At 71.0% G+C, this 57671-nt stretch carries 47 protein-coding genes and 2 pseudogenes (2 of these 49 cut by a window edge); 30 read left to right on the forward strand and 19 right to left on the reverse strand.

All coding sequences use genetic code 11. The features are described 5' to 3' along the window. From EES42_RS14160 to EES42_RS47280, 4 genes are all read left to right on the forward strand, one after another. Positions 1-238: the 3' portion of a DUF1684 domain-containing protein gene (locus EES42_RS14160; RefSeq protein WP_124718591.1), read on the forward strand. The gene continues 578 nt to the left of window position 1, outside the view; the window shows 238 of its 816 coding nt (coding positions 579-816); its start codon lies beyond the left edge, outside the window; it ends in the stop codon at positions 236-238. Between the two features lie 255 nt (positions 239-493). After that, the gene (locus tag EES42_RS14165; RefSeq protein WP_124718592.1) at positions 494-1393 is read left to right on the forward strand and encodes a S1 family peptidase; all 900 of its coding nucleotides are present in this window, start codon (positions 494-496) and stop codon (positions 1391-1393) included. Positions 1394-1604: 211 nt separating this feature from the next. Then, entirely contained in the window at positions 1605-2084 is a 480-nt protein-coding gene (locus EES42_RS14170; protein ID WP_124718593.1) for a hypothetical protein, read from the forward strand. A 474-nt stretch (positions 2085-2558) separates the two neighbouring features. Beyond that, entirely contained in the window at positions 2559-2687 is a 129-nt protein-coding gene (locus EES42_RS47280) for a hypothetical protein (protein ID WP_259929567.1), read from the forward strand. Between the two features lie 887 nt (positions 2688-3574). Here the strand turns inward: EES42_RS47280 and EES42_RS14175 are convergent. Beyond that, positions 3575-4501 carry a DUF4231 domain-containing protein gene (locus EES42_RS14175; protein ID WP_241196388.1) on the reverse strand — a complete coding sequence of 309 codons (927 nt, stop codon included), beginning with the start codon at positions 4499-4501 and terminating at the stop codon, positions 3575-3577. Between the two features lie 226 nt (positions 4502-4727). Between EES42_RS14175 and fxsA the strand changes: the two genes are divergently transcribed. The 4 genes from fxsA (at position 4728) to fxsT (ending at position 12697) form a co-directional block, all read left to right on the forward strand. Continuing rightward, positions 4728-4895: an FxSxx-COOH cyclophane-containing RiPP peptide gene (gene fxsA / locus EES42_RS14180; protein WP_206433471.1), complete on the forward strand. Its 168-nt coding sequence runs from the start codon at positions 4728-4730 to the stop codon at positions 4893-4895. 76 nt (positions 4896-4971) lie between these two features. Then, positions 4972-7218 carry a radical SAM/SPASM protein FxsBH, inactivated beta-hydroxylase extension form gene (gene fxsB / locus EES42_RS14185; protein ID WP_206433472.1) on the forward strand — a complete coding sequence of 749 codons (2247 nt, stop codon included), beginning with the start codon at positions 4972-4974 and terminating at the stop codon, positions 7216-7218. A gap of 204 nt (positions 7219-7422) precedes the next feature. Then, the gene (gene fsxC, locus EES42_RS14190; RefSeq protein WP_164495238.1) at positions 7423-8784 is read left to right on the forward strand and encodes an FxsC protein; all 1362 of its coding nucleotides are present in this window, start codon (positions 7423-7425) and stop codon (positions 8782-8784) included. Then, positions 8768-12697, forward strand: a complete 3930-nt coding sequence (gene fxsT, locus EES42_RS14195; protein WP_124718595.1) for an FxSxx-COOH system tetratricopeptide repeat protein — start codon at positions 8768-8770, stop codon at positions 12695-12697. The genes fsxC and fxsT overlap by 17 nt, the downstream gene beginning before the upstream one ends. Positions 12698-12751: 54 nt before the next feature. Here the strand turns inward: fxsT and EES42_RS14200 are convergent, their stop codons facing one another. The 5 genes from EES42_RS14200 to EES42_RS14220 form a co-directional block, all read right to left on the reverse strand. Beyond that, positions 12752-13627 (reverse strand): alpha/beta fold hydrolase, encoded by an 876-nt coding sequence (locus EES42_RS14200; RefSeq protein ID WP_124718596.1) that lies wholly within the window; start codon positions 13625-13627, stop codon positions 12752-12754. A 311-nt stretch (positions 13628-13938) separates the two neighbouring features. Further along, the gene (locus EES42_RS14205; protein WP_124718597.1) at positions 13939-14436 is read right to left on the reverse strand and encodes a phospholipase; all 498 of its coding nucleotides are present in this window, start codon (positions 14434-14436) and stop codon (positions 13939-13941) included. Positions 14437-14624: 188 nt separating this feature from the next. Continuing rightward, a complete protein-coding gene (locus EES42_RS14210) occupies positions 14625-15869 on the reverse strand; it encodes a vWA domain-containing protein (RefSeq protein WP_124718598.1) in 1245 nt (414 codons plus the stop codon). Then, the gene (locus EES42_RS14215) at positions 15866-17140 is read right to left on the reverse strand and encodes an AAA family ATPase (RefSeq protein ID WP_124718599.1); all 1275 of its coding nucleotides are present in this window, start codon (positions 17138-17140) and stop codon (positions 15866-15868) included. Before EES42_RS14215 ends, EES42_RS14210 begins: the two co-directional genes overlap by 4 nt. Positions 17141-17203: 63 nt before the next feature. Next, positions 17204-18604 (reverse strand): hypothetical protein, encoded by a 1401-nt coding sequence (locus tag EES42_RS14220; RefSeq protein WP_124718600.1) that lies wholly within the window; start codon positions 18602-18604, stop codon positions 17204-17206. Between the two features lie 185 nt (positions 18605-18789). On the opposite strand from EES42_RS14220, the gene EES42_RS14225 reads away from it, so the two are divergent. Next, a complete protein-coding gene (locus EES42_RS14225) occupies positions 18790-19827 on the forward strand; it encodes a hypothetical protein (RefSeq protein ID WP_124718601.1) in 1038 nt (345 codons plus the stop codon). 102 nt (positions 19828-19929) lie between these two features. Here EES42_RS14225 and EES42_RS14230 read toward each other — a convergent pair whose 3' ends face one another. Beyond that, a complete protein-coding gene (locus EES42_RS14230) occupies positions 19930-20970 on the reverse strand; it encodes a DUF3533 domain-containing protein (RefSeq protein ID WP_124718602.1) in 1041 nt (346 codons plus the stop codon). 189 nt (positions 20971-21159) lie between these two features. Between EES42_RS14230 and EES42_RS14235 the strand changes: the two genes are divergently transcribed. The 3 genes and pseudogenes from EES42_RS14235 to EES42_RS14245 form a co-directional block, all read left to right on the forward strand. Then, on the forward strand, positions 21160-24663 hold the full coding sequence (locus EES42_RS14235; protein ID WP_124718603.1) for a DNA polymerase III subunit alpha: 3504 nt from the start codon (positions 21160-21162) through the stop codon (positions 24661-24663). Positions 24664-24668: 5 nt separating this feature from the next. Then, entirely contained in the window at positions 24669-25637 is a 969-nt protein-coding gene (locus tag EES42_RS14240; RefSeq protein WP_124719361.1) for a DNA polymerase Y family protein, read from the forward strand. 49 nt (positions 25638-25686) lie between these two features. Next, positions 25687-25782: pseudogene (locus EES42_RS14245) on the forward strand (IS5/IS1182 family transposase); the annotation flags it as partial. Positions 25783-25785: 3 nt separating this feature from the next. On the opposite strand, the gene EES42_RS14250 reads toward EES42_RS14245, so the two are convergent. Beyond that, the gene (locus tag EES42_RS14250; protein WP_124718604.1) at positions 25786-26145 is read right to left on the reverse strand and encodes an excisionase; all 360 of its coding nucleotides are present in this window, start codon (positions 26143-26145) and stop codon (positions 25786-25788) included. A 68-nt stretch (positions 26146-26213) separates the two neighbouring features. Between EES42_RS14250 and EES42_RS14255 the strand changes: the two genes are divergently transcribed. Both EES42_RS14255 and EES42_RS14260 read left to right on the forward strand, forming a co-directional pair. Further along, on the forward strand, positions 26214-27185 hold the full coding sequence (locus EES42_RS14255; protein ID WP_124718605.1) for a Clp protease N-terminal domain-containing protein: 972 nt from the start codon (positions 26214-26216) through the stop codon (positions 27183-27185). Positions 27186-27293: 108 nt separating this feature from the next. Further along, positions 27294-28403 (forward strand): FAD-dependent oxidoreductase, encoded by a 1110-nt coding sequence (locus EES42_RS14260; protein WP_124718606.1) that lies wholly within the window; start codon positions 27294-27296, stop codon positions 28401-28403. Positions 28404-28642: 239 nt separating this feature from the next. Here EES42_RS14260 and EES42_RS14265 read toward each other — a convergent pair whose 3' ends face one another. Both EES42_RS14265 and EES42_RS14270 read right to left on the reverse strand, forming a co-directional pair. Then, on the reverse strand, positions 28643-31051 hold the full coding sequence (locus EES42_RS14265) for a tyrosine-type recombinase/integrase (RefSeq protein ID WP_124718607.1): 2409 nt from the start codon (positions 31049-31051) through the stop codon (positions 28643-28645). 22 nt (positions 31052-31073) lie between these two features. Beyond that, positions 31074-32264: a tyrosine-type recombinase/integrase gene (locus EES42_RS14270; protein WP_124718608.1), complete on the reverse strand. Its 1191-nt coding sequence runs from the start codon at positions 32262-32264 to the stop codon at positions 31074-31076. A 67-nt stretch (positions 32265-32331) separates the two neighbouring features. Here EES42_RS14270 and EES42_RS14275 point away from each other — a divergent pair. The 4 genes and pseudogenes from EES42_RS14275 to EES42_RS14290 form a co-directional block, all read left to right on the forward strand. Further along, positions 32332-32745, forward strand: a pseudogene (locus EES42_RS14275) (OB-fold nucleic acid binding domain-containing protein); the annotation flags it as partial. Then, complete coding sequence (locus EES42_RS14280; RefSeq protein ID WP_124718609.1) at positions 32742-33749, forward strand: DNA polymerase Y family protein; 1008 nt, start codon at positions 32742-32744, stop codon at positions 33747-33749. The pseudogene EES42_RS14275 and the gene EES42_RS14280, both read left to right, overlap by 4 nt. Before the next feature lie 182 nt (positions 33750-33931). Beyond that, positions 33932-34825 (forward strand): esterase/lipase family protein, encoded by an 894-nt coding sequence (locus tag EES42_RS14285; protein WP_124718610.1) that lies wholly within the window; start codon positions 33932-33934, stop codon positions 34823-34825. A gap of 96 nt (positions 34826-34921) precedes the next feature. After that, positions 34922-36469 (forward strand): trifunctional class I SAM-dependent methyltransferase/NUDIX hydrolase/VOC family protein, encoded by a 1548-nt coding sequence (locus EES42_RS14290; RefSeq protein ID WP_124718611.1) that lies wholly within the window; start codon positions 34922-34924, stop codon positions 36467-36469. A 30-nt stretch (positions 36470-36499) separates the two neighbouring features. Here EES42_RS14290 and EES42_RS14295 read toward each other — a convergent pair whose 3' ends face one another. Then, positions 36500-37306 carry a GntR family transcriptional regulator gene (locus EES42_RS14295; RefSeq protein ID WP_124718612.1) on the reverse strand — a complete coding sequence of 269 codons (807 nt, stop codon included), beginning with the start codon at positions 37304-37306 and terminating at the stop codon, positions 36500-36502. Between the two features lie 229 nt (positions 37307-37535). On the opposite strand from EES42_RS14295, the gene EES42_RS14300 reads away from it, so the two are divergent. The 3 genes from EES42_RS14300 to EES42_RS14310 are packed head-to-tail and all read left to right on the forward strand — an operon-like array spanning position 37536 to position 41505. Then, entirely contained in the window at positions 37536-38333 is a 798-nt protein-coding gene (locus tag EES42_RS14300; protein ID WP_124718613.1) for a tyrosine-protein phosphatase, read from the forward strand. A 39-nt stretch (positions 38334-38372) separates the two neighbouring features. Further along, positions 38373-39692, forward strand: coding sequence for an MFS transporter (locus EES42_RS14305; protein WP_124718614.1), 1320 nt, complete (start codon positions 38373-38375; stop codon positions 39690-39692). A 28-nt stretch (positions 39693-39720) separates the two neighbouring features. After that, entirely contained in the window at positions 39721-41505 is a 1785-nt protein-coding gene (locus tag EES42_RS14310) for a glycoside hydrolase family 3 protein (protein ID WP_241196389.1), read from the forward strand. A gap of 78 nt (positions 41506-41583) precedes the next feature. Here EES42_RS14310 and EES42_RS14315 read toward each other — a convergent pair whose 3' ends face one another. Together EES42_RS14315 and EES42_RS14320 are read right to left on the reverse strand one after the other, a co-directional pair. Next, the gene (locus tag EES42_RS14315) at positions 41584-42078 is read right to left on the reverse strand and encodes a ribonuclease FAU-1 family protein (protein ID WP_124718615.1); all 495 of its coding nucleotides are present in this window, start codon (positions 42076-42078) and stop codon (positions 41584-41586) included. Then, entirely contained in the window at positions 42059-42979 is a 921-nt protein-coding gene (locus EES42_RS14320) for a GNAT family N-acetyltransferase (RefSeq protein ID WP_124718616.1), read from the reverse strand. The genes EES42_RS14315 and EES42_RS14320 overlap by 20 nt, the downstream gene beginning before the upstream one ends. 80 nt (positions 42980-43059) lie before the next feature. Between EES42_RS14320 and EES42_RS14325 the strand changes: the two genes are divergently transcribed. Continuing rightward, entirely contained in the window at positions 43060-43437 is a 378-nt protein-coding gene (locus EES42_RS14325) for a GntR family transcriptional regulator (protein WP_124718617.1), read from the forward strand. Positions 43438-43465: 28 nt separating this feature from the next. Here EES42_RS14325 and EES42_RS14330 read toward each other — a convergent pair whose 3' ends face one another. Continuing rightward, positions 43466-44569 carry a DUF5925 domain-containing protein gene (locus tag EES42_RS14330; RefSeq protein ID WP_206433473.1) on the reverse strand — a complete coding sequence of 368 codons (1104 nt, stop codon included), beginning with the start codon at positions 44567-44569 and terminating at the stop codon, positions 43466-43468. A 216-nt stretch (positions 44570-44785) separates the two neighbouring features. Between EES42_RS14330 and EES42_RS14335 the strand changes: the two genes are divergently transcribed. The 3 genes from EES42_RS14335 to EES42_RS14345 all read left to right on the forward strand — a co-directional run bounded on the left by EES42_RS14335 (position 44786) and on the right by EES42_RS14345 (position 46923). Further along, complete coding sequence (locus EES42_RS14335; RefSeq protein ID WP_124718619.1) at positions 44786-45586, forward strand: SGNH/GDSL hydrolase family protein; 801 nt, start codon at positions 44786-44788, stop codon at positions 45584-45586. Positions 45587-45810: 224 nt separating this feature from the next. Continuing rightward, a complete protein-coding gene (locus EES42_RS14340; RefSeq protein WP_206433474.1) occupies positions 45811-46074 on the forward strand; it encodes a hypothetical protein in 264 nt (87 codons plus the stop codon). 240 nt (positions 46075-46314) lie between these two features. Continuing rightward, positions 46315-46923, forward strand: coding sequence for a TetR/AcrR family transcriptional regulator (locus tag EES42_RS14345; protein ID WP_124718620.1), 609 nt, complete (start codon positions 46315-46317; stop codon positions 46921-46923). A gap of 15 nt (positions 46924-46938) precedes the next feature. On the opposite strand, the gene EES42_RS14350 is transcribed toward EES42_RS14345, so the two are convergent. Together EES42_RS14350 and EES42_RS14355 are read right to left on the reverse strand one after the other, a co-directional pair. Then, positions 46939-47691 carry an ABC transporter permease gene (locus EES42_RS14350; protein ID WP_241196455.1) on the reverse strand — a complete coding sequence of 251 codons (753 nt, stop codon included), beginning with the start codon at positions 47689-47691 and terminating at the stop codon, positions 46939-46941. A 71-nt stretch (positions 47692-47762) separates the two neighbouring features. After that, positions 47763-48740, reverse strand: a complete 978-nt coding sequence (locus EES42_RS14355; protein ID WP_124718622.1) for an ATP-binding cassette domain-containing protein — start codon at positions 48738-48740, stop codon at positions 47763-47765. Positions 48741-48803: 63 nt separating this feature from the next. Here EES42_RS14355 and EES42_RS14360 point away from each other — a divergent pair, with 63 nt between their 5' ends. Continuing rightward, on the forward strand, positions 48804-49511 hold the full coding sequence (locus tag EES42_RS14360) for a TetR/AcrR family transcriptional regulator (RefSeq protein WP_124718623.1): 708 nt from the start codon (positions 48804-48806) through the stop codon (positions 49509-49511). Positions 49512-49522: 11 nt separating this feature from the next. Here EES42_RS14360 and EES42_RS14365 read toward each other — a convergent pair whose 3' ends face one another. From EES42_RS14365 to hmgA, 3 genes are all read right to left on the reverse strand, one after another. Next, positions 49523-50752 carry a type ISP restriction/modification enzyme gene (locus tag EES42_RS14365; RefSeq protein ID WP_124719364.1) on the reverse strand — a complete coding sequence of 410 codons (1230 nt, stop codon included), beginning with the start codon at positions 50750-50752 and terminating at the stop codon, positions 49523-49525. 78 nt (positions 50753-50830) lie between these two features. Further along, positions 50831-51607 (reverse strand): GntR family transcriptional regulator, encoded by a 777-nt coding sequence (locus EES42_RS14370; RefSeq protein WP_124718624.1) that lies wholly within the window; start codon positions 51605-51607, stop codon positions 50831-50833. Between the two features lie 53 nt (positions 51608-51660). After that, a complete protein-coding gene (gene hmgA / locus EES42_RS14375; protein ID WP_124718625.1) occupies positions 51661-52989 on the reverse strand; it encodes a homogentisate 1,2-dioxygenase in 1329 nt (442 codons plus the stop codon). Between the two features lie 155 nt (positions 52990-53144). Here hmgA and EES42_RS14380 point away from each other — a divergent pair, with 155 nt between their 5' ends. The 4 genes from EES42_RS14380 to EES42_RS14395 all read left to right on the forward strand — a co-directional run. After that, positions 53145-55244 carry a right-handed parallel beta-helix repeat-containing protein gene (locus EES42_RS14380; protein ID WP_124718626.1) on the forward strand — a complete coding sequence of 700 codons (2100 nt, stop codon included), beginning with the start codon at positions 53145-53147 and terminating at the stop codon, positions 55242-55244. Between the two features lie 53 nt (positions 55245-55297). Continuing rightward, on the forward strand, positions 55298-56101 hold the full coding sequence (locus EES42_RS14385) for a cupredoxin domain-containing protein (RefSeq protein ID WP_206433505.1): 804 nt from the start codon (positions 55298-55300) through the stop codon (positions 56099-56101). Then, positions 56098-57381, forward strand: a complete 1284-nt coding sequence (locus EES42_RS14390; protein ID WP_124718627.1) for a hypothetical protein — start codon at positions 56098-56100, stop codon at positions 57379-57381. Before EES42_RS14385 ends, EES42_RS14390 begins: the two co-directional genes overlap by 4 nt. A gap of 121 nt (positions 57382-57502) precedes the next feature. After that, positions 57503-57671 carry the 5' end (the start) of a TetR/AcrR family transcriptional regulator gene (locus EES42_RS14395; RefSeq protein ID WP_124718628.1) on the forward strand. The gene runs 452 nt beyond the window's last position, so the window shows 169 of its 621 coding nt (coding positions 1-169); it begins with the start codon at positions 57503-57505; its stop codon lies beyond the right edge, outside the window.

A 57671-nucleotide genomic window follows, 5' to 3' on the forward strand; every position in this document is an offset into this window, starting at 1 on the left:
GCCCGACGGCTCGCTCTGGGCGGTCTTCGCCGACGCCACCAGCGGGAACAGCAGCTACCGCTTCCGGTTCCTGCGGCCCGCAGCACCCGCCGAGGACGGCAGCGTGACGGTCGACCTCAACCGCGCGCTGCTGCCGCCCTGCGCCTTCGCGGACCACTTCATCTGCCCCTTCCCGCCGCCCGGCAACACCCTTTCCGTCGCCGTCGAGGCGGGGGAGCGCAACCGCGTCGACGGCTGACATAACGTCATATTCCTACGGAGCGGCGGCCCCGGCAGCGTCCCTGCTGCCGGGGCCGTTGCCGTGCTGCCGGGGCAAGTTCAGGCCAGAAGGCCCTCTTGCGCCAGAAGTTGACGCCTTGAATACTCCCGAGCAGCGCTTGTCAGGAGCACGGCATGTCCGCGGTGCGGGCTCACAGCCGTGCGAACGACTGCGCCTCACGGGTCCGACCACCCCACAGGCGGACCCCCGACTTCCCCTCGGGAGGAATGAAAAGTGAGGATCAAGCGCACCACCCCCCTCAGCGGCACCGCGAGACGCACCAGGGCCGTCGCCATCGCCGCGGGCCTCGTCGCCGTCGCAGCTCTCGCCGTCCCCACCGCACAGGCCGACACCAACACCACCTTCAGCGCAGCGCAGCTCTCCGCCGCGAGCGACGCCGTGCTCGGCGCCGACGTGGCGGGCACCGCGTGGAACGTCGACCCGGTGAGCAAGAAGCTCGTGGTCACCGTCGACCGCACGGTTTCGAAAGCCGAGATCGAACAGATCAAGCAGTCCGCCGGGGTCAACGCCGGCGCCCTGAAGATCGAGCGCACCACCGGGAAGATCAGCAAACTGCTCTCCGGCGGCGACGCGATCTACGCCCCCGGCTGGCGCTGCTCCCTCGGCTTCAACGTCCGCAGCGGCAGTACCTACTACTTCCTGACCGCCGGTCACTGCACCGACGGCAACCCGCCCTGGTACACCAACTCGTCGAACTCGACCAGCATCGGCCCGACGGTCGGCTCCAGCTTCCCGACCAACGACTACGGTCTGGTCCGGTACGACAACGCCTCGGTCTCCCACGAGGGCACCGTCGGCAGCGTCGACATCACCAGCGCGGCCAACGCCACGGTCGGCATGTCCGTCACCCGGCGCGGCTCCACCACCGGCACCCACAGCGGCTCGGTCACGGGCCTCAACGCCACGGTCAACTACGGCGGCGGGGACATCGTCTACGGCATGATCAAGACCAATGTCTGCGCGGAGCCCGGCGACTCCGGCGGCCCGCTCTACTCCGGATCCAAGGCGATCGGCCTCACCTCCGGCGGCAGCGGCGACTGCTCCTCGGGCGGCACGACGTACTTCCAGCCGGTCACCGAGGCGCTCAGCGCGTACGGGGTCAGCGTCTACTGACACCCCCGCACCCCCGGTCCGGCGCTCGAACACCCGGCCTACCGAGAAGGAGCCCCTGCCCGAATGCCGGGCAGGGGCTCCCGCTCACCCCGCGGCTTTTGAGAGGATGTGGGGCAGGTCGGTCACGCAGGAGCAACGGGGGCGGGTGCTGAGCCAGCCGGAGGGACGACCTCCGGAACCCCCGGCCAACACCTCAGGGGGTTCCAGGTCCGTGAAACGCATCGGAGTGACCGGTCATCGCACCATCCCGCAGGAGGCCCACGCCCATGTGCTGTCGGGGTTACGGGCGGCGCTCTGCGGCCTCGAAGGCTCCCTGGAGGCCCTCTCCAGCCTGGCGGTGGGGGCGGACCAGATCTTCGCCGACCTCGCGCTGGCCTGCGGCGCCGACCTCACCGTGGTGATCCCGAGCGGCGACTACGAGTCCTGCTTCGAGGACGCCGCCGAACTCGCCCGCTACCGGGCCCTCAAGGACCGGGCGGCCCGGGAGGTCCGGCTCGGCTACCCGCACTCCACCGACGAGGCGTACTACGCGGCCGGCGCGTACATCGCCGACCACTGCGACCGGCTGCTCGCGGTGTGGGACGGCAGGCCGGCCCGCGGCCTCGGCGGCACGGGCGACATCGTGACGTACGCCCGCAGCCTGGGCCGCCCGGTCACGGTGATCTGGCGCGAGGGCGTGGAGCGGGGCTGACCGCGTACGAGATCGCGTATCACTGGCGCCACGTCACATCCGGTAGCCGGGTGCGCCGGTGCGTCGGGTCGATGAGCTCTCTCCGGTGGTCGAGTTGCCAATGTGACTTTGCTTTGCGGCCGGCGAAGGAATGACGCCGGACCCGGCGCTCCTGGCGGCCGGCCTCTGGGCCAGGTGACGCCGGACCGGCGTTCCTGGCGGCCAGCCTCTCTGGGCCGGCCTGGGCAGCGCCGCCAACGTCCGCTCCCACCTGCGGTTCTGTCGTCACCTCGACGGCGCGGGAGACGGCTGCGTTCGGTCCGGGACGGCCTCGCGTGACGCTCTTGTCCCAGGTGGTCGACCTCAGTTGCCAACCGAGGCCATGAGAGTGAAGTCGTGCCGCCGGAGAGTGCAACGGTGCACGGTCCCGGGCGCGTTGATTGATTGCACGGTGCTCGGTGAGGTGCCGAAGAGAGAGATAAGGGGGTGGTGGGGGTGAGTTCAAATCTGGAGAAGGTTCACAGGAAGTGGACCAGTGCCGAAAAGGCGCAGGTCGCGCTTTCGGCAGTAGGAATTCTTGTGGCGATTGTCGCCCTGGTGGCGCAGCTTGCTCAGCACGTCTGAGTGTCCACGCATGAGATCCGGGAGCGACCGGCCGTTGCACATGCAGCGAGCCCGGTCTATTGCTGGGCGACCGGGCTCGCGAACTGCGATGAAGGTCCAACTCCCGCCAGGGTTGGGCCTTTTGCCGTGGAAGGAGAATCACCTTCGCGCCACACGCGTGGAGATTACCACTCCGGGTTCGGAGGCAGGCAAGTGCGCTGCCGCCGAATGTGGTACGGCCTCGGGCTCCGAAGCTGCCGGGCCGCGGCCCGGTGGCCCCGTGGCGGCCTGCGGGGCCTGGGTGCCCGGGATCCGTGGGCAGTGCGCGGCGCTGGAGGCGCCGGTTCCAGGTGATCACCCCTGCCGTGATCACCCCTGCCGTGATCACCTCTGCCGTGATCATCCGGCCTGATCACCCCGGCGTTTTCGTCCCCACCCGTTCGTGATCACCGGTTCGGGCGGATGTGCATCGGACTCGGACTCCCCGGGAAATACCGGTACTTCGCTCATTCGTCCCGGTGTGCGGAACCGTTCTGAGAAAAGCCGCGATCCACTCAATGGAATGCGGTTTCCCGCTCCGGCGGGCTTGACTCGGCTTCGGTGTCACGTAAATGACGGAGGTTCGCCCTGCGCGACCCAGGACGTGGCGGTGCGAAGGCGGAAGCGTGACCCCGAATCGCGAATCACATACCGTCACGCTCGCCGGGATTCGCGGACCCCGTGAAAACGCGCCGTCCGTCCATCCCCGGCATCGGGGCGGGAAATCGGGCACCCCATTCCCCATTTCTCAATTACCCGCGCGGGCCTTTTCGGTGCGCCGGCGCGGAATCGGAATGGGTGTTCAGATCCACGACGACTTGTGGATGCCGATCGACACGCTGTTCCGCCCCCGCGTCACGGACGGCACGTCACATCTGGTGCCGGGCAAGCCAGTCGGTGTGCTGCGGGGAGACGATGCGCTCGGTCTCGAACACCGCACCCGGCCACTGACGCTCGGTCAGCGTGGTCTCCATCGCGACCTGCATCGCCTCCAGGTCCTCCTCCACCAGTGAGTGGGCCGAGATCAGCGGGTGGTGGCGGCGCATCTCGCTCCACGCCAGACACGAGGCCGCCGCGGCCGACAGCACCCCCGTCAGGGCGAAGGACTGGGTGACGGAGAACGTCCGCAGCAGGGCGAGGACCAGCGCGAACGCGGTCAGCGCGGCGATGGTGGTCGACCAGACCAGGGTGGCGCGCCGGGACACCTCCTGACGCCGGCGGTACCAACTCCTCTGCTCGATAAGGCGGTCCCGCACGTACGTCTCCTTGCGTACGGTGAACGCCTTGTCCCGTAACGCGCGCATCGATTCGGTGATCAGCCCGCCCGAATCGGCCGTCAGGTCGCGGGGGTCGGCCCATCCCACCTTGCGAAGTTCCTGGAGGCCCTCTTCGAGACGGTTCGCGAACACCGCCTCCGGGTGTTGGGTGCCGGTGTCGAAAGGTGATCCGTGCACCGAGTAACGCCAGCACATCGACTTGATGAACTCCGCCGCCGAGCGGTTCAGTTGCCAATGCGACTTTGCTTTGCGCCGGGCGGAGAGGTACGTCGTGATCAGGACACCCAGGTAGGCCAACACGCTGACGCCGTCGGTGAGTTGAAACGTGTCACCCAGCTCGGCGTGCCAGGGGAACGCGGCCGGTGTGGCCCCCGTGACCAGGAGAATCAGTTGGATGCGGGTGGTGTTCACCGCCTCCCGCTGCCTCGCGATGGCGATCTCGTCCGTGTGGTGAAAGAGCGCCGGAAGGTCGGCGTTCCTGAAGACCATGCTCTGGAGCGGCCCGGGAAGCGCCGTCATGTTCACTCCCGTCTGCGGTTATGTCGTCACCTCAATGGCGGAATCGGTGGTTCCGTTCGATTCGGGACGGCCTTGTGTGACGCTCTCGTTCCAAGTGGTCGTCCTCAGTTGCCAATCGAGGTCATGAGAGTAAAGTCGTGCCGCCGGACACTGCAATGGTGCAGATACTGTTGCTGCATTCCTGTCCGGAACCATTCCATCGGAACAAATCCCCTCAAGGACGGCCGTGAACACCTCTGAATCCTCCCCCTCCTTCGCCGTTGCGAAGAAGAGCCGTGTGCCGCTCGCCCAGATCGATGTCCGCGGCAGTGCCGCTGCACGGAAGCTCGCCCGCGTACACGCCGTGTCGGACGGTCGCCCCACCCAGGCGTCGACCTTCAACTCGGCACTCTGAAACAACCCGAACAACCCGCCGAACGCCTCGTGGACCGAAGCTCCGAGCACCCCTTCGGGCTGGCTAGACTGGTGGAATGACAGGACCCCTGGTCCCTTTCCGCGAAGTCGTTCTCAAGGTTCACAGCAGGTGCGATCTTGCTTGTGACCATTGCTATGTCTATGAACATGCAGATCAGAGCTGGCGAACCCGGCCCAGGACAATCTCTGATGATGTCATTTTCCGGACTGCTCAACGCTTGGCCGAGCATGCCAAGGCACATGCACTGCCCTCCGTGTCAGTGATCCTGCACGGAGGGGAGCCTCTACTGGCGGGGCCCGCCCGATTGCGGCGAGTCTGCGAAGTGCTCACCTCCGCCTTCGACGGCGTCGCGGAACTCGACCTCCGCATTCACACCAACGGACTCCAGCTCAGTCCGCGGTATCTCGACCTCTTCGACGAGTTCGGCGTCAGGGTCGGCATCTCCCTCGACGGCGACCGGGCCGCCAACGACCGGCACCGCCGCTACGCGGACGGACGCAGCAGTCACCCCCTGGTCCTCAAGGCCGTCGAGCTGCTCCGGCAGGAGCGCTACCGCCACCTCGATCTCGGGCTCCTGTGCACCGTCGACATCGAGAACGATCCGATCGCGGTCCTCGACGCGCTCACCGAGCTCGATCCGCCGCTCATCGACTTCCTGCTCCCGCACGCCACCTGGGACGACCCGCCGCCCCGCCCGGACGGTTCGCCCACTGCCTACGCCGACTGGCTCCTCGCGGTCTTCGACCGCTGGCAGGAGCAGGGGCGCCCGGTGCCGGTGCGGCTCTTCTCCTCGGTGCTGTCCACGCTGAGCGGCGGCCCCAGCCTCACCGAGTCGCTGGGGCTCGCCCCGACCGACCTCGTCGTCGTCGAGACCGACGGCCAGCTGGAGCAGGTCGACTCGCTCAAGAGCGCCTACGAGGGCGCCGCGGCCACCGGCTTCGACGTCTTCACCCATACCTTCGACGAGGTGGCGGCCCACCCCGGGGTGCGAGCCCGTCAGCTCGGGCTGGCCGGTGTCAGCGAGGCCTGCCGCCGCTGTCCCGTCGTGCGCTCGTGCGGCGGCGGCCTCTACACCCACCGCTACCGCTCCACCGGGCCGTCCGGCGAGTTCGACAACCCCTCCGTGTACTGCGAGGACCTGGCCGCCCTGGTGCGCGGCATCGAGGCGCGCACGGCCGCGTCCCTCGTCGCACCCGAGCTGACCGATCCGGCCGAACTGGCCGCCTCCCAGCGAGACCTCACCCGAATGCTGCTGGCCCGGCTGAACGCCGACGTCGAGGAGCGGGGCGACGAGCGGTGGGCCCGGGCCTGGGAGCTGGCCGCCGCCGTCGAGGCCTCTGAGGAGGGGGCCCGCGGCCTGGACGAGGTGCTGTCCCACCCGTACACCCGCACCTGGCTGATCCGCGCCCTGGAGGCGCTTCACGAACGGCCGGGGGAGGTGCGGGACGCGCTGCGGCTGCCCGCGTATCTCGCGGCCGCCGCCGTACGGGCCGGCCTCGACCTCCGGGTGGATGTGGGCTACACGGACGGCAGGCTGGTCCTGCCGGGCCTCGGCGAGTTGCGGATCGGGAGATCGGGGGAGCGCGGCACGGCGCGGGTGCGTGCCGTCGAGGGCGGCCTCCTGGTCCGGCGGGGCGAGGGGGATCCGGCCGAGCGGCGGATCACGCTGTCGTCGGCCGCCGGTCCCGGCTGGCGGCCGGTGCGCCGGCTGGTGGTGCCCGGTGGGGCGTCCGGCCCGGCGCTCGATCTGGTGCTCGACGACCTCGACCCGTACCGCGACTGCTTCGCCGTGCCGGCCGCGGCCGCGCTCGACGACCGCGCCGCCGCGGACCTGTTGGGCAGGATCGGCGACGCCTGGGCGCTGATCGGGGCGAAGGCGCCGCTACGGGCCGCGGAGACGGCCGGACGCCTCACCACCCTCACGCCGCTCACCGGCCTCGCCCCCGCCGAACCCGCCGTGGGCCGGCACGGCCGCGGCGCGCTGGGCATCGCCGCGGACGGCAGCGCCGAGGAGTTGGCGCTCGCACTGCTGCGCGGATCACGGCGGGCCGAATTGCAGGCGCTGGCCGATGTCACGGATCTTTACGCGGCGGACGGCTCCTGGGAACATCGGATTCCTTGGGAGGAAGAATCAGTTCCGTTTTCCCGGTTGCTGGCCGACACCTATGAGCGGACGGCGTTGGGCGCATTCGAGCCGCGCCTGCTGGAGGGCGTACCGCAGGCCCTCGACGCGCTGGAGGGTGCCGCCGAGCTGACCGTGAGTGGAAAGCGGCTGCTGGATCTGATGCGAAAAGAGATCTGAGGGTCGAATTCCGGTTCGGACGGAGCGTCGGTGCACACGGGACAACTGGGAGGAACAGCCGCAGACCGAATTCGATCAAGGAAATGTTCGGCCGGACCCGGGAACGTATGACTGAAAACCGGCGTTGAATGACCGAACGCCATGGGGGTGGAGCAACGTCCGCTCCGGAATGATGAATTCGCTCGCATTCACTTCAGTCCCCGGATGCGGGTGCTCACACAGGACGGGGGTCGTGTGCACGCAACAACGCAGCAGCGAGCGGCGGACCATCGGCCGTACTTCTTCTTGAGTTATGCCCATACACCGGGCTACGGCCGAGGAACGGACCCCGATATGTGGGTCGAACGCCTCTTCAAGGATCTCTGTGACCACGTGCTGGCCATGACGGATCTGCCCGCGGGCGCGCCCGCGGGGTTCATCGACCGCGAGATACGCTCCGGCGAGGGCTGGTCCGAACGGCTCGGTGAGGTGCTCGCCACCTGCCGGGTGTTCGTTCCGCTGTTCTCGCCGCGCTACTTCGCGAGCGAGATGTGCGGCAAGGAGTGGTACGCCTTCGCCCAGCGCGCCATCCACCACCGGGCCCGCTCCAACCAGCGGGCCGAGGCGATCGTCCCGGCCCTCTGGGTGCCGGTACCCCCGAGCCAGCTCCCCGGCCCCGCCGAGCGGTTGCAGTTCAACCACCGTGATTTCGGGGACCGTTACGTCAGCGACGGCCTCTACGGACTCATCAAACTCCGGCTCTTCGCCGAGGAGTACGAGCGCGCGGTGTACGAACTAGCCAAGCGCATCGTCAACGTCGCCGACACCATAAGGATCGGCACCGGCCGCCCCGTCGACTACCGGCTGGCGCCCAGTGCCTTCGGCCCGCCCAACAGCTCGGTGGGCGCCCCCCGTCCCATGCAGGTCACCATCGCCGCCGCCACCCGGCACGACCTGCCCCCAGGTCGCAACCCCGACTACTACGGCGACAGCCCGCAGGACTGGAACCCCTACCACCCGGCCGCCGCGCGCCCACTGGCCTACGTCGCCGAGGACCTGGTGCGCTCCCTCAACTACCAGGCGACCATCTCCTCCTTCGACGAGGAGACCGGGCACGGGGAAGGCAAACAGCCGCCCAGCAGGCCGGAGATCCTGCTCGTGGACCGCTGGGCCCTGCAGGACGAGGACCGGTGCCGTCGGCTCGCCGCCTTCGACGCCGAGAACCGCCCCTGGGTGACGATGATCGTGCCGTGGAACCGGGAGGACCACGAGAGCATGGCGGCCGAGGCCGAACTGACCGAGAAGCTCGAACAGACCATGCCGACCAAGATGCGCCAGGGACGGGCCTACTGCCGGGCCGCCGCCAAGGGCGTCCCCAGCATGGAGGCCTTCGGGCAGCTCCTGCCACAGGTCGTCGAGGTGGCGGCCCAGCAGTACCTGAGACATGCGGCGGTGTACCCACCGGCCACCGGCGGCGGACACACCGAACGGACGCGGCTGCTGGGGCCGATGGCACAGACGAACTACACCCCCGAGACACACGACCCTGCGACGGATGCGGAGGACACGGATGACGGCCAGTCGTGACGGGCGCATCGTCACCTTCTACTCGTACAAGGGCGGCACCGGGCGCACCATGGCCCTGGCCAACACAGCCTGGATACTCGCCGCCAACGGAAAACGGGTACTGGCCGTCGACTGGGACCTGGAGGCACCGGGGCTCCACCGCTTCTTCCACCCGTTCCTCGACCCGTCGACACTCGGTGCCACCACCGGCGTCATCGATCTGATCACCGAGTACGCGTGGGCCGCCACCAGCCCCGTCCAGCGTGCCGACGACTGGCACCGCGACTACGCCCGGATCCAGCCGCACGCCGTCTCCCTCGCCCCCGAGGCGCTCGGCTGGGAGTTCCCGCAGGGCGGCACGCTCGACTTCGTCTCCGCCGGGCGGCAGAACCGCGAATACTCCGCGACCGTCTCCACCTTCGACTGGGACAACTTCTACGACCGGCTCGGCGGCGGCCACTTCTTCGACGCCCTGCGCGACGACATGAAGGCCAACTACGACTACGTCCTCATCGACAGCCGGACCGGCCTCAGCGACATCGCCGACATCTGCACGGTCCACCTCCCCGACGTCCTCGTCGACTGCTTCACCCTCAGTGACCAGTCCATCGACGGCGCCGCCTCCGTCGCCCGGCAGATCTCCGAGCGCTACACCGGCCGCCCCATCTCCATCTTCCCCGTACCGATGCGCATCGACGAGGGCGAGAAGGAGAAGGCGGACGCCGGCCGGGCGCTGGCCCGGCTGAAGTTCGACCGCCTGCCGCGCGATCTGTCCGGTGACGAACTCACCGCCTACTGGGGCGCGGTGGAGATCCCCTACCGCCCCTATTACGCGTACGAGGAGACCCTCGCCACCTTCGGCGACGAGGCCGGCCTCACCAACTCGCTGCTCTCCGCCTTCGAACGCCTCACCTCCGTCATCACCGACCAGCAGATCACCTCGATGCCACCGGTCGGCGAAGAGGTACGGCTGCGCATCCGGGACGCGTTCACCCGGCGCAGGCCGGCGCTGCCGGCCGATCTCTTCCTCAGCTATGTGGCGGAGAACCGGATGTGGGCCGACTGGATCGAGTCCGTGCTCACCCGGGCCGGGTTCCGCGTCGTACCGCGCGACGTGTCCGCCCAGCGGGAGTCCGCGGAGCCGGCGCCCGCCGAGAACGCCGCCCGTACCGTGGTGCTGCTCTCCAGCGCCTACCTCAAGTCCCAGCGCGCGGTGAACCTCTGGGACCGGGCCGTCGCGGAGGACCCCGGGGGCGGACGGCGCCATCTGCTGCCGCTCAGGGTCGGTGACGTACGGCTCTCCGCGCCCTACATCGACCGCAACCCCGTCGACCTCTTCCGGCTCGACGAGGTGCACGCCACCGCCGCCCTGCTGCGCGCCCTGGACCGGCCCGTACAGCTCACCGACGCGGTCTCGCCCGGCCCGCGCTTCCCGGGCACCGTCCCCAGGATCTGGAACGCCCCGCCGCGCAACCCCGGCTTCACCGGCCGCTCCCTGGTCCTGGAACGGATGCGCGACCAGCTCGGCGGCGGCATGGCCGTGGTGCTGCCGCAGCCGCAGACCCTGTACGGACTCGGCGGCGTCGGCAAGACCCAGGTCGCCCTGGAGTACGTGCACCGCTTCATGGCCGACTACGACCTGGTCTGGTGGATATCTTCCGAGCAGACCGACGACGTGGTGGCCGCGCTCGCCGAGCTCGCGGTCCGGCTCGGCGCCCAGGGCGGCGACGACATGGCGGCCGCCTCCCAGGAGGCCGTGGACCTGCTGCGGCGGGGCGTGCCCTCGGACCGCTGGCTGCTGGTCTTCGACAACGCCGACGACCCCGAACGGCTGCGGCGCTACTTCCCGCAGGGCGGCTCGGGCCACATCCTGGTCACCTCGCGGAACCAGGCGTGGTCCCAGCACGGCGACGCGCTGCCGGTCGACGTCTTCCTGCGCGAGGAGTCCATCGAACACCTCCAGCGCCGGGCCCCGGGGCTGAGCGACGAGGACGCCGCCCAGGTGGCCACCGCCGTCGGTGACCTGCCGCTGGCCGTCGAGCAGGCGGCGGCCTGGATCGCGGAGACCGCCACCCCGATCGACACCTACCTCGAACAGCTGGCCCAGCAGGCCCCCGAGGTCCTGGCGCTCAACCAGCCGGCCGGCTACCCGGAGCCGGTCGCCGCGACCTGGAACATCTCCATCCAGCGCCTCAAGGAGCGCTCGCCCGCCGCGGTGCGGCTGCTCCAGCTCTGCGCCTTCTTCGCACCCGAGCCCATCTCGGGGAACCTCCTGTACAGCAAGGAGATGATCGAGGCGCTGAAGCCGTACGACGCCTCGCTCCAGGAGAAACTGGTGCTGGGCCGGGTCATCCGGGAGATCGGCCGGTTCGCCCTCGCCAAGGTCGACCAGGTGTCCAACTCCATCCAGGTGCACCGGCTCGTCCAGGCGGTCATCCGGGCGCAGCTGACCGAGGAGGAGCAGCGGGACGCCCGGCACGCCGTCCACCGCATCCTGGCGGGCGCCCGGCCCGACGACGACGAGCCGATCGACAACCCGTCGACCTGGCCGCAGTTCGCCACCATCTGGCCGCACCTCGGCCCGTCCGACGCCCGCAACTGCAAGGAGCCCGAGGCCCGCAGACTCCTGATCGACCGGGTCCGCTACCTCTGGAAGCGCGGCGACTTCCGGACCGCCACCACGCTCTGCGAGGAGCTGCGCGAGATCTGGCGCCAGACGCTGGGGGAGCGGGACATCCAGTACCTCTACCTCTGCTTCCACCTCTCCAACATCTACCGCTCGCGCGGCCGTTACGTGGAGGCCAGGGAGCTCGACGAGATCACCCTGGCGACACAGCGGGAGGTGCTGGGCGCGGAGCACCCGCACACGTACATGAGCACCAGCAGCCTGGCGACCGACCTCGGCACGCTCGGGGAGTACACCAGGGCGATCGAGCTGGCGACCGAGGCCACCGACGGGTTCAACCAGATCTTCCACGAATCGCACCCGAGGACGCTGGCGGCGGCCAACAACCTGGCGTTCACCCTGCGGTCGATCGGGCAGTACGCCAAGGCCCGCGAGATCGACCAGGACGTCTTCGACCGGCGCGTCGAGGTGCTCGGCGCGGAACACCCCTACAGCCTCTCCTCCGCCATGAACCTGGCCCGTGACCTGCGGGACGTCGGGCGGTACGAGGACTCGGTCGGCATCCTCAGCCGTACGTACGACAGTTACAAGGCCACGCTCGGCCGGGCCTTCCCGGGCACACTGAGCGCGGCGAAGAGCCTTGCGGTGTCGCTGCGCCGCGCGGGCAGACTGGAGGACGCCCGCCGGCTGACGGTGGCCACCCGTGCCAGGTACCGGGCCAAGTACACCTCCGCCAACCCGGAGTCGCTGGCCTGCGATCTGAATCTGGCGGCCGACCTGTTCGCGGCCGGCGAGGCGACCGAGGCCAGGGACACCGCACAGGAGGTCGTCGACCAGTACATGAAGGTGCCGGGGGAGAAACACCCGTACACCCTCGCCGCGCTGAACAATCTCGGCGTCTACCAGTCGGGGAGCGGCGCGCCCGAGGAATCGGTGCGGGTGCTGACCAGAGTGGTCGCCGCGATGCGGGAGGTGTACGGGCCGGAGCACCCCAACACCCTGTTCTGCGTGATGAACCTGGCGAACGCGACGGCGGAGCGGGGCGACCTCGATCTGGTGCTGGAGACCGAGGAGAAGGTGTCCGGGCAGCTCAGGAGGGTACTGGGGGCGCATCACCCGGAGACCCTGGCCATGACGTCGAACATGGCGGTCACGCTCGACGCGATGGGGCGCAAGGACGAGGCGCTGCGGCTGAGGTCCGAGACGGTCGAGGAACTGGCCCGTCAGCTCGGCGACGACCATCCGATGACCCGGATCGCCCGGGACGACGACCGGTTCGAACGCGAACTGGAACCGACGGCGGTGTGAGCCCCGGGAGCGTCCGGCTCTCGCCGGACGCTCCCGGACCGCCGGGTCCGCCCGCTATTCGGCGGGCGGGTCCAGCAGCCAGTTGAGGATCCTGGGCAGCGCGTGCAGCGCGTCGAAGTGCGCTGCCGCCGGTTCCACCACGACGGTGGAGTTCGGGATGCGTTCGGCCAGCCAGCGCGAGTGGCCCACCGGCGAGAACACGTCCTTCTCGCCGTGCCACAGCATCACAGGCCCGGTGATGTCCGCCGGGTCGAAGCCCCACGGATTGCTGAACGCGATCGCGTCGTCGATCCAGCCCCAGGCCGAAGTGCGCAGCCCCTCACGGTAGTTGCGCAGCAGCATGGTGCGGACCCCGACGTCGTTGACCACCAGCCGGTCGGAGTCGGTCAGTTCCTGGCGCAGATCGTCGATGAGCCGGACCGGGTTCTTCCTGATGACCGCGGACCGCGAGATGAACGACTCGGCGAGCCCGTCCGGATCGGCCGCCGCCGTGGAGTACGCCAGCACATTGGAGGCGGCCATCCCCTCGAACCAGTCGAGACCGTCGGCCCCCCACGGGGCCAGCCCGACCAGCGCGGCAGTACGGGTCACGCGCTCGGGCATCAGTGCCGCGCAGGCCAGGGCGTGCGGCGCACCACCGGACCGGCCCACCACGGCGAACCGTTCGAGCCCCAGATGGTCCGCGATGGCCCGCACGTCCTGAACGGCGTCGGCGACACAGCGCCCCGGCAGCCGGTCGGACTCGCCGTAGCCCGGCCGGTCGTAGGTGATCAGCTGGGTCTTGCGCTGGTACAGGACCATGCCGCGCGGAGCCGGACCGAGCCTGCTGCCGGGCATCCCGTGCAGCAGGAAGACCGGTCTGCCGCGGGGATCCCCGAGACGCTCAACCACCAGATGCCGCCCGTCCGCCGCGCGCACCTGACTACGCACTTGGCGCCTCCTCCGTAAGGTGCGGGCACCGAGTGCCCGACTTTTCCCGCCCGATTCGATGATGGCTCATCAGAGCTCTTACCTACTGCGGGAGTTGGAAACCCGCTGGAGGGCGGCGGATGGTGCGTCGGGTGTCCGGGCGGCACCGGGTGCCGGCAGCGGATCCCGTACGAAACCCGTACAGCGGCGGTCCGGGCGGGGAGGCGGCATGGCCCCGCCTGCGTGGCTCGACGCAGCGGAGCCCGGTGCGCCGCCGGGCCGTCCCTGCTGGTAGGCCGGCCGGCGGCGCGCCGGGCGCTGTCGGTGGGTGATCAGGCGGCCCGGCCGAGTCCGGCGGAGCTCGCCTTCGCCGGTGCCACGCCGAAGATGTCCACGGCGTGGTAGTACGTCCACGCCGTGCTGTTGCACGCGGTGTGCTTCGCTCCGGAGTACGCGGCGCACACGCGCTTGAGGTCCTCGTAGAACGCGGAGTCGATGCGTGCCTTGTTGGCGGAGAAGATGCCGGCCGCCTTGTGGTTGCGGTAGCCGAAGTCGTGGCGGGCGCACGCGTTCTGGAAGGGGAAGCCGAACGGGTTGTCGGGCGAGCTGCTGCAGTAGTCCGTCGACCAGTCGAAGCCGTACGCGGCCCAGGCGCCCTGGTTGTTGCGGGCGCTGTTCCAGGCGTTGTAGCTGGCGGCGCTCGTCTGGGTCCAGGAGCTGAGGACCTGGGGCTTGTCGGCAGGGGCGGCCGAGGCGGAGGCGGCGGGGAGCAGGGCGAGCGGGAGCGACAGAGCGACCGTGGCAAGCGGGACGGTGAATCGGCGACGCATGAGCAACCTCCGGAGAACTATGGGGAGTTGGGCTGATCGTGCTCGCTCCTCGTGATCTCACGAGATCGCTTCAGCAGGATGCCATGCGCTTGTCCTGCCTGGGGTCTGTTCGGCGGATCAGGGCCGGACGGTGGATCAGGGCGGGGGAGGGCGGCCGTGGGAGGGGAGGCCGCCGCCCCCGCCAGGATTCACCGGTCGGCGGGAGCCGTGCCGATGACCACCGTGCGTGCCCACGCGGGCGGGGAGTCCGGAACGTAGTACGGATCGTCCTCGTCCCGCGACCGGGGGAACAGGCCCACCACCGTCCGGCACGCCGGCTGCGTACTCGGCCAGGGGGTCTGACCATCGGTCAGGACCACGACGACATCGGGCCTCGGCCGCGTCCGCAGGGCCCTGGCGAAGCCGGTGCGCAGATCAGTACCCCCGCCGCCCACCAGCGGGATTCCCTCCGCACGGCACAGCGGGTGCGCGACCCGGGCCGCCGCGTCGCACGGGAGGACGGTGATCAGATCGCGACGGCCGCCGACGGCGCGGGAGATCGCGGCGACCTCCAGGAGCGCGCTGCCCAGTTCGGTGTCGCTGACCGATCCGGACGTATCGATGACCACGCAGACCCGGGGCGGCCTGCGCCTCAGGCTCGGCAGCACGGCGCCGGGCACACCGGCCGAGCGCCGTGACGGGCGGCCGTACGTGTAGTCCTCGCCCGCGCCGGATCCGGAGGCGGCCGAACGTACCGCCGCACCCAGCAACTCCCGCCACGGCTGCGGCGGGTGGAACGCCTCCTCCGCCCACCGCTGCCACCCCTTCGACGCGTTCCCCGGACGGCCGGTGATGCCCTGCGCCACCCTGAACCGCACCGCGTCCCGTTCCTGTTCGCTGAGGCCGTGCGCGCCGTCCGGCCCCAGGTCCCACTCCCGCTCAAGTCCGTCGGCGCCGCTGCCGCAGTCCAGCCAGGCCAGGTCCTGCGTATGCGGACCGAGCCGGAACCGGCGCAGGTAGTCCTCCATGAGCTGCCCCCTGGGGAGCCCCAGCGTGTCCGGATCCACGGCGCCCTCCGGCCGGACCAGCCCCTCGCCGAACACATCGTCGTTGATCTCGCAGTCGGCGGCGATGTTCATCCGCAGCCGTTCCGCGGGGCCGGTCAGCCCCTGCTGCCGCGCGACCCGGTCGCCGCGCCCGTGATGGTCGCGCAGCAGGTGCGAGACCTCGTGCACCCACACCCCGGCCAGCTCCTCCTCCGGGGTCCGGTCCACGAAGCCGGGCGAGACGTAGCACCGCCAGTGCCGGTCGACGGCCATCGTCGGAACCCGCCGCGACTCCACGACGCGCAGGGCGAACAGGGCCGTCGCCAGATAGGGGCGGGCCCGGACGGCCTGGAGCCGGGCGGCGAAGAGCTTGTCGAGGTCCAGCGCCCCCGGCGTGTCCGGTGTCATCGGCCGGCCTTCGCGGCTGCGGCGGCCCGGTCCGCGGTCCGGGCCGCCGCCCGGTCGGCACGCCGGGACAGGGACACCGCTCCGGCGAGCTGCTCGATCGATGCCGGAACGTCCCAGTCCTGCCTCCGCAGCGAGGCGAGCGTGGTCGCCGGGACGACCACCACGTCCGGGGTGCCGGTCTCCAGCGCCCGGACCAGGAGCGCCCATGCCGCGTCCCAGCGGGGCTTCTCCGGGCGGTTGCGGACGGCCGCCACCACGCCGTCGAGCACCGCCTGGCGCAGATCCCCCCGCTCGGGCAGGTCGGCGCCCGCCGGGTCGGCGAGCAGCGTCTCGGGGTCCGGCAGGTCCATCCGGTCCAGGCTCGCCAGCAGCTCCAGCCCCGGACCGTCTCCCACGGTGCCCCGGACCAGCAGGGAGAGCACATCCCGGGATGAGCCGGCGGCGGTCGCGAACGCGATGAGACACAGCGTCATGTCCCAGCTGCGGGGCGACGGCCAGGGACCGCCCCGGCGGGTCTCGCCGCTGGGCAGCCGGTGCACGAGCGCCGGCCGGGCGGAGAGGAGCCCGCACACCGCCCGGCGTGCGAAGTCCACGGCTTCCGGCAGCCGTCCGGGTTCGAGCCGGGGCAGTGTCGCCCGGGGCCAGGTCCCGGCGAGGCCGCGCACCACCACCTCGTGGTCGTGGGTCCACTGCAGATGTACGAACCGGTTGGCCAGCGGCGGACTCAGCTCCCAGCCGTCGGCCGCCGAGGAACGAGGGTTGGCGGCGGCCACGATCCTTACCCCGGGCGGCAGTCGCAGGGCGCCGATCCGCCGCTCCAGTACGAGACGCAGGAGGGCGGCCTGAACGGCGGGCGGCGCGGTGGACAGCTCGTCCAGGAACAGCAGCCCCCGGCCGGCCCGCACCAGCCGCACCGCCCAGTCCGGCGGGGCCATCGGGACGCCCTGTTCCGCGGGGTCGTCCCCCACGACGGGCAGCCCCGAGAAGTCGGACGGCTCATGGACGCTGGCGATGACCGTGGTCAGCGGAAGGTCCAGGGACACGGCGAGCTGCGTGAGCGCGGCGGTCTTGCCGATGCCGGGCTCGCCCCACAGGAGTACGGGCAGATCGGCGGCCACGGCGAGGGCCAGGGCCTCCAGCTGGATGTCCGGGCGGGGTTCGGTGGTGGTGTCGCGCAGCAGGGCCGTCAGTTCACCGGCGATGTCGAGCTGGGAGGCGCGGTCCTCGCCGGAGTGAGGGCCGGACGTGGCGAAAGGGGTGCGTGTGAGCATGTCTGAATCACCTGTGGGTTCGTGGTGAGGCACAAGGCGTACGGGAAATGTGCGGAATTCCGGTCAGCGACGGACCGCGTGGCGCGGGTGAGAGCGACGGTCACGGGGCCGGCGGCGGTACGGGTGGAGGCGGTCCGGCCCTTCGACCAGGCCCGCCCGGAACAGCCCGTAGGTGATCCGTCGCCGCGCCGCCGCCTCCAGCTCGTCCCGCAGTTCGCCGCTGCGCAGCAGCGCGCCGGGGCCCAGCAGACCCTCGACGACGGCCAGCGCACCGGCGATGTCGCCGTGGTCCAGGCGTTCGCGTACACCGGCGAGGCAGTCCGGGCGGCGGTGCGCCTCGTCGATGGCCTGGAGACAGGGGAGGGGTGTGCCGGTCAGTGCGGCCAGCAGCTCCTCCCGGCGGATCTCGGCGGGGTCGTGGTCCAGCGGGGCCAGTACCCCGTCGACCAGACCGATCCGGTGCCGGGCTCCCCGGCAGTCCACGAGGCGTGGCCGCCCCACCGGGTTCGGGGGCCGGGCCGGAGCGACCGCCGAGTGATCCGGCACCAGGGCCGCGAGGACCAGCGGGTGCAGCCGCCCGGCCTCGATCGATCCGGTACGGAGCAGATCGAGGTCGGGCAGCACCCAGGTCGCCGCGTCGGGCAGCACCGGCAGCGCGGAGACACCGCCGTCCGTGGCCGTGGTCGCCGCCGCGATCCGCAGCACGGGCGGCCCGGGGCCGTCCCCCTCCGGCACCAGGTCCAGGAGCAGCCGGTGCCCGGCCCCGAACCGCACGACGACGGTCCCGGCGGACCGCCCCTCGGCCCGGAGCAGGATCCCCGCCTCGTCCGCCCACCGGCCGACGGCGCAGCTGCGCCCGGACGGCACCGCCCCCGGCGGCATCGCGGGGCGGTCGCCGGAGGACGGCGGCCCGGCCGCCCCGGACCGGATCCGCAGCTCATCGGCCCTGCGCGCGTCCCACAGATGGCGGTGCAGATCGAGGCGGAACCGAGGGTTCGGGCGGTGGTGCGGATGGCGGCGGGCCTCGGCGCCGGAGTCCGATCCGTCCCACAGCGCGAGCCCGATCCGCTGCCCGGCATCCGCCCAGGCGGGCGGAGTCCGGACCACCAGACGCACCGGACGCACACCGCCGGGCCCCTCGGTGTCGTACCGGGCCAGAGTGATCGTCAGGCCCGGCCGCAGCAGCCCGCGAGGAGCGATCCGCGGCAGGTGCCAGCGCAGCAGGTCAGGAGCCAGATGGCGGAGATCGTCCCGGATCCGGGACGCGAGTTCGTGGCCGTGGGTGCGCGCCACGGAGCGGGGGCCGAGATCGACATCGACACCCGCGGCGGCGCATGCCCCTGCCCAGTCGCCGACCTGGCGGCGGGCGGTCGCGGTCTCGATCATGGAGGGCGGCACGGCGAACTCTCGCACGCGCGCCCAGAGGGAAAGGCGGGAATCCCTGTTCGCGTCCTGAGTGAGCATCAGCACTCACCTTGCGCGGACGGGGCCCCCAATCTGTTGACAGAGTGAGTTGTCATCGCCGGGCAGCGTAGCTTCCGCTGCCCCGATCCGCCAGGTGTTTCCGCCCGGACCGATCTTCGTTGTGAACTACGTGCATGCTTCAATGTTTGTGTCGGTGGGAGTGGATTGGCAGGGGTAGGGGCGGTATGTCTGAATCGGATCGCCGGCTGGTGCAGACCGCGGTCATCGGGAGCGCCTCATCGGGTATGGGCATCGTGCTGCCGCAGGAGGCCGACGAGCTCCGGCGGCTGCGTCGACGGCATCCGGCGTACACGTACTGGTGCGGCACCCAGCTCGGTGGCTGCGGCGGCAAGTTGTCCGACCGGCTCTACGTGGACAAGGTCTGCCACTTCGCCCACGCGCCGAACGCCTCCTGTCATCGCGATGCCAACGGCGCGGACAGCGCGGACCATCTCTTCGTCAAGCAGGACCTCGCCCTCTGGGCCCGCGGCAGCGGTATCGACGCACGCGCCGTGCTGCGTGATCTGGGCTCGGGCCCGGGTGACGCCGTCGACCTCCGGGTCCGTGACAGCCGGCAGCGGGTGCGTTTCCAGTTCCGGAGGCTGTCACACCCCGAATGGCGTTCGGCGCGTGAGGAACTGGCCCGCGACGCGGCAAGCCTGGACTGGGTCTTCGGGCCGGGTTCCGCGCACCCGGAGACCGTGGCGGAGATGTACGCGGCGAACGGCTGTGTGCTGCGCTTCCGCTGCGAGACGCAGGGGGTGGCGAGGCGCATCCGGATCAGGGCGGAGGAAGCGCGGCGCAGTACCGACTGGGTGCCGCTCGACGCCTGCGTGATGACGCCCGAGGGGTTGCTGGTCCCAGGTGCGCGGGGGCTGAGGCGTGCGAGCCGTCGCCCCGTCGTGGAGGCGTCCCCGGTTCCTCCGGTGGCCGTTCCCGCTCCGCGGCCCGCCACCGGGGCGGACCGCCGGTCCGGGCGGAGTACCAGCCCGTTGGTGCGGAAGGTCCAGCGCTTGGTGGACGAGCTGAACGCGCTCGCGGCGCCGGCGGACGCCGACGTACGGACGAAGGCCGAGCGGATGGACCGTGAGGCCGCGTCGTGGGTCGAGCGGTACGGGCGGCTGACGGGCCCGGACTTCTGGTCCGGCAAGGCCACCAAGGTCGCGGGCCAGGGGGACGAACTCGCCCGCAGGCTGGAGAAACTGGCGGGGACGCTGAAATGACGGGGCCGGCCCGGACGGCGAGGGGTGTTGTGAGAGCGGCCGCTCCCATGGGGGAGGGCGGCCGTCTCCACGCGCGGAAGCGGCCGAGGAGGGGCGGGGCGGTCAGGGAAGCGGCTTCGAGCCGAACGGCGGCCGTTCGCCGGTGAGTTCCTCCGGTTTGCGGCGGGCGGCGACCAGGAGGGTGATGGCCGTGCCCACCACCGCCCATGCGGACAGCACCAGCAGGGAGCCGGTGACCGCGTTGCCCCTGAAGTAGGCGATCGAGCGGGCCACCCAGGTGCCCGCCCCGGGTGGCAGTGCGGGACCGATCGCCCGCCAGAAGTCCGGGAGCATCGGCAGCGGGTAGGCGCCGCCGGCGCTCGGGTTGCCCGCGATCACCACGATCAGGACGGCCAGGCCGATGCCGACGATGCCGGTGAGGGCCTGGAGGGCGAGGGTGATCATGCCGACCGCGAAGACGGTCAGCGTGCCCAGGCCCGACAGGCCCCAGAAGCTTCCGGGCAGGGCACCGAGGATCGGGCCGATGATGATCGCGCCGCCGATCCCGCCCGCGATCGAGTACAGCGCCATGACGCCGGTCCGGATCACCGCGCGCTGACGGTTGGCGGGCTTGGCGCCCGCGCTGATCGCCAGGATCGAGGCGCAGAGGTAGCCGCCGACGCACCAGCCCACGACCAGGTAGAACGACGAGATGCCGTTGAAGTCCTGGCCGGAGGCCGGGGCCAGGTCCACCGCCCGCACCGTGCGCTGCTGGGTCCGGTCGACCTCCGTGACGATCTTCGTCAGGGTGGTGGCCATCGAGGTGCCGCCGCCGGAGGCGACCAGCACGGTGTCGGTCGTGCCCTTGGGGTTGACGATCAGGGCGCCGTCGATCCTGCGGTCGAGGATCTGTTCGCGGGCGGTGGCCGCGTCGGCGAGCGTGCGGGGGTCCAGCGGGCCGCCGGGAAGGTTCTTCAGGTCGGTGAGGAGCTGTGCGGAGACCTGCCGCGGCGCGACGACGCCGAAGGGTACGTCGGTCGGCTTCGGGTTGTGCAGCGCCCCGACGTAGGACGCGATGAACAGCAGCTGCAGTCCGAGCACACCGATGACGAGCAGTGCGGCCCGTGGAGTGACGGCGTTCTTCACCTCGTCGACGAAAGTCATGCCCCCACGCTCCGGGGCGCCGGTTGTTCGTGCAGGCGGGGCAGGGCCGAATGGCTGACCGGGCGCCTCTCGGGCCACCGGTCCGGGGGACGGAGAGGTTCCGCGTCCGGGGTATCGCACGAATGTTCGAAACTTGGTCTATGGTGGAGCGGAGGGGGTGGTGAGTACGGATCGGTCCAGGAGGTGCAGATGCCAGGGTTCACGCATCTGCATACCGTTTCCGGGTTCTCCCTGCGGTACGGGGCCTCGCACCCGGAGCGGCTGGCGGAGCGCGCCGCCGAGCGGGGAATGGACGCGCTGGCGCTGACCGACCGGGACACCCTCGCGGGCACGGTCCGCTTCGCCAAGGCCTGCGCGGAAGCCGGGATACGGCCGCTCTTCGGGGTGGAGCTCGCGGTGGGACCCGCGAAGGCGGAGCATACGAGAACCGGCGGGCCCGCGCAGCGCCCGCGGACCCCGGTCCGTGGCGGCGCCTTCATCGACGAATCCGCACCCCGGATCACCTTCCTCGCCCGGGACGGCGCCCGGGGCTGGGCGGAGCTGTGCCGTCTCGTCACCGCCGCCCACGCCCCCGCGCCCGACGGTGCGGGACGGCCCCTGGTCGGCCGGGCCGATCTGCCCGCCCAAGGGCTCACCGTGCTGCTCGGCCCCGCCTCCGACGTCGGCAGGGCGCTGGCCGCCGGCCGCCCGGACCGGGCCGCGGCGCTGCTCGCCTGCTGGCGGGAGATCTACGGCGACGACCTGCGCCTCGAAGCCGTCCACCACGGGCGTGAAGGCACCGGACCCGGCTCGCTGCGGCTCGCCGCCCGTACCGTCGGCCTCGCCGCCGAGCAGGGAGTGCGGGCCGTGCTGACCAACGCCGTACGGTACGCCGACGCCGGGCAGGGCCCGGTCGCCGATGTGCTCGACGCGGCCCGTCGGCTGGTCCCCGTCGACCCCCGCCGGGCCCCGCTCGACAGCGGGGAGCGCTGGCTGAAGGACGCCCGCGCGATGAAGGAGACCGCGGAGCGGATCGCCTCCGCCGCCGGTCTCGGCAAGGACGCCGGGGCGCGGCTGCTCGCGGAGACCCGGCGCACCGCCGACGCCTGTGCCGTCGACCCCGAGGACCACCTCGGTCTCGGCTCGGTCCACTTCCCCGAACCGGAACTCGTCGGCGCCGGGCGGCGCACCGCCCAGCGGGTGCTGGCCTCCCGCGCCGCCGCCGGCATGGTTGTGCGCGGCTACGACCGCAGGCGCGACTACTGGGAGCGGATGCACCAGGAGCTGGACGTCATCGCGTACCACGGCTTCGCCTCCTACTTCCTGACGGTCGCTCAAGTGGTGGACGACGTACGGGAGATGAAGGTACGGGTCGCCGCCCGGGGCTCCGGTGCGGGATCCCTGGTCAACCACCTCCTCGGGATCGCGCACGCCGATCCGGTCGAGCACGGGCTGCTGATGGAGCGCTTCCTTTCCAGGCGCCGCTTCGTGCTGCCGGACATCGACATCGACGTGGAGTCCGCCCGCAGGCTCGACGTCTACCGCGCGATCATCGAACGCTTCGGCGCCGAGCGGGTCGCGACCGTAGCCATGCCGGAGACCTACCGGGTGCGCCACGCCATCCGGGACGTGGGCGCCGCGCTCTCCATGGACCCGGCCGAGACCGACCGGCTCGCCAAGGCCTTCCCGCACATCCGGGCCCGCGACGCCCGCGCGGCCATGGAAGAACTGCCCGAACTGCGCGAAGTGGCACGGGAGAAGGACCGGTACGGACGGCTCTGGGAGCTGGTGGAGGCGCTGGACGCACTGCCGCGCGGCATCGCCATGCACCCGTGCGGGGTGCTCCTGTCGGACGCCACGCTGCTGCGCCGGGTGCCCACCGTGCCCACCAGCGGCGAGGGCTTTCCGATGGTGCAGTTCGACAAGGAGGACGTGGAGGACCTGGGGCTGCTCAAGCTCGATGTGCTGGGCGTACGGATGCAGTCGGCGATGGCGCACGCGGTCACGGAGATCGGACGGGCCTCGGGACAGGCCGTGGACCTGGACGCCGTGGAGCCGGACGACCCGGAGACGTACCGGATGATCAGGAGCGCCGAGACGCTGGGCTGCTTCCAGATCGAGTCGCCGGGCCAGCGCGACCTGGTCGGCAGGCTCCAGCCGGCCGGCTTCCACGACCTGGTGGTCGACATCTCGCTGTTCCGCCCCGGACCGGTCGCCGCCGACATGGTGCGGCCGTTCATCGAGGCCCGGCACGGCCGGGCCCCCGTGCGCTACCCGCACCCCGATCTGGAAGGGCCGCTGCGCGAGACGTACGGGGTGGTCGTCTTCCACGAGCAGATCATCGAGATGGTCGACATCATGACCGGCTGCGGCCGGGACGAGGCCGACCGGGTGCGGCGCGGGCTCTCCGACCCCGAATCGCAGGACCGGATCAGGACGTGGTTCGCGCTGCGGGCGACGGAGAAGGGCTACGACGCCGAAGTGACGGCCCGCACCTGGGAGATCATCGAGGCGTTCGGCAGTTACGGCTTCTGCAAGGCGCACGCGGTCGCCTTCGCCGTACCGACGTACCAGTCGGCCTGGCTCAAGGCGCACCACCCGGCGGCCTTCTACGCCGGGCTGCTCACCCATGACCCCGGGATGTACCCGAAGCGGCTGCTGCTCGCGGACGCGCGGCGGCGCGGGGTGCCGGTGCTGGGACTGGATGTGAACCGGTCGGCGGCCACCCATCGAATCGAACTGGTGTCCGATGATGAGGGTGGGGAGGGCGTCTGGGGGGTGCGGCTCGCGCTCTCGGACGTCCACGGCATCGGCGCGGCCGAGGTCGCCCGGATCGAGGCCGGACAGCCCTACACCTCGCTGCTCGACTTCTGGCAGCGCGCCAGGCCGGGCAGGCCGGCCGCCGAACGGCTGGCCCGGGTGGGCGCGTTGGACGCGTTCGGCGCCAACCGGCGCGATCTGCTGCTGCACCTGTCCGAACTGCACCGCGCCCAGCGGGGCGCGGGCCCCGGCGCGCAGCTGCCGCTCGGCGGCGGACACCGGACCGGCTCCATCGGCCTGCCCGACCTGGACGACGCGGAACGCCTCAGCGCCGAGCTGGGCGTCCTGAGCATGGATGTCTCCCGCCACCTGATGGACGATCACCACGCCTTCCTGAAGGAGCTCGGCACGGTCTCCGCCAAGCGGCTGCGCGAGGCACGGCACGGGGACACCGTGCTGGTCGCGGGCGCCAAGGCAGCCACCCAGACCCCGCCGGTCCTTCACCGCACCAAGTCAAGCCCGTACGGGGAAGCGACCGCGCGGGAGCCGCAGCGGATCATCTTCGTCACCCTCGACGACTCGACCGGCCTGATAGACCTGGCTTTCTTCGCCGACAACCAAGCCGACTGCGCGCACACGATCTTTCACAGCTGGCTGCTGCTGGTCCGCGGGAAAGTCCAACGCCGTGGGCCGCGTTCGCTCAGTGTTGTCGGCTCTGCCGCGTGGGATCTGATGGAACTGGCGGAGTTGCGCCGGTCCGGAGGTCTCGATGCTGTGGCGGACCGATTGGCGGAGCGTCAGGAGCACCCTGCCCCTGAGACGAGAAAGCCTGGTCGAACGATTCAAGTGGCCAACGGCGTCGAAATGGATCCATGGGCGGATCTCAGGCCCGCCGGCGGTGACTCCATGGGGGGCGGAAAGTTCTGGCACTCCAGTCCTGGAAGCGCAGGGTGATCGAGATGGCCGTTATCTATATCCAGGCGCCAGGGCCGCCTCGGGAAACATGGGAGACACTTCTTCAGGTACTGGGCGACATCACCCCGGTTGTCGAGGCCGTTCCTCCCGACGCCGTATTGGCGGATGTGAGTGGGAGCGTTCGCTATTTCGATTGCGACGCTGTTGAGATCGCGCGACTGGTGCGTGTGCGTACGCTGGCGTTGCACGGCCTTGACTGCGCTGTCGGTGTGGCTCCCAATCCCATGCTCGCCAGGATGGCCGGGCAGCACGGACCGCCAGGTGCTGTTCGCTGTATCGCGGATACCCCACAGGGAATCTCCGGTTTCCTGAATCCAAAACCAGTGGCGGTCCTGTACGGAGTGGGGCCGAAGACGGCTCGCGTGCTCTGCGAGTACGGGTTGGACAGTATCGGTAAGGTGGCAGGAACTTCTGAGGCCATCCTGCAGAGGATCCTGGGTGCCAAGATGGGCCGTCTTGTGCACGAACGGGCCCGTGGCATCGACCGGACACGCGTGGTACCGCACGCTCCGCCCAGGTCAACCAGTGCTGAATTGCGATTCGACAGGCATGAGATCGATGGATCCATACGCCGAAGCGCGCTACTTGAACTTGCCGTTGATATCGGCAGGCAATTGCGAACGGACGGCCAGGTGGCCCGCACGCTTACGCTCACAGTTCATTACGCGGATCGGTCTACGACCACCCGGACGCGAGTGCTTCCAGAACCCACGGCTCACACTCCGGTACTGGCGGGCACTGCACAAGCGCTGCACGATGCCTTGGGACTTCAGCGGGCACGGGTAACAGCTCTCTCCCTGAGAGCAGAGGATCTGACGACCGTTCGGCTCTCCGGCCAGCAGCTCACCTTCGATCGGCAGACGGAAAGCGCCCGCCGACTTGAACCGGTCCTCGATCGAATCGCCGCAAGATGGCCTGGCTCGGTGAGGCCGGCGACCCTCGTCCGATCGTGACAGCGCCACGGCTGCCTTCAAGTCTCAACTCACCAGCACAGGAGTCCTGTTGGTTGCCTGCCTTGCCGCACTCGACCTGCCTCACGCCCGGGTCGAGTGGGTCATCATGCCCATGGTCACCCGCGAGGGTGACCGTCGCTGCAAGCAGTCACTTCCGCTCCAGCGCGGCCAGCCGCAGCTCAAGCTGGTCTACCCGGTGCCGTAGCAGGGTGACTTGGGCTTCCAGGCTGACTTCCCGTTCCGCCCTGCGCTGGATGCGCGGTGACGCGGCGGCGCGCTCGATCACCGCGTCCAGCCGGACCAGTCGCTGCGGGCCGTTCGGGCCGTCCGCCAGCCGGGACTGGATTTCGCCGTTGCGGTACCAGGACCGCAGGGCCGAGCGGGAGACGCCGGTCTCCGCCTCCGCCTTGGCCAGCGTCACCCAGGGTGCCTCGTCCAGCTGCTCGAACAACTCCAGCTCGTTCTGCCAGCGCGTGAGCCGGTCCTCCCAGTCCGACGGTGTCTCCATGACACCCTCCCTTCAGCATGGTGACCCTATCAATAACAGTGTATTGACAGGGTTGAGAGCATGGAAGCATGACTTTCGAGAGGTTCACGGTGAAGGCCCGCCAGGCGGTCGTAGCGGCCCAGGAGCAGGCGAGGAAGCTCAAGCACGACCACATCGGCACGGAGCACGTCCTGTTGGGGCTGCTCGACGTGCCGGACGGCACGGCGGCGAAAGTGCTGCACCGGCTCGGGTACGACAAGGAGGCGGCGCGGGCCGACATCACCGCGGTGGTCAAGCCCGGCACGAAGGAGCTGAGCGGCCACATCCCCTTCGCGCCGGGCGCTAAGAAGACACTGGAACTCGCCCTGCGCGAGGCGCGGCAGCTGCACCACAACGACATCGATACGGAACACATCCTGCTCGCCCTGGTCAGCGAAGGTGAGGGCGTCGGCGCGCAGGTGCTCGCCGAGCGGATCGATCCGATCGACAAGATCCGTGCCGCGGTACTCGCGTCGTCGGAGGGATCACAGGACGTCACGGCCGGCCCATGGCCGGCCGGCACACCCGCCACCGAGGACACGGTGTCCACCGCCAGCGCGCTGGCCGGTGGCGCACCGGTCGGCAGCCATCACCTGCTGGAGGCGATGCTGCAGACGGAGAACAGCATGGCGTCCAGGGTGCTGCGCGAACTCGGGGTCGACCCGGACGCGGTCGCCGCCAAGATCGACGAACTGGATCCGGAGACGACCACGGATGCGAACCCGGAGGAGACCGCCGCGCGAAAGATGGAAATCCGGCTGGTCGACGACGAGGTGCACCTGATCCTGCGGGACCCGACGACGATCACGCTCGCCAAGAAGGTCACGGAGCTGTCCGACAGTCCGATCCGGGGCGTCGGGCCGGTGGTCGGCATGTTCGTCCCGCTCTGGCGGTCGACCAACCAGCTGCTGGTGCAGCTCCAGCGAACGCTGGAACCGGAACCCAGAGAAGAGGACGGATCCGCCGCGAGCAACGTGGCCAAGGCCCTGCGTACGGCCCTCGCGCCCCGGCTCCGCCGGTGAACCGGTTGATCAGCGGACCGGAACCTGTCGGTGGCGGGCCGCCGTCGGCCGGCGCGGACCAGAGGCTGATGTCCCGTCAACAGGCGACATGATGAAACAGAGGTAACCATGACCATCGCCATCATCGGAGCGGGCCTGGGCGGCTTGGTTTTTGCACGGGTGCTGCACGTGAACGGCGTCGACGCCGTCGTGTATGAACGTGAACCGTCGCGCGGTGCGCGCGGTCAGGGCGGCATGCTCGACATCCACTCCGGCCAACGGGCGCTGCGCGAGGCCGGTCTGATCGACCAGTTCCATGCGATTGCCCGTGGTGAGGGCCAGGACATGCGTCTTCTCGAGCCGGATGGCACCCTGCTGCTCCAGGAGGACACGCCCGACGACGCCCCGCTCGATCGACCTGAGGTCGACCGCGCCGATCTGCGGAACCTGCTGCTGGATTCGCTCCCCGGGGACGTGGTGCGCTGGGGGCACGCGTTCGAGTCCGCCGACAACGGCCTGCTGCGCTTCGCCGACGGCAGCAGCGCGACGTATGACCTGCTGGTCGGCGCGGACGGCGCGCAGTCCCGGGTCCGGCCGTTGCTCACCGACGCACGCCCGGCGCACATCGGCCAGAACGTCGTCGAGGTCGGCATCCCCGATATCGACCGCACGCACCCCGAACTCGCGGCGATGGTCGGGCGCGGCAACTACTGGGTGCTCGGCAACGGACTGTCCCTGGCGGCGCAGCGCAACGGCGACGGCCGCGTTCGCATCGGCCTCAGCTTCTACAACACCGCCGAGGACTGGTTCGCCACCAGCGGGATCCCGTTCGACGACCCGGCCGCCGCACGAGCGCGGCTGATCGAGCTGCTCCCCGGCTGGGACCCGCGGTTCACCGCGCTGATCGCGGCCTGCGACGACACGGTCTTGCCGCGCTCGATCAGCGCGCTCCCGGTCGGCCTGACCTGGCCGTCGACGCCAAGCGTCACGCTGCTCGGCGATGCCGCGCACCTGATGCCGCCGGTGGGACAGGGCGCCAACATGGCGCTGCTCGACGGCGCCCTGCTCGGTCTCGCGCTGGCCGCGCACCCGGACGACGTTCCCGCCGCCGTCAAAGAATACGAACGCGAGATGTTCGAACGCACCGGTGCTGCCGCCCGGATGTCCGCGGACATGCAGGAATTGCTGACGTCGCCGGACGCCGCCCAGAAAATGCTCGCGTTCTTCCAACCAGGCTGAATGTAACCGAATACGACCGGGCAACCGGCCACCCCTCCAGCGCGATCACCTGCGGTTCGGTCCTCTCGGCAGTCTCACGGGACGGCAAGCGACATGAATCTCAGCGAGCCTTTCAGCGTGACCACCGGTCGGGTCAGGCTGGTGGGATGCGCAACGCACGAGGCTCCTGCGCCGTTGGGGGAGTGTTCGAAGTCTCAACCCGCCGGTGCAGGAGCCGCGTTGGTTTCGTATTCTGCCGATCAGGGACGGGGCAGCATGGAAGGAATCCCGAGGTCGACTGAGCGGCCCGGCTGCTCAGACCTCTGAGCCTGCTTCCGTTTCTCGCGCAGGAACTGCAGTGTGAGGTCGATGCCTTCGATCTCACCCAGCCAGCCCTCGCTCTCTGCTTGCTTCCTGCGGGCTTCCAGATCTTCTTCCAATTCGTTCAGACGTGGCAGCATTTTGGGATTCACCTGAAGCATTGGGCATCGCAGACAAGCATGCTCATGCTGGCAAGGTGTGCCGTAGGGGCGGGCACAATTTCCCAGTTCAACCTTGCGGCGGTCGAAGTGCTCTTGGAACTCGTCCCACTCATCGGTCGTTGCCGATCGGTACTCTTCGACAGGGCGCGCAGCCCGACGTCGTGCCAGGTATTCCTGATAGTGGCGTACGACATCCTCGTTGAAGACGGCTACATATCCGCCGGTGGTTTCGATGTTCAAGTGGCCCAGCAGTGCCGCACCGATATGGATGGGGAGCCCGTTATTGATGATCTCGGTAGCGAACAACCTGCGGAAATCATGAGGGGCGAACGTCAGGCCGACGAAGGCCGGGTTCGATTCGGCGAGTTCGTGGCAAAGTGTCCTGATCCGATTGGCGATGGTGTGAGGGCTGATCACGCCTCGGCCGCCACGTGAGCCCCGTTGGAACAGGAAGGGCATGGATGCAGACCACTGTCGCTCGTGCGCGTCATAGCGTTGAAGAAGGGGAACGGACCTCTGCTCTCCGGTGATATGGCGACGAATCACAGATGCGATCACGTGGAAGAGCTCTGCCGACATGGGGATGACACGCTCTCGGTCGGTTTTCGACGGCGCGATGACCAGGAGGGCGACCACCTCGCCGTTCGGCCTTTGGTACTGCCGGATGCTGAGCTGTGTCAGCTCGACAAGTTCCTCGATCCGTACCCCGCTCAGCCTCAGTGTCTCCACGTAGGCCCAATCCCAGAAGGCGTCTTCTTCTGCGCCTTCGGCATGAATTGCTTCGCCGGTGGCGAGGTCCTCCACACGCACCGGCGCTTTGGAGTGGCGAGCCTTCGCCTGGTCAGCTCGGCTGTTCGTCCGGCGGTAGGAGCGGCCGGCATGAGCGAACTCTTCGCCGGGTGGGATACCCGCTGCGGCCTGGAGAAGGGCGCGCGACTTCCTGTGTTTCTCCTCCACGTGCTCAACCAGCGTGGGCAGAAGGGGCTGCCGTTCACGGATGCGGTTGTCGGTGCGTTCCTTCGCCCTGCGGCGGCCGCTTCGCGCGGAGCGCACCTCGTGCCGGGGGACGGGGCACGGTACCGCCCAGACGCCCCACCGTTCTGGCTCTTCAAGAGCCCAGCTCTGCAGATCAAGGTAGAACCCCCGGACCTGGAGGAGGACGGAGTCCAGGGTCCGGCGCGGTTGGTCTCGCTCCTTTCCGACGAAGCTGACCTCTTCTCTCCATTTCTGGTAGACATCGTTTGACAGGCTGAGGTCGGCTTGCTCGGGCGCGATCTCCTCGATTTTCTGCCAGAACACCGAGACCAGAAGCTGTGCCAGGCCGGTCAGCGCGCTGTAGTCGAGCTCGGTTCGACGTCGCTCGAGATAGTCGATGAACAGCTGCCGCACCCCACCGCACCGGATGGGATAACTGTCCACCAGCTCGGTCACGGACTTCTGGCCGGAGACCAGCACAGCACGGAGGTGTTGGGGCGTCCCCGTCGGGAAGACGCCCATGCCGTGCAGTGTTTCCCAGGCAGAGTGGCCGGCGAAACGGCTGCTTCCAGGGGACGCGCCCCGGGTCAGCCCGTACTTATGGCACTCGAGCGAATAGTGCAGTAGCCCCTCGGGAGTCAGATGCTCCAGGGTGATTCCCTGAGTGATCAGCGCGAGGGTCACGTCGAACAACGAGGTCCGTTGCTGGCCGAGGCTGTGGGCGCTGGCCGACTCCGCCGTGAAGAACTTGTCCAGGTGCTTGTCCCGCTGAACATGTCTGAACTGTTCCGCAAGCCCGACGAAGTCGTTCGAGCGTACGGCGCGGAGTGACGGCTGGATGACCCGGAGACAGATCAGACAACGCAAGCCGAGTGCTGCCTGGGTCTTGTGGGGGGCGTGGTCGAACCGCTCTTTCAACGGATTGCCGGGTTCGTCGAGGCCGCTGGCAACCCAGCGATCCTGCCAAGTCTTCCCCGGAAACTGAGCCAGATACGTAAGGACCCGCCGTGTTGCGATCCTGCGTGTTTTCCTTCCGCTGCTGTGGGTGACGGTCTCCCAGGCGACAGCCGCACAGTCGGCGATGTCCTCCACGCCGGCCTCGCTCAGGTCGCCGTAAGGGCGAGGTGCGGAATGCGCAATGGATGGTGCCGCCACGAGCTTGCTGACGTCGTGCTTGAGACGCTTTCCGGACTGCGCCGGAACACGGTCCATCCGGCGATGTCGCAGAGTACTGTCAGCCACCGAACACCGCCCGGACGTCCTCCGGGTCGTAGCCCGGCGCGAACTTCGGTACCTGGCGCGGACGCGTATAGAAGTCCTGAAGCTTCTCGGTCATCTCGTCCAGGCGGACCGTCAGGTAGATGCCCGTTGTGTCGAGCTTCGCGTGGCGCATCACCCGCTGTACCTCGGGGAGAGTCATCTTCGGGTCGTTCGCCATCCGAGTCGCAGCGGTATGTCGGAGATCATGCAGCGTCCAGTTGGTCTGAAGCTTTGCGTTTGCTCGTTGCAGGACCCGGCGCATGGCCGAATAGGTGAGAGGCCTCGGATCGCCACGCAAAGCCCTCCAGAGCTTCTCGCCCGCCTTGGGCACTCCAGCCTGAGAAAGGTATGCGGCCAAATACCGAAAGGCGTCGGGCGACGCGGGCACCGGCTCCCGGGTCTTCGTTCCCTTGGAGACGACGTAGATCTGCTGACCCGCCCAGTCGACGTCCCCGATCTCGATACCCAGCAGTTCTTCCGCACGCGCACCGCTTGAGACATAGCAGGAGAGGAGCGCCCTGTCCCGGTCGTTCCTCATCGCCTCGAACAACTCGTCCCACATGAGGTCCGGAAGCGACCGGGGGAGCCGCTTGGGTACGCGTTGCCGGAGTCGTGCTCGCCGTACATGGATTGGCGCTTCCATCGGACTCCGGTGAGACAGCTCTGCACGCCGGTCCTTGGACGCCGGCACTGGATTTACGACAGGCCCGGCGCCGTTTCCGGCATGGAATTCGTAGAAACTGGAGATCACGGTCAACGCGTGGTTGATGGTCCGAGCCGCGTACCCCGGTCCGAGCGTCTGCTTTCCGGTCCGCAGATTCACTGATCCTGGCGGAGGCGAATCCGCGCTGCGCCTTTCACGCTGTGGGTTGGCCGCGGTCCTCATCCACCCCACCAAGCACTCCACCTCGCTGACCGTCGCCCGGTCCCAGGCGATCCCGAGTTGCCAGAGGACCCGAAACCACCTCAACAGGTCATAGGCATAGCTGCGACAGGTTGACGGGCTCGATGAACCCAGGGCCAGGCTCCTCAAGTAGTCGACAACTGCCCCGATCGGAACGTCACTTGAGTCCAGCACCGTCCAGGGTGGAAAGGCCTGGTCAGTAGCCACGACGCTGCCCACTCGTCGCAGGTCGACACGCCCCTCGCGAAGCTCCGTCCGCACGCTCTGCACACCACACCTCTCAGTCCCGGGGCCTTCTGGTCCTCACGCATAGGTGCAGTCAACAGGACGCTCCGGCCGCCGGGTCGTCTTCACCACCCTGGACGACGGCACGGGCCTGGTCGACCTGGCCTTCTTCGACGACAGCCACGCCGCCTGCGCGCACACCGTCTTCCACTCCTGGCTGCTGCTGGTGCGCGGAGTGGTGCAGCGACGCGGCCCGCGGAGCCTGAGCGTGGTCGGCGCGGCGGCCTGGAACCTGGCGGAGCTGGCCGAGCTGCGGCGCACCGGCGGACTCGACGCGGTCGCGGACCGGCTGGCGGAGGAACCCCCGGCGGAGGAGACCGAACCCGCCGCCGACGGCCGTCGCATCCAGCTGCCCACCGGATACGAGATGAACCCCTGGTCCGACCTCCAGCCGCCCGGCGAAGGCGTCGCCACCGGCAGGAAGCTGTGGCACCAGAGCCCGGGGAGCGCGGGATGAGCACCGCACCCGAGGTGCCGGGCATCCTGTACCTGCGGTTCAGCAAGGTCGGCGGCGGCCTCCCGGACAGCGCGGGGCACGAGGGGCTGCTCGCCCTGCTCGGCGCGCTCACCCCGGTCGTCGAGGCGGCCCCGCCCGACGGGGCGCTCGCCGATGTGCGTGGCGCGCTGCGCTACTTCGGGCTGGACGTGCGGGGGCTGGCCTCGGTGATCCGGATCCGTGCGCTCGCCCTGCACGGCGTGGACTGCGCCGTCGGGGCGGCGGAGAACCCGATGCTGGCCCGGATGGCGGCCCGCCGGGCCGCGCCCGGGACGACCTTCGTGGTGCCCGGGGGCGGGGCGGCGGAGTTCCTCGCGGACCGGCCGGCCTCGGCGCTGGACGGCGTCGGCGCGGCTACGGCCCGCACCCTGTGCTCCTACGGGCTCGACTCCGTCGGCCGGATCGCGGCGGCCCCGCTCGGCACCCTCCAGCGGATCACCGGCGTACGGACCGGGCGCGAACTGTGGGAGCGGGCACACGGCATCGACCGCACGGCGGTCCTGCCGGGCGCCGCGGCCCGGTCGATCGCCGCCGAACGGACCTTCCCCCGCGACGAGCTGGACCGGGAACGGCAGCGCCGCGCGCTCATGTCGCTCACCGAGGAGCTGGGGGCCAGGATGCGCGGGGACGGGCAGGTCTGCCGCGGCCTCGCGGTCAGCGTGCGCTACGCCGACCGGACCGGATACTCGACGCTCACCCGCAGCCGTACGCTCCGGGAACCCACCGCCCACTCCGCGGCGCTCACCGCGCTCGCGTACCGGATCCATGACTCGTTCGCCCTGCAGCGGGCCCGGGTGCGGGGGATCGCGCTGCGCGCGGAGGGGCTGATGGAGAGTGAGCGGGCCGCGCACCAGCTGTCGTTCGACCCGGTGGACGAGCGGGCGCGCCGGATCGAGGCGGTGGCGGACCGGCTGCGGGACAGGTTCGGCCCGCGGGCCGTGATGCCGGGGCGGCTCGCGGCCTGATCGCCCCTTCGGGTTCGCCCGATCGACGGATCATCACTTTTTACCGACGCGTAACTTCCCAGGCCACCTTACTCGCGCGTAATTTGGCCCGGGAACACGGATGAATCAGCAGTCAGAACTGTGGTCCGGGCCGCAGGGTGTACAGACATCGCAACTCCCTTGAGCCGCAAGGAGACCACACGATGCTGCCCTGGACACGTGCGTCGCGCGCCCCACGCGCGCGCAGAACCCTCGCCGCACTGCTCCTCGCCGTCGCCGCAGCCGCCACCCCCACGGCCGCTGCCGCTGCAGCCACCCCCACTGCCGCAACAGCCACCTCCCGTGGCTGGAACGACTACTCCTGCAAGCCCTCCGCAGCCCATCCCCGCCCCGTCGTCCTGGTCCACGGAACCTTCGGGAACTCGATCGACAACTGGCTGGTCCTCGCGCCCTACCTGGTCGACCGGGGCTACTGCGTCTACTCGCTCGACTACGGGCAACTGCCCGGTGTGCCGCTCTTCAACGGACTCGGCCCGGTCGACAAGTCCGCCGGACAGCTCTCCTCGTTCGTCGACAAGGTGCTCGCCGCCACCGGAGCGGCCGAGGCCGACCTCGTGGGCCACTCCCAGGGCGGCATGATGCCGAACTACTACCTGAAGTTCCTCGGCGGGGCCGCCAAGGTGAACGCCATGATCGGGCTCGCGCCCGACAACCACGGCACCACCCTGCTCGGCCTGACGAAGCTGCTGCCGTACTTCCCGGGGGCCGAGGACCTGCTGAACGCCAACACCCCGGGTCTCGCCGACCAGGTGGCGGGCTCTCCGTTCATCACCAAGCTCAACTCGCTCCCCGACACCGTGCCCGGAGTGCACTACACCGTCATCGCGACCAGGTACGACGAGGTCGTGACCCCGTACCGCACACAGTTCCTGGACGGGCCGGACGTACGCAACGTCCTGCTCCAGGACCTGTGCCCGGTCGACTTCTCCGAGCACGTGGCGATCGGCACCGTCGACCGGGTCGCCTACCACGAGGTGGCGAACGCCCTGGACCCGGCGCACGCCACTCCCACCACCTGCGCCTCGGCCGTCGGATAGCACGGACGCGCGGGAAGCCGCGGTACGAGGGGTCCGGGCGTGCGGGGCCGACGGATCCTTCGTACCGCTGCCGGCGGCGGCTGGCACGATCTACCCATGACGACGATCGACTGGGACTCCGCCGCCGACTCCTTCGACGAGGAACCCGACCACGGGCTGCTCGACCCGGTGGTCCGGCACGCCTGGGCGCAGCGGCTGGAGAGCTGGCTGCCCGGCGGGCGTTCCGAGGTGCTCGACCTGGGGTGCGGCACCGGGAGCCTGGCCCTCCTCGTCGCCGGGCAGGGCCACCGGGTCACCGCCGTCGACCGCTCCCCGCGCATGGTGGAGCGGGCCCGGGCCAAGCTCGCCGGGACGGGCACCGCGGTCCTGCTCGGGGACGCGGCCCGACCGCCGGTCGGCAATCAGCAGTTCGACGTGGTCATGGCCAGACATGTGGTGTGGCTGCTGCCCGACCCGGCGGCGGCCCTGCGCCACTGGTTCACCCTGCTGCGGCCCGGCGGCCGGCTGATCCTGGTCGAGGGCGTCCGGGGCGGCGTCGGCCCCGGTGCCGGGCAACTGACCGGTCTGCTCTCGGAACTCACCGAGCGCATCCACCACGAGCGGCTCTCCGACGACCCGGACCTGTGGGGCAAGCGGGTCGACGACGAGCGCTACGCCCTGGTGGCCCGCGCCGAGCCGCCGCACCGGCACACCGAGGTCGTCGATGTCCATCTGATTCTGCGCCGGGGCCCCGAGGTCCTGCTCGCCCGCCGGGCCGGCACGGGTTACGCGGACGGGCTGTTCAACGCCCCGTCCGGACACGTCGAGGACGGCGAGGACGTCCGCGAGGCGATGATCCGTGAGGCGGCCGAGGAGATCGGCGTCGAACTGGGGCCGGACGAGCTGCGGGTCGCCCTGGTCATGCAGCACCGCGGCCCCGGCGGCAGCCCCAGGACCGGCTGGTTCTTCGAGGCGGAGTACGACCCGGAACGTCCGCCGTACAACCGTGAACCGGACAAGTGCTCCGAGCTGGCCTGGTTCCCGCTGGACGCACTCCCGGACGATGCCGTCGCCTACTGCCGGGCGGGGATCGAGGGCTACCGGGCGGGGGAGCACTTCCTGGTCCACTGGCACGAGGACGGCGACACCGTGGCGTACGAGCCGGACGGCGTCCGCCGCGCCGTTCCACTGCCCGCCGCCCGCTCCGGCACCGGCGAGGTGCACCACATCGAGCTGTGGGTGCCCGATCTGGCGGTGGCCGAGCGAGGCTGGGGCTGGCTCCTCGGCGAGCTGGGCCATGTCCCGTACCAGCGCTGGGAACACGGGCGGAGCTGGCGGCGCGGCGACGGCTATGTCGTGGTCGAGCAGTCGCCCGATCTGGCCCCGGGCCCGCACGACCGGCACCGCCCCGGGCTCAACCACCTCGCGTTCCACGTCCGTGACCGGGCCACCCTCGACGCACTGGTGGCGAGGGCCCCGGAGCACGGCTGGCGGCCGCTCTTCGCGGACCGCTACCCGCACGCGGGCGGCGAAGGGCACATCGCCGCCTACCTGGAGGACGCCGCAGGGTACGAGGTGGAGCTGGTCGCCGGATTCCATCAGCCCCGCCCGGCCCCTCAGGAACCGGCGCCGTACACCGATGTGTGGGCGCAGCGCCGGGACTAGGGCCTCTCCGTCCGGGGCCTCTCGTCCGGATCAGGCCGGGCTCGCGGGGGTCTGCGGCAGGGGCGGGCCGGGGTCGCGGAAGTTCAGTACGAAGCGGGCGCGTTCTCCCTGGATGCGCCGGCGGACATAGAGCACCGGCTCGCCGTCGGGGGTGCAGCTGACGCCCTCGCGGACCAGCAGGGGGCTCCCGGCCGGTACGCCCAGGATGTCGGCGTCGCCGATGTCGGCCCCGATGGCGCTGAAGGCGCGCCAGTCGTACTCCAGGGTGATGCCCGCGCTGTCGGCCAGGGTGCGGACCAGGTTCTCCACCGGTCCGGGGGCCGTGAGTTCCCGGGGCAGCAGGGCGGACGGCATCCAGTAGGTGCTGATGCCCCAGGACTCCGGGCCGATGGAGAACACGCTCTCCACCCGGGACAGGACGGCGAGGGGCCGGCCCAGATGGCGGGCCGCCTCCTCGTCGGTGGTGGCGGTGCCCGCGGGGAGGGCGGCGGTGATCGTCTCTTGCACGTCCATGCCCTGTCCGGCGGTGGAGTCGGGCAGCGAGGTGTGCGTACTGCCCATGTCGAACCGCTGGCTGCGGGGGTCGACCGCGATCGAGACCCGGGCGACGGGCGGGCGCACGAAGGTGCCGACGCCCCGGCGGATCTCGATGGCGGCGGCCCGCTCCAGCTCCGCGACGGCCTCACGGACGGTCAGCCGGTTGACGCCGAACTCGGCGCACATCTCGGGCTCGCTCGGCAGCCGGGAGCCGGCCGGGAACTCTCCGGCGTCGATGCGTTCCTGGATGAGGCGGGCCAACTGCAGATAGCGCGGACTGGTCCTTCGGTGGTTCGGCACCCCTGGATAGTACGAAGCTCCGTGAGCCGTCCGGGACGGGGATCCGGCGCCGCCGAGCGTCGCGACCCGGTCATTTCACCGATGTTCATGTGCCGGTCACCCGTAGGGCCGGATAGTCGCACCCAGGACATCTAGACATCTAGATGTCTCCCCGTGGAGCCCTTTTCCGGGCGCCGACGGCGGTGACGGCCAGACCACCGACCGCCCCCGCACCCCCCGTGAGGTCCCCGTGCCCCTGCTGAACTTCCGTGACCCCGCCCTGACGGCCGATTCCCACCGTAACCGGATATGCCCCGGGATCCTCTTCCGCTCCGCACAGCCGTTCCCCGCCGCGGATCAGGACACCGTCCGCGAACTGCTGGCACGGGACATCCGCACGATCGTGGACCTGCGCGGCGGCGCCGAACGCTCGGCCGCGGACTGGGCGGCGGCCGAGGAAGCCGGCATCCGGGTCCGGTGGGCCCCGCTGGACGCCACCGCCGAAATGGCGACGATCGACCCCCGCTCGCTGCGCACCGCCGACGACCTCGGCCGCTTCTACCTCACCCTGGCCGAGAGCACGCCCGGGGCGATCGCGGACGCGGTCACGGCAGTCACGGCCCCCGGCGCGGCCCTGGTGCACTGCGCCGCCGGCAAGGACCGCACCGGGTTGGTCGTCGCCCTGCTGCTCGACCTGGCCGGCGTCCCGGCGGACGGGATCGCCGACGACTACGCCCGCACGGCCGAGGCCCTGCCCCGGATCTTCTCCGCGCTGGCCGGCGCCGCGGGCCTCGGCGCGCTCAACACCAAGGACCCGGCCGCGAACACCGGGAGCGCGACGGCCCACGGCGGCCAGGAGATTCCGCCCGCGCTGCTGGAGGCCCCCGCCGGGGCGATCCGCGCCTTCATGGACGGCATCCGCACCCGCCACGGCGGCACCGAGAAGTTCCTGCACGGCTGCGGCGTCGACCCGGCCGCGATCGCCTCGTTCCGGACCAAGGCCGCCCAGGCCCGGGAGTCCGTCCCCGCCGCCCCTTCCGGGCTCTGACACCCCGCCACCGAGCAACAGCCCCCAGGGACACACACCATGACCGAAACCAGGCCGAAGGCCCTCGTGACGGAAGCGCCCGCGGCGGACATCCGGCCCACCGCACCGCGCCGCCTCCTCGTGGCGCTGATCGTCACCGAGCTGATGATCACCTTCGCGCTCGCGACGCCCATCGTGGCCACCCTCGGACTCAAGGTCCAGGAGATCGCACCCGACCGCAAGGAACAGGTGCTCGCCACCGTCATGGCGGTGGGCTCCATCGCCGCCCTGCTGCTCAACCCCGTCTTCGGACACCTCTCGGACCGCACCACGGGCCGCTTCGGCCGGCGCAGGCCGTGGATCGCCGGTGGTCTCGTGGTGGGACTGCCCGCCGGAGCGGTGATGGCCACCGCCCACTCGACCACCCAGCTCGTCCTCGGCTGGCTCCTCGCCCAGGCCGCCTACAACGCCGCGCTCGCCGCACTCTCCGCCGTGATCGCGGACCGGGTGCCGCCGGCGCAACAGGCCACCATGTCCGGGCTGTTCGGCGCCGCCGGATTCGCCGGCATCGTCCCCGGACTCGTCCTGGTCGGAACGATTCCCGGCAACACCACCGCCCTGTTCCTGATCCCGGCGGCGATCGGCGCCCTCGGTGCCGTACTCGCCTGGCTCCTGCTGCGCGAGCCCGCCGTCCCCGGCGGCGGCGCGGGTCGAACCGGGAAGGCGGTGAACCTGCGCAGCGTCCTCGGCAGCCTGCTGTTCGACCCGCGCACCTCTCCGGCCTTCACCGTGGTGTGGTGCCAGCGTTTTCTGCTCCAGTTCGCCAACGCCCTGATCGGCGCCTACGGGCTGTACTTCCTGATGGCCCGGCTGGACATGTCGGTCTCCGAGGCCGCCGCGCTGGTCTCCGCCACCGGCCTGGTCTCGCTGGCCGGGAACGTGCTCGCCGCCGCCGTCTTCGGCCGGGTCGCCTCGCGCACGGGTGCCTACCGGGCGCTCGTCGTCGGCTCCGGGACGCTGATGACCACGGCCATGGTGATCAAGATGTTCTCCGCGTCCGTGTGGCCGGTCTATCTCGCCACCGCGGTGGCCGCCGTCGGACTGGGCGCCTTCTACGCCGTCGACCTCGCCCTGGTCCTGCGGGTGATGCCGGACGGCGGCGACTCGGCCCGCTACCTGGGGGTGTTCAACATCGCCAAGGCGCTGCCCCAGACCCTCGCCCCGGTGCTCGCACCCGTGCTTCTCGCCCTCGGCAGCGACCCGGTCGGGGCGTCGGCGGAGAAGAACTACTTCGCGCTCTTCCTCGGCGGCGCCGTCGCCGCACTGCTCGCCACCGCCCTGACCCCGCTGATCCGGCACCCGAGGCTCGTCCGTGACTGACCACCGCCGCCCGACAGGAGACCGCTCCGTGCCCGAACTCGTACGCCATCACGACGGAACACTCTTCCGCGACCTCAACCACAACGGCACCATGGAGCCGTACGAGGACCCGAGGCTCCCGGTGGAGGACCGGGTCACCGATCTGCTGGCCCGGATGACCCTGGAGGAGAAGGCCGGCCTCCTGTGCCACGGGCGGATGCTCGCCGGCGACCGGGGACCGTACCGCTCCGGCGCGGAGCTGATCGGTGAGCGGCACATCAACCACTTCGCGATGATGCAGGTGCCCTCCCCGGGGGAGATGGCCCGCTGGAACAACCACGTCCAGGACCTCGCCGCGGCCACCCGCCTCGGGATACCGGTCACGCTCTCCTCCGACCCCCGGCACGGTGTCGTGTCCAACCCCGCCACCGCCCACACCGGCGGCGGGTTCAGTCCGGGCCCCGAGCCGATCGGGCTCGCCGCGACCGACGACCCCGACCTGGTCGAGGAGTTCGCCCGCGCCGTCGCCGGCGAACTGCGGGCCGTCGGGATCCGGCTGGCCCTGCACCCGATGGCGGATCTGGCCACCGAACCGCGCTGGGCCCGGATCAGCGGCACCTTCGGCGAGGACGCGGACCGCGCCGGACGGATGCTGGCCGCCTATGTCCGGGGCATGCAGGGTGACTCCCTCGCAACCGGCGTCGCCTGCATGACCAAGCACTTCCCCGGGCACGGCCCCCAGGCGGACGGGGAGGACTCGCACTTCGCCCGCGGCAAGTGGCAGGCGTTTTCCGGCAACAACCTCGAACAGCACCTGAAGCCCTTCGAGGCGGCCCTCGGAGCCGGCACCGCACAGATGATGACCTGCTACTCGATCCCCGGCGGCAGCGGACTGCCGGAGGTCGGCGCGAGCTTCAGCCGGGAGGCGATCACCGGGCTGCTGCGCGAACGCCTCGGCTTCGACGGCGTGGTGTGCAGCGACTTCAACGTGCTCACCGGCCTGGACATCCCGGGACTGGGGGAACTGCCCCCGCGCAACTGGGGCGTGGAACACCTCTCCCTCACCGAACAGCTGCTGAAGCTGCTGGACGCCGGGGTCGACCAGCTCGGCGGCGAGACCAGGGCCGCCCTGCTGACCGATGCCGTCCGGGACGGATCGGTGGCCGAGGACCGCATCGACACCTCCGCCCGCCGCATCCTGCGGGACAAGTTCCGGCTCGGCCTCTTCGAGGACCCCTATGTGGACCCCGAGGCCGCCGAGGCGCTCGTCGGCAGCCCGGCGACCCGCGAGCTGGGCCGGCGGGCGCAGCGCCGCTCGCTGGTCCGGCTCACCCCCCGCCGGGGCGCGCTGAACCGGATTCCGGCGTCGCCCGCCGTGTACGTGGAGAACGTGGACCCGGCCGTGGCGGCCCGCTACGGCCGGGTCGTCGAACGCCCCGAGGAGGCCGACCTCGCCGTCGTACGGCTCCAGGCCCCCTACGAGCAGCGGGAGTCACCGCTGGAGCGGCACTTCCACTCCGGCTCCCTGGAATTCCCGCCAGAGGAGATCCGGCGGCTGGAGGCACTGTGCGCCACGGTGCCCACCGCCGTCGACGTCTTCCTCGACCGCCCCGCCGTCCTCACCGGGCTCTCGGCCGCCGCCGCCCTGCTGACCGGGAGCTTCGGGGCGTACGACGATCTGGTGCTGGACGTCGTGTTCGGGCGCCGCGACGCGGAGGGGGTGCTGCCCTTCGACCTGCCGTCCTCGATGGCGGAGGTCGAGGCCTCGTTCGGGGACGTCCCGTTCAGCATGCCGAACCCCCTGTTCCGCTGCGGCCGTCGGGCCGGCGGCTGACCGAGGCGGGGGACCCGCTTCCGGGCGGACCGTGCGGCGGTCCGCCCGGAAGCCGGAACGCGTTCCGCCGTCCGCCGGTCAGGCCAGCAGCGCCGCCAGCCCCTCGGTGCGGGCCAGGTGCTCCAGCTCGTCCAGAGCCCGCAGCGCCGCCCCGGCCGCCGCCGGATCGCGTCCGGCAAGACCGCTCTCCTCGAACTCGTCCTCGTCCAGCCGCAGTACGGACGAGCCGTCCGCCGACACCCACAGATCCAGGTCCAGGTCCTCCACCAGCAGCTCCCCGTCCCGCAGCACCGCGGGGCGGGTGATGTCGCAGTACCAGCCCTTGAGCCCGCCCGCGCCGGTACGGACCTCCTTCACGGCGAACCAGCGGTCGCGCCAGTAGTGCTCGGTGAACACATCACCCGGCTCGAACCGCACGAAGCCGAAGTCACGGACGCCCGGCGCCGCCCACGGCGCGCGCACCGTCACCCGGACCCCGTCGTCGCGCACCACATCCGCCGGATACCGGATCTTGGTCCGCCCGGCCTTCACCAGGGCGACCACCACGGCGGCCTCAGCCGAGCTTGCGGACATGGCGCACGTTCGTGGCACAGATTTCGTAGCCGAACCATCGGTTGACGGCCAGCATCGGTCCGTTGTCCGCGTCGTTGGCGGTGTACGCGTCCGTGTAACCGGCCGCGCGTGCCCGGTGCAGCGAGTCGTTCTTGGCGAGCTTGGCCAGGCCCCGGCCGCGGTACGCCCTGCGGGTCCCGGTCATCCCCGACCAGTAGCGGGTCAGACCGTCGGTCTCCGCCGCGCTGAACGCCGCCACTTCGCCGTCCACCACCACGACCGAGGTGAGCTCGCGGTCGAGCCCGGGAGCACGCCAGGTGTGATTCAGCCAGTCCTCGTAGTCGTCCAGCAGGGCCGGGGTGTCGCTCGGTTCGTCGGCCGTGGTCTCGGCGTCCGCCTCGAAGAGCGGGCGGGGGTCGTCCGCGAAGTCCGCGGCGGTACGCAGCTCCACGCCCGGCGGCAGCTCCTGACGGGGCGGCAGCGCCCCCTCCGTCAGCCCGAGCCGGGAGAAGTACGCCGGCCGGCTCGGCGCATAGCCGCGCTTCTCGGCGAAGGCCCGGTTCGACGGGGTGTCGAGCACCCAGGTGTAGACCGTGCTCGCGCCCTCCCGCGCCAGGTGCTCCTCGGCCGTGCGCACCAGCAGCGCACCCGCGCCGAGCCCGATGCGGTCCGGATGCGTGTACGTGTTGCAGAACCCCTGGCCGGGTTCGGGGCTGTCGTGGGCGAGGCCGACCTGCGCGGTCCCGACGAGCTCCCCTTCCACCTCGGCGACCAGCAGCCGGTAGCGCTTGTCGGGGTGGGCGGAGGCCAGCCGGAAGATGACGGACTCGGGTGTCGTCACCACGAAGGGCAGGGCGGCCCGCCAGACCCGTACCCAGCCTTCCGCGTCGGCCGGGAGGAAGTCACGAACAATGACAGTCATGGGCCGGACGTTACGCGGGGGCCGCCACCGGCCGCCCCCGAATTTCCGGCGCCGCGGCGGACGTGGGGGAGAATCGGGGCGTGACCCTGAAGATCGTTCTTGATCCGGACGCCGGTACCGCCCCGTACGAGCAACTGCGCACGCAGATCTCCGAACTGGCCCGCTCCGGCGCGCTGCCGGTCGGTTTCAGACTTCCGACGGTACGCGGCTTCGCCGAGGAGCTGGGCCTTGCCGCCAACACCGTCGCGAAGGCGTACCGCGCGCTGGAGGCCGACGGGGTGATCGAGACCCGCGGCCGCAACGGCACGTTCGTCGCCGCCGCCGGTGACGCGGCGGACCGTCATGCGGCCGCCGCGGCACAGGAGTACGCGGACCAGGCGCGGCGGCTGGGCCTGTCCCGGGACGAGGCACTGTCCCTGGTGCGCGACGCGGTGCGCGCGGCGTACGGGACGGGCTGAGCCGGGACGGGGCGGCGGGCCGGCCGGCTCAGAGGTACAGGCCCGCGTCCGCCCCGGACTCCTGCTTCGGCACCGAGGCGGGACCGCTGCCGCGCCGCAGCGCGTACAGCTCGGCGAGCGTCGCGCCCTCGCGGCCGAGCCCTTTCTCCGTGCCCAGCCAGGTCACCGCCTCGTTGCGGGTCAGTGATCCCACCTCGATCCTGGCGAGGCAGCGGCCGGGCCTGACCACGGCCGGATGGAGCCGCTCCAGATCCTCGTTGGTGGTGACGCCCACCAGCACGTTGCGGCCCTGGCCGAGCAGCCCGTCGGTGAGGTTCAGCAGCCGGGACAGCGCCTGGCCCGCGGTGTGCTTGGCCTCGCCGCGGATCAGCTCGTCGCAGTCCTCCAGCAGCAGCAGCCGCCACCGGCCCTTGGCCGTGCCCTCGTCCTCGCCGATCGCGATGTCCATCAGATAGCCGACGTCGTTGAAGAGCCGCTCGGGGTCGAGCACGCAGTCGACCTGGCACCAGTCCCGCCACGAGCGCGCCAGCGTGCGCAGCGCGGATGTCTTGCCGGTGCCCGGCGGGCCGTGCAGCAGGAGCAGCCGGCCCGCGATGTCGTCGGGCGTCACCTTCATCAGCCGGTCCATGGCATCGGCCACCGGCGCCGTGTAGTTGCCCCGGACCTCGTCCCAGGTGCCGGCGGCGATCTGCCGGGTGGTGCGGTGCGGGCCGCGGTGCGGGGAGACGTACCAGAAGCCCATCGTCACGTTCTCGGGCTGGGGTTCCGGCTCGTCCAGGGCGCCGTCCGTCGCCCGTTCGAGGATCTGCCGGGCCAGCTCCGGGCTGGTCGCGGTGATCGTGACGTCGGCGCCGCGGCTCCACCGTGAGACGAGCAGCGTCCAGCCGTCGCCCTCGGCGAGCGTGGCGCTGCGGTTGTCGTCGCGGGCGACGCGCAGCACCTTGGCGGCCGGCGGCAGCAACGTCGCCCCGGCCTTGACGCGTTCCAGCGAGGAGCTGTGCGAGTACGGCTGCTCGCCCGTCGCGAAACGGCCGAGGAACAGCGCGTCGACCACGTCGGACGGGGAATCGCTGTCGTCGACGGTGAGCCGGATCGGCAGAGCGGACTCAGGGGTGGCGGACATGGCGCCCATGATCCGGCACGGGGATACCCGGCGCACCCGGGTTTCGCTGTCTTCCTCCCCTTTCCGGCGGCGGCACCGGACATGACGGGCGCTCAAGGGGCGCGTGGGGGAGCTCGACCCTGGAGAAGAAAGTTGGCATGCGCACTTCCGGTGAGGGTGCCGGTACTGCTACCACGGTCTCGGCGGACCGGGCGGAGATCCCGCGGTCGGCCCCAGGGAGGTTCCATGAAACTGTCCAGACTCGCGACGCTCTCGTCCTCGCTCCTGCTCGGTGCCGTACTCGCCCTGACCGGTGCGGCCACCGCCGGCGCCGCCACATCCGTCGACTACGTCGCCCTCGGCGACTCGTACTCCTCGGGTGTCGGATCCGGCAGTTACGACAGTGCCAGCGGCGACTGCAAGCGCAGCACCAAGGCGTATCCCGCCCTCTGGGCCGCCGCCAACTCGCCCGCCTCGTTCTCCTTCGCCGCCTGTTCGGGAGCCCGTACGGGCGATGTGAAGGCCAATCAGCTCGGCCCGCTGAACTCCTCGACCGACCTGGTCTCGATCTCCATCGGCGGCAATGACGCGGGCTTCGCCGATGTCATGACGACCTGTGTCCTCCAGTCGGAGGCCACCTGCCTCAACCGCATCGCCACGGCCCGCAGCTATGTCGAGTCCACCCTGCCCGGCAACCTCGACTCGGTGTACACGGCGATCCACACCAAGGCGCCGTCAGCCCGTGTCGTCGTGCTCGGCTACCCGCGCTTCTACAAGATCGGCGGCAGCTGCGCAGTCGGCCTGAGCGACAAGGTGCGCACCGCGATCAACGGTGCGGCCGACTTCCTCAACTCGACGACCGCCAAGCGCGCGGCCGACCACGGCTTCGCCTTCGCCGATGTCGCGGGGAAGTTCACCGGCCACGAGATCTGCTCCGGCAGCGCTTGGCTGCACAGCGTCAATTGGCTCAACATCGGTGAGTCCTACCACCCCACCGCCGCCGGACAGTCGGGCGGATACCTGCCCGCCCTCGACTCGGCTGCCTGATACCACCAGCGCCTGGCCCGCGGTCCCTGGGCGGGGCCGCGGGCGGAGTGCCTTCGTCCGTTTCCGTTCTGTCCAACTCGCCCTGAAATCGGGCGGATTCGCGAGTGAGGTGTCAACCTCCGTATGTGTGTGCGTAATCCTGCTACCGGGATACACGAGTGTCGTCGCGGGGCGATAGGGTTAACCTGCCCGGGCCGGGTGCCCTCGTACGGGTGGGGAGTGACATGGAACAGATAGCGATGCGGAGCAGGCCGCGTGTGCCTGCCATCACATGCGGGAGCGGTGCGACGAGTTCGCGCCTCGACCGCCATCTCGCGGTGCTCGGCGGACCTGCCGTGCCGCAGCGGGAGGCTGCGGAGGCGACCCTGCTGATGCGCGAGCTCACCTCGCGCGATGCCGCCCACCGTCGTCGGAGCAAGAGCGCGCGGGTCTCGCTCTTCGCGCCGCTGCGACGGCTGAGGCGTTCGCTCTTCGGCAGCCGCCGCTGACCCGACGGCCCGTCACGAACGCTCGACCGGTCCACCGCCCGGGCTCCCCGGCCAGGGTCCGTCGCCCGGCCCCCCGCTCGGGGCCGCGGTGACCGCACTGTCCCGGCGCCGCGCTGCTGTCCGCCCTCCCGTCATCCCCAGGGCCCACAGCAGCGCTTCGGTGTGTTCGCGGGGCATCGGAGGGTGACGGCCCGGGCTTTCGGAAATACTTCGGTGTCAAAGCACTTCTAGACTGTATGTATGTCCGGAAAGCGAGCCGCGCGACTGAGCCCCGACGAACGACGGGCCCAGCTGGTCGCCATCGGCCTGGACATGCTCACCGACCGCTCGCTGGACGAACTCTCCACGGACGACGTGGCGCGGCGGGCCGGGATCTCACGCGGGCTGCTCTTCCACTATTTCGACTCCAAGCGCGACTTCTACCGCGCCGTGGTGCAGCAGGAGTGCGACGACTTCGTCGCAGCCACGGAACCGGACCCCTCGCTGAGGCCCGTTCCCTGGCTGCGATCGTTCATCGCCGGTTTCGTGCGGTACGTGCTGGAGCACCGCAGGGTCTATCTCGCCCTGGTCCGCGGTGCAGCGGGCAGTCACCCCGCGGTGGAGGACATCGTCGACGCGACCAGGGCCACCCTCGCCCGGCGGGTGGCGGAGGGGCAGCGCCGGCTCGGGATGCCGGACTCGCCGCGGCTGGCCGTCGCCGCCCGCGCCTGGACGGCGTTCGCGGAGGAGGCGGTGACCAGCTGGCCGCGCGGTGGACCTGACGTACCGGGCGAGCTGGGGGCCTTCCTGGAGTCGAGCTTCATCAGCCTGCTCGGCGCCCTGGACCGGCCCTGCGCGCTGCCCCGGTGAACGGACCGGCGACGCTCACTCGCCGCCGCGCGCGTAACGGCGTACGGACAGCGGGACGAACACCGCGAGGAGCACCACCGACCAGGCGAGCGTCCCGGCCACCGGGTGGGTGACCGGCCAGGCGGCGTCGGCGGCCGGGGACGCGTTGCCGAACAGGTCGCGGACGGCCGCGGCCACGGCGCTGATCGGGTTCCACTCCGCGACCGTGCGCAGCCAGTGCGGCAGATTGCCGGTCGGGATGTACGCGCTCGACAGCAGCGGCAGCACGAAGGTGGTGCTGCCCAGCTGTCCCGCCGCCTCCTCGTTGCGGATCAGCAGGCCCAGCCAGCAGCCCACCCAGGACGTGGCGAAGCGGAACAGCAGCAACAGCCCGAAGGCGCCCAGGGCGGCGAGCGGGCCGCCCTCGATCCGCCAGCCGACCGCGAGCCCGACCAGCACCAGCGGGACCATGCCGACGGCCGTGGTCAGCAGATCGGCGGCGGTCTGGCCGAACGGCACGGCGGGCCGGCTCATCGGCAGCGCGCGGAAGCGGTCCATCACCCCGCGATGGCAGTCCTGCGCGGACTGGAACATCCCGGTCATGATGCCGCCCGCCGCCGTCGCGGCCAGCAGGCCCGGCACCAGGAACGCCCGGTACTCCTGACCGGGCACGGCCAGCGCGCTGCCGAAGACGTACCCGAAGAACAGCAGCATGGTGATCGGCATGGTCTGGGTCAGGATCACCACGCCCGGGGCCGCCTTGATCCGCTGCAGATGGCGGCCCAGCATGGCCAGGCCGTCGGCGACGGGGGTGCCGGCCGCGGACGTGGCGGGCCGCTCGTGGACCAGTGTCGTGCTGCTCATGCTGCCGTCTCCTTCACGGGCGGGGAGGTGCGACCGTCGCCGCGGTCGGTCAGACGGAGGAAGACCTCGTCGAGCGTGGGCGGGCGCAGGCTCGCGTCGACCAGCGGCACGCCCGCGGTGTCGAGTTCGCGGACGATGCGCGGGAGGGTGAGCGTGGCGTCGGTCGCGACGACACCCACGGTGCGGCGTTCGTGGTCGAGCACCGGTTCGGCGCCGGTGAGCTGGTCGAGCACGCCGGCCGCCGGGACCAGCGCCGACTCGTGGGCGACCACCACCTCGGCGTAGTTGCCGATGCGGGACTTCAGCTCGGCGGGGGTGCCGCGGTGTGCGGCCCGGCCCCGGTCGATCAGCACGATGTCGTCGGCCAGCTGATCGGCCTCCTCCAGGTACTGCGTGGTGAGCAGCACGGTGGTGCCCCGGCCGGCCAGCTCCCGTACCGCCGCCCAGATCTGGTTGCGGCTGTGCGGGTCGAGGCCGGTGGTCGGCTCGTCCAGGAAGAGCACCCGCGGGCGGGTCAGCAGGCTGGCGGCGAGGTCGAGGCGGCGGCGCATGCCGCCCGAGTAGGTGCGGGCCGGGCGGTCGGCCGCCTCGGCCAGCTCGAAGCGCTCCAGGAGTTCGTCGGCGCGGGTGCGCGCCGCGTCGCCGCGGAACCGTTGCAGCCTGGCGAAGAGCCGCAGGTTCTGCCGGCCGGACAGCTCGCCGTCGACCGAGGCGTCCTGCCCGGTGACCCCGATGGCGGCGCGCACCGCGCCGGCCTCGCGCACCACGTCGTGGCCGGCCACCCGGGCGCTGCCGCCGTCCGGCGCGGTCAACGTGGTGAGCACCCGGACGGCGGTGGTCTTGCCCGCGCCGTTCGGCCCCAGCACTCCGCAGACGGCGCCCTCGGCGACCGCGAGATCGAGCCCCCGCAGCGCGTGGACATCGCCGTATCGCTTCTCCAGACCTTCACTAAGTACAGCGTACGTAGTCGTCATGTGGCTACCGTACCGCACTACGTACGGTGTACGTAACTACGATGGTGGGCGAGGTGATGACCGATGGTGGGGCGACCCGCTGTACCCGAAGTGATCTGGGCACGCCCCGAGCGTGCGGGCCGGGGCCCCAGGCCCGCGTTCAGCCGGGCGGACATCGCGGCGGCCGCCGTCCGTATCGCCGATGCGGAGGGCTTCGACGCGGTGTCGATGCGCAAGGTCGCGGCGGAGCTCGGCTGCGGCACGATGTCGCTCTACAACTACGTGCCGCGCAAGGAGGACCTGTACGAGCTGATGCTCGACGCGGTCAGCGGCGACTACGAGTTCCCGGAGCCGTCCGGCGACTGGCGCGCCGACCTCGTCGCGCTCGCCCACCAGGCCCGCGCGATGATGCACCGCCACACCTGGGTGCCCCGGCTGATGTCACCCGTGTACGGCTTCAGTCCGAACGCCCTGCGATACCTGGAGTACACGCTCAGCTGCCTGGACGGGGTGGATGCGCGGTTCGGCGAGAAGATGGAGCTGATCGCCATGGTCAACGGCGTGGTCACCACCTATGTGGCCAACGAGATCGCCACGGCTGAGCGCAGCCGGTCGCTGCCCTGGTCCGAGGAGCAGGAGCACGCGGCCCGCACCGGCTATCTGATCAGCCAGATCGCGACCGGGAAGTATCCCCGGATGGCGGCGGGGTTCGCCGAGGACCCCGGGCCGATCGATCTGGACGGGGTCTTCGACCGGGCGCTCCACCGGGTGCTGGACTCCTTCGACCGGTAGCCCTGCCCGGCTCACAGCAGTGCGAACTGCCCGTCCGGGCCCTCCTCCTGATGACCGAGCACCGAGGCGGGCCGCCGGGCGGCGGCCGCGACGGGCAGCACGCCCGCCGCCCGGAGCTCGGCGGCCGTGATCCCCGGCCCGTCGGCCAGGCCCTCCTGGCGGGGGCGGAGTCCGTCGAGCAGGGCGAGCAGGGTGATCAGCTCCAGCAGCTGGGAGGTCCACTCCTGGGGCCAGGCGTGCGGCCGGACCGCCTCCAGGCCGTCCACGTCACGCGCACCGGCTGCCGACCGCCGCCCGAACCAGAGCTCCAGCATCCGGACCCCGCCCACCCGGAACTCCCAGGCCCCGGGCGGTACGGGCGAGACGCGGCCCGTCCCCACCGTGAGCGTCTCGCTGTCCGCGTCGTACGCCAGCCCGGCCGGTACGGGCGGAACCGTGGCCCGCACATAGGGCCGCCGCCCGCCCGGCAGCCGCGGGCGCTCCGCCCCGCGGGCCCCTCGCAGATGCAGCCGCAGCAGCTCCTGCCCCAGCTCCACCCCGGCCGTCCAGCGCGCGGTGTCGGCGGGCAGCGGCACCACACATCCGGCGGGGGAGTGACGGGCCGCCGCGAGCACCCAGGCCAGCACGGCATGGGCGGTCACCGAGTCCCCGTGGCGGGCGCGCAGCACGTTCAGCAGCCCCGGGGCCAGATTGGGCTCGTGACCCTCGGGACGCCGGAACAGCGGCCGGATCCGGCCGGGCCGGCCCGCGGGGGAGTGGCCGTCCGGCAGCAGCGCCGTCACGGACAGGGCGGGGCCGGTGTCCTGGGGCACGTACCCGTGCTCCACGGCGAAGAGCTGGTGCCCGTCGGCGACCCGCCACAGCTCGGGGCGGGCGGCGTCGATCAGCCGGTGGTCGGGGAGCAGCCACTGCTCGTCGAACGGGCCGTGCGCGATCCGTACCGGCTCCGGGCACGGCCCCTCCTCGCGGGCGAACCGGCCGGTGCCGGTGGCCTGTCCGGGCAGCGCCGCCACCGGGGTACGCGGGGTACGGGAGCGGGTCGCCCGGAACAGCCGCTCGCGTTCGTCGGCCGGAGCCCGCACCAGCCGGTCCCAGCGCGTCCGGAGGGAGGCGGCGTCGGGGGCGATCACCCAGGGGCGGCCGGTGCGCAGCGGCCGTACGGACCAGGGCATCAGGTCGTCGAGGAGCGGGGCGTCCATGTCCCGGGCATCACCGGAGCCGCCCGCCGCCCGTGCCGCCACCGTGTCGTCCTCCCCGTCGCCACGTCCGCCCGCCTTCCCGGGCATCGTAGCCGCGCCCCTGCGGCACGGGGCAGTGCGTCAGTGCGCCTCCACGGTGACCGAGAAGGAGAACCGGTCGCCCCGGTAGCGGATCCGCGCCACGTCGACCACCCGGCCGCTCTCGTCGTACGTCACGCCCGTGTAGAACAGGATCGGGCTCAGCAGCGGGACCTGGAGGAGTTCGGCGGTGGCCGGGTCGGCGAGGCGCGCCTCGACCGTGTCGGTGATGCGCGAGATCCGGACGCCGACCCGGTCGCGCAGCACCTTGGTCATCGGCCAGCGTTCGAGATCGGCGACGTCCAGACGGGCCGCGATGTCGGGACGCACCACGTTCTCCGCCCAGTTGGTGGGCTCGTCGCTGTCGCCGTCGCGGCGCAGCCGGCGGTAGCTGACCAGCTCCGCGCAGTCGGGGAAGTACTCGGTGAGCTCGCCCGGCACGGCGACCGGGCCGTGGCCGAGCACCGCGGTCCGCTCGCCCGACTGCTGGGCCACGATCGCGTCGATCGAACCCAGCAGCCGGACCGGCGACACCCGGCGGGCGCGCGGCTCGATGAACGTGCCGCGCCGCCGGTGCCTGCTGATCAGCCCTTCGGCCTCCAGCTCCTTGAGCGCCTGGCGCATCGTCAGGACACTGACGCCGTAGTGCGCGGCGAGCTGCTCCTCGGTCGGCAGCCGTGCCGAGGCGTCCCTGGCGCGGCCCAGTATCGAGGCGCGCAACGACTGCGAGACCTGGTACCACAGCGGCAGCTTGCGGTTCAGGACCAGTGAGTCGGGGGCGAAGGCCGGCCCCGGGGGGTTCTTGGGCGTCTGAGGCACCTGGGGGCCTTTCGTTCGGACCGGGCCGGGTCGGGGACGGTCGTGCCGGTCGCCTACGGCCGGAAGTTGCGGCTCAGACCCTGCCACACGTCGTCGTAGCCGTGCTGGAGATGGCCGGCGCCGGCCGCCTGCTCCGTCGCCGTCACCGGCCAGCGGGTCTCGAACATGAAGGCGAGGCCGTCGTCGATCTTCTGCGGCTTCAGCTCCGCCTCGCTGGCCCGGTCGAAGGTCTCCCGGTCCGGGCCGTGCGCCGACATCATGTTGTGGAGCGAGCCGCCGCCCGGGACGAAGCCGCCCTTGCCGGCCGTCTTCGCGTCGTACGCGCCCTCGATCAGGCCCATGTACTCGCTCATCACATTGCGGTGGAAGTACGGCGGCCGGAAGGTGTCCTCGCCGACCAGCCAGCGCGGCGCGAAGACGACGAAGTCGACCCCGGCCAGACCGGGGGTGTCGGACGGCGACGTCAGCACCGTGAAGATCGACGGGTCGGGGTGGTCGTAGCTGATCGAGCCGATGACATTGAAGCGGTGCAGGTCGTAGACGTACGGGGTGTGGTTGCCGTGCCAGGCGACCACGTCGAGCGGGGAATGGTCGTACGTCGCCGACCAGAGGTTCCCGCAGAACTTGTTGATCACCTCCACCGGGCGGTCGTCGTCCTCGTACGCGGCGACGGGGGCGAGGAAGTCCCGGGCGTTCGCCAGGCCGTTGGCGCCGATCGGGCCGAGGTCGGGGAGGGTGAACGGCTGGCCGTAGTTCTCGCAGACGTAGCCGCGGGCGGTCGCGTCCAGCAGCTCCACGCGGAAGCGGACGCCGCGCGGGATCAGGGCGACATGGCCCGGTTCGGCGCGCAGCAGGCCCAGTTCGGTACGGAGCAGCAGGCCGCCGCGCTCCGGGACGATCAGCAGCTCGCCGTCCGAGTCGCTGAACACCCGGTCCGTCATGGACGAGTCGGCGTGGTAGAGATGCACGGCCATGCCGGTGCGCTGCGTCGCGTCGCCGTTGCCGCCGAGGGTCCACAGGCCGGCCAGGAAATCCGTCCCGGCCGCGGGCTCGGGAAGCGGATCCCAGCGCAGCCGGTTGGGGTCGGGTACGGAATCGGCGAACGGGGCGGTCCGGATCGCCCCGTTGCCGATGCGGACGAACGGCGGATGCGCGGCCGACGGACGGATCCGGTAGAGCCAGGAACGGCGGTTGTGGGCGCGCGGTTCGGTGAACGCGGAGCCGCTCAGCTGCTCCGCGTAGAGCCCCAGCGGTGCCCGCTGGGGGGAGTTGCGGCCGTGCGGCAGTGCGCCCGCCACCGCCTCCGAGCTGTGCTGATTGCCGAAACCGGCGGAATGCTCCAGCGCTTCCGCCGTCTTCCTCGCCTGCTCGATGCCGCCCATGTGCGCTCCCGGTGCCGATGGAATCCTATGGGTAACCGTAGGAATCGAATCGAGGCGAGTCAACGGCATCTGTGACGCACCCGGGTGCCCGGCGGTTCAAATGCGTGGTGCGCAGGGGGGTTCCAAAAGTTGAACAATGCTCTACTCTCCCGCACATGTCGTGGACACGAAGACTTCTGGTGATCCTGGCGGCGCTGGCCGCCGCCCTCCTCGCGGCGCCTGCCGCCCAGGCGCACGAGGAACGTCCGGTCACCCTGCCCGACGGGACCGGCAGTGTCCCCGTGTACCGCACGGGCGAGCCCGATCTGCTGGTCTGCAAGAGCGACCGGGCGGACTTCGAGCGCCGTGTGTCCGGCTTCCCGGAGGCGCTGCGGACCCGGAACCTGAAGCTCTTCGAACGGTGCCGGAAGTCCGGCTACCGGCACCTGCAGCAGGCCGTCGACGCGGTGGACCGGCCCGGCATGAACATCGCCGTCCTGCCCGGCCTGTACGAGGAGGAGCCCTCGCTGCCGAAGCCGACGGGGGAGTGCACCCGGCTGAAGGCGCCCAACTCCCAGCTCGGCTACCAGATCCTGTCGTACGCCCAGCAGGCGCGGTGCCCGCACAACCAGAACCTGGTGGCGATCCTCGGCAAGAAGAACCTCCAGATCGAGGGCACCGGCGCCGAGCGCACGGACGTGGTCATCGACGCCAAGTACCAGAAGCTCAACGCGATCCGCGCGGACGGCTCCGACGGGATCTACTTCCGCAACTTCACCGCCCAGCGCACCACCTTCAACTCCCTGTACGTCCTGGCCCAGGACGGCTTCGTCATCGACTCCGTCCTCACCCGCTGGAACGACGAGTACGGCTTCCTGACCTTCGCCAGTGACCACGGGCTCTACAAGAACTGCGAGTCGTACGGAAACGGCGACTCGGGCATCTACCCCGGCAGCGCGTCGAACATCAACGACGACTACGGCTACGACGTGCCGCGCTACTCCATCGAGATCACCGGCTGCCGCAGCCACCACAACATGGTCGGCTACTCCGGCACCGCGGGCGACTCCGTCTACGTCCACGACAACGAGTTCGACCACAACATGGGCGGCGCCTCGATGGACAGCGCCTTCCCCGGCCACCCCGGACTGCCGCAGAACCACGCCCGCTTCGAACGCAACCTGATCCACGACAACAACGCCGACTACTACCCCTACGTCGCCGACGGCACCTGCGCCAAGCCGCCTGTGGACCGCGGCTACGAGGACGGCGTCGTCTGCCCGCAGATCTCCATGCCGCCCGGCTCCGGCATCATCACCGCGGGCGGCAACTGGAACCTGTACGAGAACAACTGGATCTACGGTCAGCAGCGTGCCGCCTTCGTCCTGACCGCCGTTCCCGCCTTCATCCGCGGCGAGGAAGCGCTGTCCAAGCAGACCGACACCTCGCACCACAACCGGTACGCCGGCAACCACCTCGGCAAGGACAAGGCGGGCAACTCCCGGCCCAACCGTACCGATGTGTGGTGGGACGGCCAGGGCGAGGGCAACTGCTGGCAGTCGGACGCCGGTCCGTCCTCCCCGCGCGCCCTGCCCGCCTGCGGTGCCGGGCGCGGCTCGGTGACCGGGAGCACCGACCGGCTCGTCGGCGAACCGGTCAAACTCGCTCAACTGCTGGTCTGCGCCGACTACAACGTGCAGGCGCGCCGGCTGCCGGCCGGCTGCGACTGGTACGGGGCGCGGGGCATCCAGCGCATCGAGGTGCAGGTGGCGCTGACGGTCGCGGTGGTGCTCACGCTGGTCGGCGGGGTGCTGTGGTGGCGCAGGCTGCGCGGCAGCCGGCTCGCCACGGTGGTCACCGGGCTCGGCGTGATCGGCCTCGGGCTCGATGTGGCCGGATCGACGATGGGGCTGGCCGCCTCCTACGTGCCCGCGCTGGCGCTGCTGCTGACCGGGGTGTGGTGGACCGGGATCGGTCTGGTGCTCCGGAGGGAGCGGCCCTGGCTTGGCTGGACCACGGTGGTGCTGGGCGGGCTCACGCTGCTGGACGCCATGGACAAGGCCGTGTTCATGATCCCGTGGATCCCGCTCAGCCCGGCCTGGGTACGTGGACTGCTCGGCGTGGTCTGGGTGGTGTGGGCCGTGATCGCCGCCGCCCGGCACGGCGAGCCCGACGCCTCGGACGCGCCCGATGCCCCGGACTCCTCGCAGGCTTCCGCTTCCGCCCCCGCCGCCGCCTCTGCCCCTGCACCCGCCCCGGAAGGAGACGCGTCGTGAAGCGTTCCCACAGGCCCCTGCCCGCCCGACCGCGCCGGACCGCCCGGCCCGCCGTGGCCGCGGTCACCGCGCTCACCGCGGCCGCCCTCGTGTTCGGTGCGAGCGCCTGCGGCGGGCGGGCCACCACCCACCACAAGCCCGGCACCAGCCATGAGCAGGCCGGCGGCAGCGTCGGCCGGCTGCTCACCGCCGACGACGGCTCCGGCAACCGGCTGCGCCAGGTCGACGCCGAGGGTGCCCCCTCGGTGACGGTCGCCGTGCGGCCGGACTCGGAGGACGGCTGGAACGTCCACCTCACCGTACGGAACTTCCGGTTCACCCCGGACAGCGTGGGCGGCGCCGCGCTCCTCGGGCGAGGCCACGCCCGGCTGTTCCTCGACGGCCACCCCCTCGCCCGGGTGTACGGCTCCTGGTACCACCTCCCCGCCTCCCTCGTCCGCGGCGCGGGAAAGGGCGGCACCGAACTCACCGCACGGCTCTACGCCGACGACCACACCGCCTGGGCCGTGAACTCCGCCCCCGTCCAGGCCACCACCTCCCTCTCCGCGGCCACAGCCGACCCCGAGAAGACCGGAGCCGCAACACCCCGGCCCGACAGCACACTTGTCGAGATCGTCGTCTCCCACGGCAAGGTCAGCCCCGACCCGGGCCGCACCGAGATCAAGAAGGGCCGGACCGTCGAACTCCGGGTGCGCAGCGACCGCGCCGACCACCTCCATGTCCACGGCTACGACAAGGAGGCCGCCCTGCCCGCGGGCAGAACCGTCACCCTGACCTTCACCGCCGACCGCAGCGGGCTCTTCGAGGTCGAGACCCACGAGTCCGACCTGCTCCTGACCCAACTCGTCGTGCGGTGAGCGTCCTCGCCCACGGCATCGGCGCCCAGCACGACCTTCCGCTGTCCCCCTTCTACGCCTTCGCCGGTGCCTTCGCCGCGCTCTTCGTCTCCTTCCTCGCGCTCGGCCTGCTCTGGTCCGCCTCCCGGTTCCGCGGCGACCGGGCGGGCCGGCCCGTCCCGTCCGCCCTCCAGCGCCTCGCCGACGCCCGGCCCACCCGTATCGCCCTGCGGGCGCTCGGCCTCGCCGCCGCCCTGTACGTCACACTCCAGCTCCTCCTCGGCCCCGACGACCCGGACCGCAACCCGGCCGCCGGCGCCGTATACGTACTGCTGTGGGTCGGGCTGGTCCCGGCCTCGCTCCTGCTCGGTCCCGTCTGGCGGCCGGTCAACCCGCTGCGCACCGTCCACCTCCTCGTCTGCCGTGCCCTGGGACGCGACCCCGCTGCGGGCCGCCCCCTTCCCGCGGGGCTCGGTCTGTGGCCCGCCGCTGCCGGGCTCCTCGCCTTCACCTGGCTCGAACTCGTCGCCCCCGATCCCGCATCGGCCGACGCCCTCCTGGTCTTCCTCGGCGGCTACGCCGGCGTCCACCTCGCGGGCGCCGCCCGGTACGGCGCCGGATGGTTCGACCGGGGGGACGCCTTCGAGGTCTACTCGGGGCTGCTCGCCCGGCTCTCCCCGCTCGGCCGCCGCCCCGCCGACCGCCGCCTCGTGTTCCGCTCACCGTTCAACGGACTCGACGCCACCCCGCAGGCCCCCGGACTCGTCGCCACCGTCTGCGTCATGCTCGGCTCCACCGCCTACGACGGCTTCTCCGACGCCCCGTCCTGGATCACCACCGTCCAGACCTCGTCCCTGGGCCGCACCACCACCGCCACCCTGGGGCTCCTGGGCGCCGTCGCCCTCGTCGCCGCCCTGTACGCCCTGTGCGCCGGTGCCGTCCGGCTGATCTCCGGCCAACTGCCCCACCCCCTCACCGCCTTCGCCCACTCGCTCGTACCGATCGCCCTCGGCTATCTGATCGCCCACTACTTCACACTCTTCGTCACCGAAGGACCGCGTACGGTCATGGTGGCGCTCGGCGCCGACGATCCGGCCCCGCCCGATCCGCCCCTGGGCCCCGGCGGTGTCGCCACGCTCCAGGTCGCCGCGATCGTCCTCGGCCACGTACTCGGCGTCATCGCCGCCCACGACCGCTCCGTACGCCTCTTCCCGTCCGGCCGCGCCGTCGCGGGACAACTCCCGCTGCTGGTCCTGATGATCACGTACACCATCGGAGGTCTGTCGCTGCTCATCGCATGAGAACCGCGCCGGGAAACCGGGCGGCCACCCACCCGCCGGGCATCCGGAGGACCGGCGGCCACCCGCCCGCCGGGCACGCGGAACCCACCGGCCATCCGCCGCAGAGGAGACCCACGGCATCATGGAGCCCGTGCCCCATGCGAACACGAACCTCCGCCGCGCCCCCGTACAGCAGCGCAGCGCCGAGCGCCTCGCCCGGATACTCGACGCCTGCGCCGAACTCCTCGACGAGACCGGATACGAGCAGCTGTCCACCCGCGCCGTGGCCCTCCGCGCCGGGGTGCCCATCG

The sequence above is a fragment of the Streptomyces sp. ADI95-17 genome (genome assembly GCF_003846175.1).
Classification (GTDB): domain Bacteria; phylum Actinomycetota; class Actinomycetes; order Streptomycetales; family Streptomycetaceae; genus Streptomyces; species Streptomyces sanglieri.

Excerpts from the sequence above, each read along its gene's own strand:
- EES42_RS14175 (WP_241196388.1), bottom strand. The coding sequence starts at position 4,501 with ATGACGGCGCTTCCCGGGCCGCTCCAGAGCATGGTCTTCAGGAACGCC.
- fxsB (WP_206433472.1), top strand. The coding sequence starts at position 4,972 with ATGACAGGACCCCTGGTCCCTTTCCGCGAAGTCGTTCTCAAGGTTCAC.
- fsxC (WP_164495238.1), top strand. The coding sequence starts at position 7,423 with ATGCGGGTGCTCACACAGGACGGGGGTCGTGTGCACGCAACAACGCAG.
- fxsT (WP_124718595.1), top strand. The coding sequence starts at position 8,768 with ATGACGGCCAGTCGTGACGGGCGCATCGTCACCTTCTACTCGTACAAG.
- EES42_RS14205 (WP_124718597.1), bottom strand. The coding sequence starts at position 14,436 with ATGCGTCGCCGATTCACCGTCCCGCTTGCCACGGTCGCTCTGTCGCTC.
- EES42_RS14210 (WP_124718598.1), bottom strand. The coding sequence starts at position 15,869 with ATGACACCGGACACGCCGGGGGCGCTGGACCTCGACAAGCTCTTCGCC.
- EES42_RS14215 (WP_124718599.1), bottom strand. The coding sequence starts at position 17,140 with ATGCTCACACGCACCCCTTTCGCCACGTCCGGCCCTCACTCCGGCGAG.
- EES42_RS14220 (WP_124718600.1), bottom strand. The coding sequence starts at position 18,604 with ATGCTCACTCAGGACGCGAACAGGGATTCCCGCCTTTCCCTCTGGGCG.
- EES42_RS14225 (WP_124718601.1), top strand. The coding sequence starts at position 18,790 with ATGTCTGAATCGGATCGCCGGCTGGTGCAGACCGCGGTCATCGGGAGC.
- EES42_RS14230 (WP_124718602.1), bottom strand. The coding sequence starts at position 20,970 with ATGACTTTCGTCGACGAGGTGAAGAACGCCGTCACTCCACGGGCCGCA.
- EES42_RS14235 (WP_124718603.1), top strand. The coding sequence starts at position 21,160 with ATGCCAGGGTTCACGCATCTGCATACCGTTTCCGGGTTCTCCCTGCGG.
- EES42_RS14240 (WP_124719361.1), top strand. The coding sequence starts at position 24,669 with ATGGCCGTTATCTATATCCAGGCGCCAGGGCCGCCTCGGGAAACATGG.
- EES42_RS14250 (WP_124718604.1), bottom strand. The coding sequence starts at position 26,145 with ATGGAGACACCGTCGGACTGGGAGGACCGGCTCACGCGCTGGCAGAAC.
- EES42_RS14255 (WP_124718605.1), top strand. The coding sequence starts at position 26,214 with ATGACTTTCGAGAGGTTCACGGTGAAGGCCCGCCAGGCGGTCGTAGCG.
- EES42_RS14260 (WP_124718606.1), top strand. The coding sequence starts at position 27,294 with ATGACCATCGCCATCATCGGAGCGGGCCTGGGCGGCTTGGTTTTTGCA.
- EES42_RS14265 (WP_124718607.1), bottom strand. The coding sequence starts at position 31,051 with ATGGACCGTGTTCCGGCGCAGTCCGGAAAGCGTCTCAAGCACGACGTC.
- EES42_RS14280 (WP_124718609.1), top strand. The coding sequence starts at position 32,742 with ATGAGCACCGCACCCGAGGTGCCGGGCATCCTGTACCTGCGGTTCAGC.
- EES42_RS14285 (WP_124718610.1), top strand. The coding sequence starts at position 33,932 with ATGCTGCCCTGGACACGTGCGTCGCGCGCCCCACGCGCGCGCAGAACC.
- EES42_RS14290 (WP_124718611.1), top strand. The coding sequence starts at position 34,922 with ATGACGACGATCGACTGGGACTCCGCCGCCGACTCCTTCGACGAGGAA.
- EES42_RS14305 (WP_124718614.1), top strand. The coding sequence starts at position 38,373 with ATGACCGAAACCAGGCCGAAGGCCCTCGTGACGGAAGCGCCCGCGGCG.
- EES42_RS14315 (WP_124718615.1), bottom strand. The coding sequence starts at position 42,078 with ATGTCCGCAAGCTCGGCTGAGGCCGCCGTGGTGGTCGCCCTGGTGAAG.
- EES42_RS14320 (WP_124718616.1), bottom strand. The coding sequence starts at position 42,979 with ATGACTGTCATTGTTCGTGACTTCCTCCCGGCCGACGCGGAAGGCTGG.
- EES42_RS14330 (WP_206433473.1), bottom strand. The coding sequence starts at position 44,569 with ATGGGCGCCATGTCCGCCACCCCTGAGTCCGCTCTGCCGATCCGGCTC.
- EES42_RS14335 (WP_124718619.1), top strand. The coding sequence starts at position 44,786 with ATGAAACTGTCCAGACTCGCGACGCTCTCGTCCTCGCTCCTGCTCGGT.
- EES42_RS14340 (WP_206433474.1), top strand. The coding sequence starts at position 45,811 with ATGGAACAGATAGCGATGCGGAGCAGGCCGCGTGTGCCTGCCATCACA.
- EES42_RS14345 (WP_124718620.1), top strand. The coding sequence starts at position 46,315 with ATGTCCGGAAAGCGAGCCGCGCGACTGAGCCCCGACGAACGACGGGCC.
- EES42_RS14350 (WP_241196455.1), bottom strand. The coding sequence starts at position 47,691 with ATGCTGGGCCGCCATCTGCAGCGGATCAAGGCGGCCCCGGGCGTGGTG.
- EES42_RS14355 (WP_124718622.1), bottom strand. The coding sequence starts at position 48,740 with ATGACGACTACGTACGCTGTACTTAGTGAAGGTCTGGAGAAGCGATAC.
- EES42_RS14360 (WP_124718623.1), top strand. The coding sequence starts at position 48,804 with ATGGTGGGGCGACCCGCTGTACCCGAAGTGATCTGGGCACGCCCCGAG.
- hmgA (WP_124718625.1), bottom strand. The coding sequence starts at position 52,989 with ATGGGCGGCATCGAGCAGGCGAGGAAGACGGCGGAAGCGCTGGAGCAT.
- EES42_RS14380 (WP_124718626.1), top strand. The coding sequence starts at position 53,145 with ATGTCGTGGACACGAAGACTTCTGGTGATCCTGGCGGCGCTGGCCGCC.